This is a genomic window from Paenibacillus sp. GYB004 (assembly GCF_036577605.1).
Lineage (GTDB): Bacteria > Bacillota > Bacilli > Paenibacillales > NBRC-103111 > Paenibacillus_AB > Paenibacillus_AB oceani.
On sequence record NZ_JARBDB010000065.1, the window covers coordinates 57,672 to 115,342 of the forward strand.

Annotated in this window: 52 protein-coding genes (2 of these 52 cut by a window edge); 28 read left to right on the top strand and 24 right to left on the bottom strand. The window is 56.3% G+C overall.

Annotated elements, in window-relative coordinates; genetic code table 11:
* Positions 1-947, bottom strand: the 5' portion of a protein-coding gene (locus PV433_RS29240; protein ID WP_332075527.1) for an NAD(P)/FAD-dependent oxidoreductase. Its footprint begins 298 nt before the window's first position; only the first 947 of its 1,245 coding nucleotides appear in the window; the start codon lies at positions 945-947; its stop codon lies off the left edge, out of view.
* A gap of 172 nt (positions 948-1,119) precedes the next feature.
* On the opposite strand from PV433_RS29240, the gene PV433_RS29245 reads away from it, so the two are divergent.
* Positions 1,120-1,707 (top strand): histidine phosphatase family protein, encoded by a 588-nt coding sequence (locus PV433_RS29245; RefSeq protein ID WP_332075528.1) that lies wholly within the window; start codon positions 1,120-1,122, stop codon positions 1,705-1,707.
* A 79-nt stretch (positions 1,708-1,786) separates the two neighbouring features.
* On the opposite strand, the gene PV433_RS29250 is transcribed toward PV433_RS29245, so the two are convergent.
* Positions 1,787-2,296, bottom strand: coding sequence for a peptidase inhibitor family I36 protein (locus PV433_RS29250; protein ID WP_332075529.1), 510 nt, complete (start codon positions 2,294-2,296; stop codon positions 1,787-1,789).
* A 150-nt stretch (positions 2,297-2,446) separates the two neighbouring features.
* On the opposite strand from PV433_RS29250, the gene PV433_RS29255 reads away from it, so the two are divergent.
* Positions 2,447-3,922 carry a PstS family phosphate ABC transporter substrate-binding protein gene (locus PV433_RS29255; protein ID WP_332075530.1) on the top strand — a complete coding sequence of 492 codons (1,476 nt, stop codon included), beginning with the start codon at positions 2,447-2,449 and terminating at the stop codon, positions 3,920-3,922.
* Positions 3,923-4,297: 375 nt separating this feature from the next.
* Here PV433_RS29255 and PV433_RS29260 read toward each other — a convergent pair whose 3' ends face one another.
* Complete coding sequence (locus tag PV433_RS29260; RefSeq protein WP_332075531.1) at positions 4,298-5,308, bottom strand: LacI family DNA-binding transcriptional regulator; 1,011 nt, start codon at positions 5,306-5,308, stop codon at positions 4,298-4,300.
* 153 nt (positions 5,309-5,461) lie between these two features.
* On the opposite strand from PV433_RS29260, the gene PV433_RS29265 reads away from it, so the two are divergent.
* The 10 genes from PV433_RS29265 (at position 5,462) to PV433_RS29310 (ending at position 12,511) form a co-directional block, all read left to right on the top strand.
* Positions 5,462-5,788: a UxaA family hydrolase gene (locus PV433_RS29265; protein WP_332075532.1), complete on the top strand. Its 327-nt coding sequence runs from the start codon at positions 5,462-5,464 to the stop codon at positions 5,786-5,788.
* Positions 5,785-6,951, top strand: coding sequence for a UxaA family hydrolase (locus tag PV433_RS29270; protein WP_332075533.1), 1,167 nt, complete (start codon positions 5,785-5,787; stop codon positions 6,949-6,951). The genes PV433_RS29265 and PV433_RS29270 overlap by 4 nt, the downstream gene beginning before the upstream one ends.
* Positions 6,952-7,010: 59 nt before the next feature.
* The gene (locus PV433_RS29275; RefSeq protein ID WP_332075534.1) at positions 7,011-7,805 is read left to right on the top strand and encodes an SDR family NAD(P)-dependent oxidoreductase; all 795 of its coding nucleotides are present in this window, start codon (positions 7,011-7,013) and stop codon (positions 7,803-7,805) included.
* Positions 7,806-7,820: 15 nt separating this feature from the next.
* A complete protein-coding gene (locus tag PV433_RS29280) occupies positions 7,821-8,483 on the top strand; it encodes a cyclase family protein (RefSeq protein WP_332075535.1) in 663 nt (220 codons plus the stop codon).
* Between the two features lie 2 nt (positions 8,484-8,485).
* Positions 8,486-8,701, top strand: coding sequence for a hypothetical protein (locus PV433_RS29285; protein ID WP_332075536.1), 216 nt, complete (start codon positions 8,486-8,488; stop codon positions 8,699-8,701).
* Positions 8,698-9,084 (top strand): D-ribose pyranase, encoded by a 387-nt coding sequence (rbsD, locus tag PV433_RS29290; protein WP_332075537.1) that lies wholly within the window; start codon positions 8,698-8,700, stop codon positions 9,082-9,084. Before PV433_RS29285 ends, rbsD begins: the two co-directional genes overlap by 4 nt.
* Positions 9,085-9,117: 33 nt before the next feature.
* Positions 9,118-9,891, top strand: a complete 774-nt coding sequence (locus PV433_RS29295; protein WP_332075538.1) for an SDR family NAD(P)-dependent oxidoreductase — start codon at positions 9,118-9,120, stop codon at positions 9,889-9,891.
* Positions 9,892-10,005: 114 nt separating this feature from the next.
* Positions 10,006-10,476, top strand: a complete 471-nt coding sequence (locus PV433_RS29300) for a hypothetical protein (RefSeq protein ID WP_332075539.1) — start codon at positions 10,006-10,008, stop codon at positions 10,474-10,476.
* A gap of 200 nt (positions 10,477-10,676) precedes the next feature.
* Positions 10,677-11,318: an SGNH/GDSL hydrolase family protein gene (locus PV433_RS29305; RefSeq protein WP_332075540.1), complete on the top strand. Its 642-nt coding sequence runs from the start codon at positions 10,677-10,679 to the stop codon at positions 11,316-11,318.
* A 677-nt stretch (positions 11,319-11,995) separates the two neighbouring features.
* Positions 11,996-12,511 (top strand): hypothetical protein, encoded by a 516-nt coding sequence (locus PV433_RS29310; protein ID WP_332075541.1) that lies wholly within the window; start codon positions 11,996-11,998, stop codon positions 12,509-12,511.
* Positions 12,512-12,585: 74 nt separating this feature from the next.
* Here the strand turns inward: PV433_RS29310 and PV433_RS29315 are convergent, their stop codons facing one another.
* The 10 genes from PV433_RS29315 to PV433_RS29360 all read right to left on the bottom strand — a co-directional run bounded on the left by PV433_RS29315 (position 12,586) and on the right by PV433_RS29360 (position 23,511).
* Positions 12,586-13,491, bottom strand: coding sequence for a fumarylacetoacetate hydrolase family protein (locus PV433_RS29315; RefSeq protein ID WP_332075542.1), 906 nt, complete (start codon positions 13,489-13,491; stop codon positions 12,586-12,588).
* 23 nt (positions 13,492-13,514) lie between these two features.
* Positions 13,515-14,339 (bottom strand): LutC/YkgG family protein, encoded by an 825-nt coding sequence (locus PV433_RS29320; RefSeq protein ID WP_332075543.1) that lies wholly within the window; start codon positions 14,337-14,339, stop codon positions 13,515-13,517.
* On the bottom strand, positions 14,336-15,850 hold the full coding sequence (locus PV433_RS29325; RefSeq protein ID WP_332075544.1) for a LutB/LldF family L-lactate oxidation iron-sulfur protein: 1,515 nt from the start codon (positions 15,848-15,850) through the stop codon (positions 14,336-14,338). The genes PV433_RS29320 and PV433_RS29325 overlap by 4 nt, the downstream gene beginning before the upstream one ends.
* Positions 15,847-16,578, bottom strand: a complete 732-nt coding sequence (locus PV433_RS29330; protein WP_190930587.1) for a (Fe-S)-binding protein — start codon at positions 16,576-16,578, stop codon at positions 15,847-15,849. Before PV433_RS29330 ends, PV433_RS29325 begins: the two co-directional genes overlap by 4 nt.
* 379 nt (positions 16,579-16,957) lie before the next feature.
* On the bottom strand, positions 16,958-17,677 hold the full coding sequence (locus tag PV433_RS29335; protein ID WP_332075545.1) for a FadR/GntR family transcriptional regulator: 720 nt from the start codon (positions 17,675-17,677) through the stop codon (positions 16,958-16,960).
* A 198-nt stretch (positions 17,678-17,875) separates the two neighbouring features.
* Positions 17,876-19,150: a lactate racemase domain-containing protein gene (locus PV433_RS29340; RefSeq protein ID WP_332075546.1), complete on the bottom strand. Its 1,275-nt coding sequence runs from the start codon at positions 19,148-19,150 to the stop codon at positions 17,876-17,878.
* A 32-nt stretch (positions 19,151-19,182) separates the two neighbouring features.
* Positions 19,183-20,253 (bottom strand): Gfo/Idh/MocA family protein, encoded by a 1,071-nt coding sequence (locus PV433_RS29345; protein ID WP_332075547.1) that lies wholly within the window; start codon positions 20,251-20,253, stop codon positions 19,183-19,185.
* Positions 20,254-20,300: 47 nt separating this feature from the next.
* Complete coding sequence (locus tag PV433_RS29350) at positions 20,301-21,119, bottom strand: carbohydrate ABC transporter permease (RefSeq protein ID WP_332075548.1); 819 nt, start codon at positions 21,117-21,119, stop codon at positions 20,301-20,303.
* A 23-nt stretch (positions 21,120-21,142) separates the two neighbouring features.
* Positions 21,143-22,039, bottom strand: coding sequence for a carbohydrate ABC transporter permease (locus PV433_RS29355; RefSeq protein WP_332075549.1), 897 nt, complete (start codon positions 22,037-22,039; stop codon positions 21,143-21,145).
* A gap of 143 nt (positions 22,040-22,182) precedes the next feature.
* Positions 22,183-23,511 carry an ABC transporter substrate-binding protein gene (locus tag PV433_RS29360; RefSeq protein ID WP_332075550.1) on the bottom strand — a complete coding sequence of 443 codons (1,329 nt, stop codon included), beginning with the start codon at positions 23,509-23,511 and terminating at the stop codon, positions 22,183-22,185.
* Between the two features lie 341 nt (positions 23,512-23,852).
* On the opposite strand from PV433_RS29360, the gene PV433_RS29365 reads away from it, so the two are divergent.
* Positions 23,853-24,629 carry a response regulator transcription factor gene (locus PV433_RS29365; RefSeq protein WP_332075551.1) on the top strand — a complete coding sequence of 259 codons (777 nt, stop codon included), beginning with the start codon at positions 23,853-23,855 and terminating at the stop codon, positions 24,627-24,629.
* A 5-nt stretch (positions 24,630-24,634) separates the two neighbouring features.
* A complete protein-coding gene (locus PV433_RS29370) occupies positions 24,635-26,419 on the top strand; it encodes a sensor histidine kinase (protein ID WP_332075552.1) in 1,785 nt (594 codons plus the stop codon).
* A gap of 211 nt (positions 26,420-26,630) precedes the next feature.
* Here PV433_RS29370 and PV433_RS29375 read toward each other — a convergent pair whose 3' ends face one another.
* From PV433_RS29375 to PV433_RS29385, 3 genes are all read right to left on the bottom strand, one after another.
* The gene (locus PV433_RS29375; RefSeq protein ID WP_332075553.1) at positions 26,631-27,512 is read right to left on the bottom strand and encodes a C40 family peptidase; all 882 of its coding nucleotides are present in this window, start codon (positions 27,510-27,512) and stop codon (positions 26,631-26,633) included.
* A 103-nt stretch (positions 27,513-27,615) separates the two neighbouring features.
* Complete coding sequence (locus tag PV433_RS29380; RefSeq protein ID WP_332075554.1) at positions 27,616-29,346, bottom strand: ABC transporter ATP-binding protein; 1,731 nt, start codon at positions 29,344-29,346, stop codon at positions 27,616-27,618.
* A complete protein-coding gene (locus PV433_RS29385; RefSeq protein ID WP_332075555.1) occupies positions 29,339-31,099 on the bottom strand; it encodes an ABC transporter ATP-binding protein in 1,761 nt (586 codons plus the stop codon). The genes PV433_RS29380 and PV433_RS29385 overlap by 8 nt, the downstream gene beginning before the upstream one ends.
* A 452-nt stretch (positions 31,100-31,551) precedes the next feature.
* On the opposite strand from PV433_RS29385, the gene PV433_RS29390 reads away from it, so the two are divergent.
* A complete protein-coding gene (locus PV433_RS29390; protein WP_332075556.1) occupies positions 31,552-31,941 on the top strand; it encodes a potassium channel family protein in 390 nt (129 codons plus the stop codon).
* 289 nt (positions 31,942-32,230) lie between these two features.
* Here the strand turns inward: PV433_RS29390 and PV433_RS29395 are convergent, their stop codons facing one another.
* The 5 genes from PV433_RS29395 to PV433_RS29415 form a co-directional block, all read right to left on the bottom strand.
* Positions 32,231-32,692 (bottom strand): hypothetical protein, encoded by a 462-nt coding sequence (locus PV433_RS29395; RefSeq protein ID WP_332075557.1) that lies wholly within the window; start codon positions 32,690-32,692, stop codon positions 32,231-32,233.
* A 187-nt stretch (positions 32,693-32,879) separates the two neighbouring features.
* On the bottom strand, positions 32,880-35,123 hold the full coding sequence (locus tag PV433_RS29400) for an MMPL family transporter (protein ID WP_332075558.1): 2,244 nt from the start codon (positions 35,121-35,123) through the stop codon (positions 32,880-32,882).
* 107 nt (positions 35,124-35,230) lie between these two features.
* Entirely contained in the window at positions 35,231-35,539 is a 309-nt protein-coding gene (locus PV433_RS29405) for a sensor histidine kinase (RefSeq protein WP_332075559.1), read from the bottom strand.
* Positions 35,473-36,591, bottom strand: coding sequence for a sensor histidine kinase (locus tag PV433_RS29410; RefSeq protein WP_332075560.1), 1,119 nt, complete (start codon positions 36,589-36,591; stop codon positions 35,473-35,475). The genes PV433_RS29405 and PV433_RS29410 overlap by 67 nt, the downstream gene beginning before the upstream one ends.
* Positions 36,588-37,268 (bottom strand): response regulator transcription factor, encoded by a 681-nt coding sequence (locus PV433_RS29415; RefSeq protein WP_332075561.1) that lies wholly within the window; start codon positions 37,266-37,268, stop codon positions 36,588-36,590. Before PV433_RS29415 ends, PV433_RS29410 begins: the two co-directional genes overlap by 4 nt.
* 156 nt (positions 37,269-37,424) lie before the next feature.
* On the opposite strand from PV433_RS29415, the gene PV433_RS29420 reads away from it, so the two are divergent.
* The 8 genes from PV433_RS29420 to PV433_RS29455 all read left to right on the top strand — a co-directional run bounded on the left by PV433_RS29420 (position 37,425) and on the right by PV433_RS29455 (position 47,595).
* Positions 37,425-39,749: a helix-turn-helix domain-containing protein gene (locus tag PV433_RS29420; protein WP_332075562.1), complete on the top strand. Its 2,325-nt coding sequence runs from the start codon at positions 37,425-37,427 to the stop codon at positions 39,747-39,749.
* Positions 39,750-39,911: 162 nt separating this feature from the next.
* Entirely contained in the window at positions 39,912-40,865 is a 954-nt protein-coding gene (locus PV433_RS29425) for an ABC transporter permease (protein WP_332075563.1), read from the top strand.
* A 21-nt stretch (positions 40,866-40,886) separates the two neighbouring features.
* Complete coding sequence (locus PV433_RS29430; RefSeq protein ID WP_190930005.1) at positions 40,887-41,753, top strand: carbohydrate ABC transporter permease; 867 nt, start codon at positions 40,887-40,889, stop codon at positions 41,751-41,753.
* Between the two features lie 30 nt (positions 41,754-41,783).
* Entirely contained in the window at positions 41,784-43,307 is a 1,524-nt protein-coding gene (locus PV433_RS29435) for an extracellular solute-binding protein (RefSeq protein ID WP_332075564.1), read from the top strand.
* Between the two features lie 27 nt (positions 43,308-43,334).
* Positions 43,335-44,741, top strand: coding sequence for a sulfatase-like hydrolase/transferase (locus tag PV433_RS29440; RefSeq protein ID WP_332075565.1), 1,407 nt, complete (start codon positions 43,335-43,337; stop codon positions 44,739-44,741).
* A 201-nt stretch (positions 44,742-44,942) separates the two neighbouring features.
* Positions 44,943-45,821 (top strand): aldo/keto reductase, encoded by an 879-nt coding sequence (locus tag PV433_RS29445; protein WP_332075566.1) that lies wholly within the window; start codon positions 44,943-44,945, stop codon positions 45,819-45,821.
* A gap of 119 nt (positions 45,822-45,940) precedes the next feature.
* Positions 45,941-46,501 (top strand): hypothetical protein, encoded by a 561-nt coding sequence (locus PV433_RS29450; RefSeq protein ID WP_190930009.1) that lies wholly within the window; start codon positions 45,941-45,943, stop codon positions 46,499-46,501.
* 257 nt (positions 46,502-46,758) lie between these two features.
* Complete coding sequence (locus PV433_RS29455; RefSeq protein ID WP_332075567.1) at positions 46,759-47,595, top strand: nucleotidyltransferase domain-containing protein; 837 nt, start codon at positions 46,759-46,761, stop codon at positions 47,593-47,595.
* A gap of 8 nt (positions 47,596-47,603) precedes the next feature.
* On the opposite strand, the gene PV433_RS29460 is transcribed toward PV433_RS29455, so the two are convergent.
* The gene (locus tag PV433_RS29460; RefSeq protein WP_332075568.1) at positions 47,604-48,665 is read right to left on the bottom strand and encodes a hypothetical protein; all 1,062 of its coding nucleotides are present in this window, start codon (positions 48,663-48,665) and stop codon (positions 47,604-47,606) included.
* 188 nt (positions 48,666-48,853) lie between these two features.
* Here PV433_RS29460 and PV433_RS29465 point away from each other — a divergent pair, with 188 nt between their 5' ends.
* On the top strand, positions 48,854-53,242 hold the full coding sequence (locus PV433_RS29465; protein ID WP_332075569.1) for a DEAD/DEAH box helicase: 4,389 nt from the start codon (positions 48,854-48,856) through the stop codon (positions 53,240-53,242).
* Between the two features lie 25 nt (positions 53,243-53,267).
* Here the strand turns inward: PV433_RS29465 and PV433_RS29470 are convergent, their stop codons facing one another.
* On the bottom strand, positions 53,268-53,480 hold the full coding sequence (locus PV433_RS29470) for a hypothetical protein (RefSeq protein WP_332075570.1): 213 nt from the start codon (positions 53,478-53,480) through the stop codon (positions 53,268-53,270).
* A 38-nt stretch (positions 53,481-53,518) separates the two neighbouring features.
* Positions 53,519-54,538 (bottom strand): LacI family DNA-binding transcriptional regulator, encoded by a 1,020-nt coding sequence (locus PV433_RS29475; RefSeq protein WP_332075571.1) that lies wholly within the window; start codon positions 54,536-54,538, stop codon positions 53,519-53,521.
* Between the two features lie 92 nt (positions 54,539-54,630).
* Here PV433_RS29475 and PV433_RS29480 point away from each other — a divergent pair, with 92 nt between their 5' ends.
* The 4 genes from PV433_RS29480 to PV433_RS29495 form a co-directional block, all read left to right on the top strand.
* Complete coding sequence (locus PV433_RS29480; RefSeq protein ID WP_332075572.1) at positions 54,631-56,004, top strand: aldehyde dehydrogenase; 1,374 nt, start codon at positions 54,631-54,633, stop codon at positions 56,002-56,004.
* 84 nt (positions 56,005-56,088) lie between these two features.
* Positions 56,089-56,829, top strand: a complete 741-nt coding sequence (locus PV433_RS29485) for an RNA polymerase sigma factor (RefSeq protein ID WP_332075573.1) — start codon at positions 56,089-56,091, stop codon at positions 56,827-56,829.
* Between the two features lie 28 nt (positions 56,830-56,857).
* On the top strand, positions 56,858-57,319 hold the full coding sequence (locus tag PV433_RS29490) for an NUDIX hydrolase (RefSeq protein WP_332075574.1): 462 nt from the start codon (positions 56,858-56,860) through the stop codon (positions 57,317-57,319).
* A gap of 85 nt (positions 57,320-57,404) precedes the next feature.
* Positions 57,405-57,671: the beginning of an AraC family transcriptional regulator gene (locus PV433_RS29495; protein ID WP_332075575.1), read on the top strand. The gene runs 663 nt beyond the window's last position; only the first 267 of its 930 coding nucleotides appear in the window; its start codon is at positions 57,405-57,407; its stop codon lies off the right edge, out of view.

Here is a 57,671-nt window from a genome sequence, read left to right on the forward strand (position 1 = left end):
CTTCTGCCTGGCGCGGGGCAGTCCGTGTCCATGCCGCCTGCGATAATCCGGCCGTCCGGCGTCGTCCGGAAATAAAAGTAAGGTCTTGCCGTCTCCCACATCATATAGCTGTCCGGCCAACTCGAAGGCAGGCTGCCCGGTGAGGTCGCCAGCGCATAAGTTTGCTTCAGGACCGGCTTCACGTCGGGCGAGCCGGAGCTGGAGACGGAGCCGATTCCGGGTATGTAGCCGGTAGCGCGAACGAGATGGTTGGCGACAATTTCTCCATGTTCGCCATGCAGGACGAACGTTCCGCTCCGGCGCCTCACGTCCAGCACCTTCGTATTCTCGAACAGCAGGGCGCCGCAACGCGAAGCTGCCGCCAGCATGCCGTGCGTGAACCGCACCGGGTTCAGCTCGGCGTCGCCGTATGTAATGAGCGCGGTCGGATATAACTCCGGAAAAGCTCCTCCCACCCGGCAAGGAAGTCCCCAGTCGACCGGAAATCCGTGCTTGCTCAGCAGATCGTACTCCCGCTTCAGCCGGCTTGCGTCCTCGTCCGATGAAGCGCAGTAGACGCTGCTGCGCAACTGGAAGCCGGTATCAAGCTCCGACTCCGAGGCCAGCTCATGCAAAGCACGGACGGCAAGCCGGCATTCGTGATAAAAAGCGGCGGCGTCCACCACTCCGATTCGCTCCGCAAGTTTGCTCAGCATGATGTCGTTCGAATATTGGATCAGACCGGTGCTGGCCGCCGTGCTGGACGAGGCGGCCTTGCCGCCTTCAAGAAGTACGGCCGGGATGCCGGCCCGGGCCAGTACGGCGGCGCAGATCGCGCCGGTCAACCCACCGCCGACAATCGCCACGCGGGTAAATATTCGCTGCCGGAGAGCGGGGTATTCCGGAGCATGATTTAAAGTTGCAGGCCAGTATACGGAACCGTTGTTTAAGGGTCTGGAGTCATTCATGGATCTGTCTCCTCTCTGCACGTCAGTCTCAACAGTTAAGGCTTACCCCGTATCAGGCATTTTTGAAACGTCAACGAACAAAGGATATACAGGAATGAACGATTTTTGTTAAAATAATACTTTACAACCCAAAGCAGGCGTAAACGAAACCAGAGGAGGCGAAGGGCTGACGATGACTGTAATCGGATTGGTTAGGCACGGGATTACCGACTGGAATTTGCAGTGGAGGGCGCAAGGGCATACGGATATTCCTCTGAACGAAGAGGGAAGAAGGCAGGCGGAGCGGCTGGCTCGCCGTTTGCTCGACGAATCCTGGGACGCCGTGTACAGCAGCGATCTGATCCGCGCCCTGGAGACGGCTCGTAAAGCGATTGAGGGCAGAGGCATCGAGGTTCGGACCGATATCAGGCTGCGCGAAGTGAATTTGGGGCAGATCGAAGGGACGACCGAAGAGGATCGGGTAAGCAAGTGGGGAGCGGACTGGAAAAAGCTTGATCTCGGCGCGGAACCGCGGGAATCGGTTGCGGACCGCGGCGTGCAGGCGTTGGAGGAAATAGCCGCGCTTCATCCGGGCAAGCGGATACTGGTCGTCAGTCACGGCGGCTTGATCGGCCAGACGATACGGAGGCTGGTCCCGCTCGGCGAAACGTTTTCTTTTATCGGAAACACGTCGGTAACGCTGGTGCGTAAAGCCGGCGACGGCACGTGGGCGTGCGAGCTATTCAACTGCACGAAGCATTTGGAGCAGGCGGACGGCTAGACCGAAACCCGCCAAGCCGGACACCGCGCATAGGGCGGGCCGGCTCGGGGCGGGATGGCAACAGGCCGCGAAGCATAGGTTACTTCACGGATTTGGAACGCCGCAGCACTCCGTTGGAGAATACTTCAGCAAAGTTCGCGGGCGCCGTGCCGCGATTTTGAATCCGGTTGATCTGCGCATCGCTTAACCGGCCGCGGGACAAGACGAAGGAAGACGCCAGATCGTTGAAGTCGCCGAGATTGGCGATCGCGGTCGAGCCGCGGAACACACGGCGGGCACCCTGATAGTTGGCGTCCTGGAACAGGACGAGCGTGCTCTGATTCGTGCCGTCCACTTCAAAGCTGGACAAAACGTCATTATAGTTGAAAACGACCAGACTGCGCACTCCGATATTGCCGCGGAACCGGAGGCGTCTCCCCGAAAAGTTGATGTCGCTCCATAACGAAAGCGAAGGCAGCCGTTGGGCGATGACCGCTTTTTTCGCCGTTGCTTTTTTAGCCGCCGTTTTCTTGGCTGCTATTTTTTTGACTGCTGCTTTTTGGATTGCTGCTTTTTTGATTGCCGTTTTTGATGGAATGGTTCGCTTCATGTAATCTCCTCCTTTTGCGTACAGTGTATGTCTTCGAACGGATGTAGCTTGTATGGATGACCTGAACGGCAAGAAAGAGGCTAATATAAGAGAGTTTAGTTTCATAGAGAAGAGCCTGAGCGCTTAAGGCTGAGAAATGGGGCGATGTCCATGACAACAGCGGAGGAGAAAGGTTCCGCAGCGCCGCTGCCGCCGGCTCCCCGGAAGCGGGAAGGTTTTGCGGGCAAGCTGGCGGATGCGGCGGGAATGAGTATCTTATACGGCATCTTTTACTTCGTGCTGACTGTACTTCTGGCCGCCGTCATCGAAAACGGCGCCTTTTCGCGGATCGAAACGGAACGATTAAACGACATGGGCTTATGGTCGCTCAAGCTGATATACGGATTTGCGGCAGCGCTTTTATTCGGTACGGCCGGTATGATGCTGGCAGCCTTTAGCCGAAGAAGACCGCTGTTTGTTTATGTCTGCACGATACCGATGACTCTGCTGGGCCCGGTCATCTGGTACGCGGCTTATCGCATCAGCGAAGGGCCGATGGACGGCATGGAGGGCTCCGAATGGTTTCTCTATTGGGTGTACGCTTATTGGGCGTCGCCTCTGATCGAACATATCCGTCATTATGTTCCTGCCTTCTCCGTCAAATATATCGGACTTGCTGCGGCAGCGGCACCGGGCCTATTCGCCGCGTGCGGCGCCTTCCTGCTCGTTTATTTGCGGCGAAACCGGGCGGACTTATGGAAGGTGATCCTAGGGCTGCTCTCCTTCCCGGCCGCGCTTGCGGCCGTGCTGGCGGTTGGTTTGCTGCTGCCGCGGACGTATCCCTTATCCGTTCAGACCTACCCGAAGGTGGACGGCGCGACTGCCGCCATTCCGCTGGGAAGGGAGCTGGCGCACCGGCTGACCGGCATGAACCGGCCGCAGACCGAGCTGTTCGTTCATTTTCATACGACGCATAACGCCTATCTGAATCTGATTGACCACAAAGCGGACCTGATCCTCGCGGCCGGTCCTTCGGAGGAGGAGCGCCGTTTGGCCGAATCCAGAGGTGTTCGAATGAAGCTAACCCCGATCGGCAAGGATGCATTTATTTTCCTCGTCCACCGGGATAATCCGGTCGGCAGCCTAACCGTGCAGCAAATCCGCGACATCTATGCCGGCCAAGTTGCAAATTGGAGCGAGGTTGGGGGAGCGGACGAGGCGATCGTTGCTTTTCAGCGGGAGCCGAACTCCGGCAGCCAGACGTATATGGAGTCGAAGGTGATGCAAGGAGGCCATTTGGCGGAAGCGCCGAAGGAACGCAAAATAACCGGCATGGGAGGACTGATCGATACAGTGGCGGCCTACTCCAACGCGAGAAATGCGCTCGGCTATTCGTTTTATTATTTTGCCAGCGAGATGCACAGGAGGGAGAGCGTCAAGTTTGTCGCGGTGAACGGCGTTGCGGCCAGCAAGGAGACGATCCGCGCGGGGACGTACCCGTATACGGCCGTCCTGTATGCGGTCACGCGCGAAGATGAGCCGCCGGACAGCCCGGCGTCCCGGATGCTGGATTGGCTCCAAAGCGAAGCGGGCAGCCAAGCGATCGAGAGAGGCGGTTTTATCCCGATTCGGGAAGGAACCGGATAAAAGTGGATAAGAGCGGTTTGAGGCTCTAAAAATCGGTGAAGAGGGCGCAACCCCACCCGATGGGTTGAAATAAGGGGTACAAACCGCCTTTATTTGCATGAATTTCTCGAAAAGGCCGAAAATAGAGGATGCCAGAGACTCTTAATTGTGAAAGAGCCCGTACTTACGTTTTTACGTATTCGGCGCATCTGAACAGGTCAGCTCGAAGAAAGCTAATTACGGGTCTCATTTGTAGCCGGAGTGTACCCAACAAAACCTCATCAACGGGCGGCTGGAGCGTAGGGACCCATCCCTTCCTTCCACGCATCAACGGATAGGTTTGCGCGCAAAAGAACCGCCCTGGTATCATCAATACCGGACGGCTTTCTTGCTTGCTTATCCGGCAGGCGGCGGGGCGGATGAGCCTCTGACGACGAGCTCGGAAGGCAGCACGATTTTTTTCCACTCCGGCGTAGTCGCGCCCTTGATCCGGTCGACCAGAAGTTGGATGCCCATCGCGCCGAACTGGTAAGCGGGCTGCGAGGCGACCGTAAAAAACGGATCGATGACCGATGCTCCCAGGTCGTCGAAGCAGACGACGGACATTTGCTCCGGTACCCGGACGCCCAGCTCGAGCAGCTTGCGGATGAGGCCGACGGCGAGGAAGTTGTTGCCCGCGAACACGGCGGTCGGGGGATCGGGCAGCTCCAGCATCGAGCGCAGCAGCGGTCCGTCCTCGAAATGTTTGTAGTTCGACTCCAGCAGCAGTGTGTCGTCGACGGCAATATCGTTAAGTTTCAAAGCGTCCTTGTACCCGGCCAGCCGGTCTCTGGCGGTCGATACGGCCAGCGAGCCGTTCACGAGCGCGATGCGGCGGTGGCCGAGCGAGATCAGATGCTCGACGAGCTTGCGCGCGCCTTCCCGGCTGTCGCCCGTGACGGTGTCGCATTCGTGGCCGGGAACGGCCCGGTCGAGCAGGACGAACGGGATCCGGTGCAGGCGGAGCGTCTGCAGATGCGGACCGGACAGATCGGAAGCGGCGGAGAACAGCACGCCGTCCACCCGCGTCGACAAAATCATGTCGACGTATTCTTTTTCCTTTGCGAGACTTTCGTCGCTGTTGCCGAACAGCAGCTTGTAGCCGAGCCGCATGGCGGCATCCTCTGCGCCGCGGGCCAGTGTCGTAAAAAATGGATTCGTGATGTCCGGGATGAGCAGCGACAGCATCTTCGTTTCCTGCAGCACGAGACTGCGCGCCATCGAGTTGGGCACGTAGTTCATTTCTTCCATAATCTTTTTGATGCGGCTCCGGGTTTTCTCGCTGATCTTACCGGTATTGTTAATGACTTTGGACACGGTCATGGCGGACACATTCGCTTGCTTGGCAATATCATATATGGTGACCAACAGTTCTCTTCCTTCGCAGCATGAAGTTACCGATAAATCGGTGTGATTGGATTATTCACATTGTACAGGAACAAAACGATTGACAGCAAGTGAAAACCTTGTTAGATTGGGGTTATCGATAAACTTATTCGAATACGAAAGGATGTCGGGACGATGGCAGGACACATTCAGGCTGGAGCCGATGCGCTCGTCATGGACGCCGCGGATCATGTGGCGACCGCTATAAGGGACATAACAGCTGGAGAGACGCTTCATTATATGGTGCCGGGCGGAAAGGAAGCGCTTACCGCTTCGGAGCCGATTCCGTTTGGTCATAAGATCGCGATTACGGATATCGAAGCAGGCGCGAAAGTACGCAAATACGGCGAAGTCATCGGACAGGCGACGACAGCGATTCCGAAGGGTGCCCATGTGCATGTGCACAATATCGAAGGCATCCGCGGACGCGGGGACAAGGCGAAGGGAGCGGAATCGATATGAGCGGAAACACATTTCTCGGATATCGCAGGCCGAACGGAGAGGCCGGCATTCGTAATCATTTGTTGATCATCCCGACCGTAATATGCGCCAACCAAGTGTGCAGCCGCATTACCCAGCTCGTACCGGAGACGGTGGCGATTCCGCATCAGCACGGCTGCAGCCAGATCGGGGCGGATAAGCAGCGGACGTTCGACGTGCTGGCGGGCACAGGCAAAAATCCGAATGTCGGGGGCGTCATCATTATCAGCCTCGGCTGTGAAGTGATCGATCCGGCGGAGTTGGCCGAAGCAATTAAGGTTACCGGTAAACCTGTCGAAGTGTTCGACATCCAATCTGTAGGGGGCTCCGTCAAGGCGATCCAGCACGGCACCGAGCTGGCGCGGCGTATGCGGGGGCAGCTGGATGAGATGGAGAAGACGGCGATTCCGCTAAGCGAGCTGAAACTCGGCGTCAAGTGCGGCGGCTCCGACGCGACGTCGGGGCTGGCTTCCAATCCGGCGCTCGGTGCGGCTGCTGACAGCCTGATCCAGGAGGGCGGAACAGTCGTCATCGGCGAAACGACGGAGATTATCGGCGCCGAGCATGTACTCGCCGGGCGCTGCCGGACATCGGACGTGTCGGAGAAGCTGTATCATATCGTCGACCGGTTCGAGAAGGAAGTGGAACGGATGGGCGCGGATATGCGCGGCGGCAACCCGAGTCCGGGCAATATTGCCGGAGGGCTGTCGACGATCGAGGAGAAGTCGCTTGGCTGCATATCCAAATGCGGCACCGCGCCGATCGAAGGCGTCATCGAGTATGCCGAGACGATTCCACAGAGAGGCCTGTACTTTATGGATTCCCCCGGCAACGATATTGAATGCGTATCCGGCATGGCGGCGGGCGGCGCGCACATCGTCTGTTTTACGACCGGACGCGGTACGCCGACCGGATCTGCTGTAATTCCGGTCATTAAAATTACCGGCAACAAAAAAATGTACGAGCGGATGACCGACAATATGGACGTCGATGTGAGCGATATGTTAAGCGGCACACTTGCGCTCGAAGAGGCGGGAGAACGGATCTGGCAGGAAATCCGCGAGATTAGCGACGGGAAATTGACAAAGGCGGAAATTCTCGGACATACCGAGTTCAGCATTAACCGGATCGGTCCTAGCTTGTAGGCTGACGGCGGCACTGGGCAGCGGTAGCGGTATCCAGACAACGGAGAGGATGCGTTCAAATGAAACGATTGAGTAACAAAGTCGCGCTGGTAACGGGAGGAAGCCGCGGCATCGGCGAGGCGGTCGTCATCCGGCTGGCGGAGGAAGGCGCGAATGTCGCTGTGAATTATACATCGGAGCGGTCGCGTGAACTGGCCGAGAAGGTAAAGGAGCAGGCCGAGACGCTCGGCGTCAAAGCGATGGTCGTCCGGGCGGACGTAGGTGTGAAGGAGCAGGTGGAAGCAATGTTCGAGCAGATCGAGAGCGAGCTGGGGCCGGTCGATATTTTGGTCAACAACGCCGGGATCGCTCCGTTCGAGCCGTTTTTGAAAATCAAGGAAGAAACGTGGGACCGGACGTACAATACGAACGTCAAATCGATCTTTTTGTGCTCCCAGCGGGCCGCGGCCGGTATGACCGAGAGACGTTACGGCAAAATCGTCAACGTGCTGTCGACCGCCAGCCTGATGGTGACCAGTCCGGTCATTCCGCATTACCAGTCGTCCAAAGCGGCGGCGCACATGTTGACGAAAGGCATGGCAATCGAGCTTGGCCGGTATAACATCAACGTTAATGCGGTCGGGCCGAGCACGGTCGACACGGATATGTGCACCGACTTTTTGGCCGATCCGGAGATCCGGCGCAAAGAGGTAGAGGCGAATCCGATGAAACGGCTCGGGACGGCCAGGCAGATCGGCGATGCGGTCGTGTTCCTCGCCTCGGACGAAGCGATGCAGGTGAACGGGCATTTGCTGATGGTGGACGGAGGACTGACCGTAAAGGCTGCGCAGCCGGACGACCACATGGACCGTTAAAAAGGAGGCAGCGCTATGCGGATCGGTAAAATGGTGGATTTGTCGCAGGAGCTGTACCATAACAGTCCGGTTCTCCCCGAGTTCGAGCCGCCGAAGCTGGAGTACTTGCTGATCGGCGCGCGGGACGGCTGGACGCTGGAAAAACTTACGATGAACCTGCATTCGGGTACGCATATGGACGCGCCGGCGCATCTGGGCGATTTCTCCAAGACGCTGGACCGGTATCCGGTCGACCGGTTTCAAGGTCCGGCGCTGTTCATTCCGCTGAACGGAAAGCAGGCCGGGGAGCCAATTACGGCGGCGGATCTGGAGCCGTATGCGGAGCGGATGAACGAGGAGACGATCGTGCTGCTGTATACCGGCTGGGGAGAAAAGCGGAGCTGGTCGAAGGAATGGGTATTCGGCTCTCCTTACGTTTCGAATGAAGCGGCCCGTCTGCTGGTCCGGCATCAAGTCCGCGGGGTCGGCATCGATCATTTCAGCATCGGCGGCACGGGGGACGAGAACCGGGAGACGCATCGGCTGCTGCTCGGTGCGGACATTTGGGTTGCGGAAGGGCTGCAACTGGACGAACCCGAGCTCGCGGCAGGCAACTGGCACGTGTTCGCGATGCCGGTCAAAATCAGGGACAGCAGCGGCGCGCCCGCCCGGGTCGTCGCGTTCCGAATGGAGGAATAAAGATGGCGGGATGGCTCCGCTGGGAATATTGCGATACCGATACAAGCGCCAAGCTGAACGAGCTGGGCTTGGACGGCTGGGAGCTTGTAGGGGTGACGGCCGTGGACGGCAAGGAGCGGTTTTATTTGAAGCGGCCGCTCCCTTCGTTGCGTGAACAAATTACGCTGGATCAGCGGAACCAGGTTTTGGAAGGATCGGAAGGGGAGATGAAGCGATGAAACGAGGCGGCATCTTAAATCCCACGCTTAGCCGCATATTGGCGGAAACCGGTCATACCGACATGCTTACGGTATGCGATCGCGGCTTTCCTGTTCCTCCGGGGCCGGAGCGCCTCGACCTGGCGCTGGTCGACGATATCCCGACGGTTGTGGATGTATTGACGGCCGTCGACAAGGAGTTCGTGATCGATCGGATCATCGTCACGGAAGAGATGATCGAGGCGAGTCCGGAACGTTACGAGCTGCTGAAGCGGCAATTTCCGCATATTGCGATTATGGCCGTACCCCATGTTACATTTAAACGGCTGTGTCCCGAATCCCGTGCGGTGATCCGGACAGGAGATTGCACGCCATACGCGAATATTATCCTTGTATCGGGATAACGCATTTTTATGGGAACGGAAGGAGAACTTACGATGAGACTGCATCAGAAAGTATGTGTAATTACCGGAGCGGGCTCCGGCATCGGTCAGGAGACGGCGCTGCTGTTCGGCCGCGAGCAGGCGATCGTCGTCGTCGCGGATATTGATCTCGAGAAAGCCAAGGAGACGACCGGACTTATCGAAGCGGCGGGCGGACAGGCTGTAGCGCTGCATGCGGACGTCACCGACCCTGCCTCCGCGAAGGCGATGATTGACGAGACGATTCGGCTGTACGGGCGGATCGACGTGTTGTTCAACAACGCCGGCATAAGCGGCGTCGGCATGCTGCACGAAATCGAACCGGAAGCCTGGGACCGGGTCATGAGCGTCAATATCAAGGGCGTCTACCTGGCTTCAAAGTATGCGCTTCCTCCTATGATGGAGCAGAAGTCCGGCTCAATCATCAACATGTCGTCTTGCATCGCCGAGATCGGCCTGGCGCGCAGAGCTTCGTACGCTGCTACCAAGGGAGCGGTGCTGTCGCTGACGAAGTCGATGCAGGTCGACTATGCGCCGTACGGCATCCGGATCAACGCGCTGCTGCCCGGCACGATTATGACGCCGTTCGTCGAGAACTATTTGAAGACGTCCTACGACGATCCGGAAGCGGCGATCGAATCGCTGAAGAAGCGGCAGTTGAGCGGCGATCTCGGCAAGCCTGCCGATGTGGCAAACGCCGCGTTGTTCCTTGCCTCCGACGAATCGAAATTTATGATGGGCTCCCCGCTTTATATCGACGGTGGGGTCGTTTTTGGCAAAAACGCGTAGTTGGATGCCAGGCCGGTTTCGGGCATAATCGTTATTTACAAAGCGTCTGCCGTGGAATAAAATGGATGGGGATGTAAGGCGGAATCATCCATTACGATAGCCGGGGGACACCGCGTGAAAAGATGGACTTTCGTTATCTTGGCGGTTTCGTTCGTACTCGTAGCATGGTGGATCGTTATGGAGAATGTCGGGAGCTCGTCCAAGGACAAGATCCGGTTCGCTTTGTATCAAGCCGAACGAACGACGGAAGCGGGAGGCAGACGAACGCTTGTTCAGGGCGAACGGCTGCTTCATGAAACAGACACCGCTTCGTATCAGTGGAACGGGTCCGAGCTGAAAGTCTCGGAGAAAACGTTGTTTGCCAAACTGGACGGCCATAAGATGAGGCAAGGTTTCGTGCTCGAGCTGGACGGTAAGCAGACGTATTATTTCGAGCTGTGGAGCTTGCTCTCCTCGGCGACCCCCGATCCGGAGACGATCACGGTGTATTCGGTCCTTCATGCGGAATCTGCAGGGGAAGTTACGGTATACAGCAAGGACATGCTGGCCCGGGCCAACAAGGAACGGAAGAGGCTGCTGGAATAATCAGGGGCGGCTGAACGTTTCAATGCCCGGATGGTGTGTCCTGCTTCTGCTCGCGCACGGGTTCCGGTCGGGATAATCTCATCGGTCTGAATCCGGATCGCAAGTTTGTACAGCAGCTTAGACAAGACATCGAGCTCGTATTTCGCGGATTTATCGGGTATGCATACCGGAAAAAATGAGAAGGCGGAGGGGCAATCGAGATGGAGCTGCAGATCAAGCAAGGAGACACTGTCCTTTTTCAGGGTGACAGCATTACCGACGCGGGGCGCAATAAAGAGGCGTCCGCCGATCTGGGGAGAGGTTATGCGCTGATGACGGCTGCGTTGTTCGCGGCCGCTTATCCGGAGCTGCAGGTCCGATTTATGAACCGGGGAATTAGCGGCAACCGCGCGAAAGATCTGGTCGGCCGCTGGGACGCCGACTGCATCGAACTGCGTCCGGACTGGGTGTCGATCTACATCGGCATCAACGATACATGGAGACGTTACGACCGGGGCGACGAAACGTCAGCGGAGCAATTCGAGAAGGAGTACCGCCAACTGCTCACCCGTACCAAGGAAGAGCTGGGAGCCGGCATCATCATGGTCGAGCCGTTCGTGCTGCCCGTACCGGAGGACCGGAAAAAGTGGCGCGAAGATTTGGACCCGAAAATCGACGTCGTCCGCCATCTGGCCCGCGAATTCGGCGCGAAGCTCGTTCCGCTGGACGGGTTGTTCGCTCAGGCGTCCACATCGGCTACACCTTCGTATTGGGCGCCGGACGGCGTTCACCCGTCGCCCGCCGGCCACGCTCTGATCGCCAAAGCTTGGCTGAAGGCGGTCGGCGCTGCGGCTGCGCTGTAAGAACGGTAGTTGGCTGCTGGTTGCCGGTTGCTATTGCTAGTTAGTGGTTGCTAGTTGCTGGTTGCTAGTTGCTGGTTGCTTGGTGCTGATTGCTTGGTGCTGATTGCTGGGTACTAGTTGCTGGTTACTGATTGCTGGTTACTGGTTACTGGTTACTGCCGCTTCTGGGCTTCACATTTAGACGGCTGACGTGTGACACGGCACTGCGGGCCGGGGTAACGAGGCGGAGTGGAGGAGGACGAAGGAGGAGCGGCCGAATAAGAGCGGTTTGTACCTTCTATTTTGTCTGCAATTAGCGTGAGCGAGGAGATAAGAGCGGTTTATAGCTTCTATTTTCGCTAAATGGTGTTGACTTAACCATTCGATTGGAAATAAGAGGTACAAACCGCCTTTATTCACCTCCGCCTTCCCAATTTGCCGAAAATAGAAGGCTGCAAAAGAGGCTGTCGATTCATTGTGTAGAAGTGTTAGCAGGCCGTTCCAAGTGAAAAATTACCTTCTTCTGCTCAAACAGGTTGTCCGGAATCCCTTGATTGAATAAGGATTGTAAGGTAGGGGATTCCAGACAAAACTCGCCAGAAGGTAATCTTTTCCCTTTCCACTTGGTTGTCCACAATGAATCGACAGCCTTGCAAAAGACTGTTATTTGTTTGTTGAGCCGAAGCGGGTGCCTTAGATTGGCAGTATTTAGCTCGACGTTTATCTGCAGCAGAGCGGAAGTGTGGTTTCCGCTATTGCCGCAAAAGTTGCGAATATCACAGGATAGCGGAACTACGGTTTCCGCTATTTTTGCTTTTTTGGGGGATATGCGCGATGTGAGTGAAATAGAGGAATTAAATGTTCCGCTAAACGCTGATTTCCGGCTCTACACAACAGATAACGGAAGTAAAACTTCCGCTAGACCGCAACCCGCAACTGCAACCGCAACCCGCAACTGCAACCGCAACTGCAACCGCAACTGCAACCGCAACTGCAACCGCAACTGCAACCGCAACTGCAACCGCAACCGCAACCGCAACCGCAACCCGCACCCGCAACCCGCAACCCGCAACCCGCAACCGCAACCCGCAAAACCGCAAAACCGCAAAACCGCAAAACCGCAAAACCGCAAAACCGCAAAACTACTAACCACTAGCCCGCTAGAAACTTTATTGACAGCGTTGGAGGCCGAGTTATTCCCATATCGCCCCTAATTTCTTACATTGCTCGGCCGATTTAAAAAAAAGAACAAGCCCGCCCTTTATTCCAGGGGCGGGCTTCTTCTGCATCAAGCTTCGTTGACGAACCGGTTCGTCAGCGTTCCGAGCTTCTCGATCTCGACGGTTACGACGTCTCCGTCCTTGAGCCATACTTGCTGGTCTTCGGGCAGTCCGAGCACGACGCCTTCCGGCGTTCCGGTCAGGATGATGTCGCCGGGGTGCAGCGTCATATGCTGCGAGATGTAGCTGACGATTTCGTCGACGTAGAAGATCATATCCGACGTATTGGAATGCTGGCGCACCTCACCGTTAAGCGTCAGCTTGATCTCCAATTGATTCGGGTCGCCGACCTCGTCGGCCGTCACCAAATAAGGGCCGAGCGGGCTGAAGCCGTCGCAGCTTTTGCCAAGCAGCCATTGTTGGGTCCGCAGCTGCAAATCGCGGGCGGATACGTCGTTGACCGCGCAGTAGCCGAATACATGGTTCAGTGCCGCTTCTTTGGATACGTATTTGGCAGGTGAGCCGATGACGATGACCAGTTCCGCCTCGTAATCGACTTTGGACGACACTTTCGGCAATGGAACGTCGCCCAGGTGTCCGTTCAGCGTATTGTTGAACTTGTTGAACAAGATCGGGTATTGCGGGATCGGGGCGTTCGTCTCTTCCGCATGCTTGCGGTAGTTCAGGCCGACGCATATGATTTTGCCCGGATTCGGTACGCAGGGACCGAAGACGAGATCGGAAGGCGAGGCCCATACGGCCGCTTTCGTTTCGGAGGGCTGTTCGGACAACCGGGCAGCATAGGCGGACAGCTTCCCGATCGCAGCTGTACCGCCTGCGATCGCCTCCTCCGTCGTACGAGGCACTTCCGAGTCCGGCAGCAAGCTGAGTGCTTTATCAAGCTGAAGAATGCCTTCGTTTGTCGCTATTCCGAGCTGCGGGCCCGTTTCCATTTGAATCGTTACCAATTTCATAGGTTCGTCCAGTTCCTTTCCGGTTAGGTTTCGAGAATGACGGCGTACACACTGCCCGGGCCGTGGATGCCGATCGTCAGATCGTTCTCGATGTCGGCGCTGCGGCTCGGACCGGTAATCAGGTTGATCGACGACGGCATGGCGGCCGCTTCCGGATAATCGCGGCGGATCGCCTCAAGTGCTTCGCCCATCCGCGTGACGATCCGATCGGCAGGGACGACGGCGAGCAGCGTGTCCGTCAGCAGACTGACGGAACGGCCGCGTCCGCCGTGCGCCAGCAGCACGAGCGTGCCGGTGTTCGCGATCGCGTAATCGGCCCACACGATGCCGAGCCGGCACTGCTCGGTCGCGCGCAGCAGCGGGCTGCGCGCAATCCATGCGCTGCCGGGAGCCGCGCCTGTTTCGGCGTCGGCGTCAGCTGCGCCATCGGCGCGCCACGGCACGACGGCGATGCCATCCGCGGCCAGCGCGTCGTCCAGCGGCAGCGCGGCAAGATCGGGGTGATCCCAGCGGGACACCCGATCGATGCCTCGCTCCGCGCAGACGCGCCGCGCGCATGCGGGCACGGCATCGGCCGCATCCGCCGCGCGAGCGGTCCAGACGGTGCCGGTGAGCGCCGACCAGTTCGCCGAGAACTGGTCGATCCGCTCCTGCACCGTAGTGCGCCGCGCCGCGTACGGCTCCGGCACGCCCGTGACGAGCAGCTCGGGTGGCGCTGTCATCGGCTCGGAGCGCCCCAGCTTGCGGGCGATATGGCGCATGAAATCTTCGCGGCCGGAGATCGTTCCGGCTGCTCCGGTTCGGGCTGCACCCGGGCTCGTATGCGAATGGTTATCGGCTTGGCTCATGGTCGTCCCTCCTCTTTGCTAGTGCCGCCCGATGTTTCCGGCCGGTTTGGCGTACGGCTCATCTCCTGCTGCAGCTGCGCCCATCGGTCGCGGAACGACTGCTTCGACTTCATGCGCAGGAAACGGGACTGCGTCCAGCCCGCCAACGGACCGGGCGCCCGGCGGATCGACCCTTCGCGAAGGAGCGGCTGCTGCATCCAATAGGCGGCTTTGCCGGCCATTTTGTATAACGTGATGTTGCCGAAAGTCGTGGCGTACGTTTTAAAGGCGATTCGCTCTACGACCGGAGTCATTTTCAGCTTCACTTTGCGGTGCCTCAGCTGGACCAGCATATCGTGGAGCGGAATTTTGACCGGGCACGCTTCGTAGCACGCTCCGCACAAGCTGGACGCGTACGACAACTCGCCGGCTTCCTTGTAATCCTGTTGCAGCAGCGGAGTCAGTACCGCCCCGATCGGTCCGCTGTATACGGAGCCGTACGTATGACCGCCGACGTGTTTGTAGACGGGACATACGTTCAGGCAGGCCGCGCAGCGGATGCAGTGCAGCACTTCCTGAAACTGCGGGTCGCCCAGCTGGGACGACCGCCCGTTGTCCAGCACGATAATGTGCAGTTCCTCCGGTCCGTCCAGATCGCCTTCTCTCCTCGGGCCGGTGACGAACGAGGTGTAAGTGGTGAGCTTTTGCCCTGTGGCACTCCGGGCCAGCAGATTCAGCATCACTTCAACGTCGGCGAACGTTGGAACGAGCCGTTCCATCCCCATGACGACGACGTGGATTTTCGGGATCGTCGAAACCATCCGCGCGTTGCCCTCGTTGGATACCAGCGTAACGGTACCGCTCTCGGCTATGCCGAAGTTGCAGCCGGTCAGTCCGATGTCGGCCTCCAGAAAAATATTCCGCAGCTTGCGGCGGGCATAATCGGCGAGTGGCCTCGTCTCTGCCGGGAACTTCTCCCCGGAATGATCGGAGAACAGGTCGGCGATTTGCTGCTTGTTTTTATGAATAGCAGGGATGATCAAGTGGGACGGCGTTTCTTTCGCGAGCTGCAGGATATATTCCCCAAGATCGGTTTCGACCGCTTCGACGCCGATCTCCTCGAGCCGGTGGTTCAGATGAATTTCTTCGGACACCATCGACTTGCCTTTGGCGACCAGCTTCGCTTCCGCTTTCCGGGCGATATCGAGAAAGGTCCGCACCGCATCCTCGCCGCTCCGGCAAAAATGGACGTGGCCGCCGGTTTTGGCGACATTGTCCGAGAATTGGGTCAAATAGTAATCCAGGTGCGAGACGACATGCTCGCGGATCGCCCGGCCGCGTTCGCGCCACATCTCCCAGTCCCCGAAATCGTCCATCGCTTTCAGACGTCCCGTCTTCAGCTTATCTGTCGTAAAGGCGACCGCCTTGCGCAGAAACTCGTCGCCCAGTGCGATTTCGGTCCGCTTTTTTAAACCGCTGCCGATTTTGGCCAATTCGTCCGCTTGTTCGTTGTGCTGTGCCGTTCCACTCATCGGGCCGTTCCTCCTTGCTCCAGCAGTTGAGCCAGATGCATTACGCGTACCGGCTTGCCTTCCTTATTCAGCCGCCCGTCGATATTCATCAGACAGCCCATATCCGTGCCGACGAGTACTTCGGCGCCGGTCGCCAGGACGTTTTTCGCTTTCTCGCATACCATGGCTTCGGACATGTCCGCCATCTTGACTGCGAACGTACCGCCGAATCCGCAGCAGTCTTCGCAGTGGGGCAGATCGACAAGCTCCATCCCGCGCACGTGCTCCATTAGTTGTCCCGGTTCGGAACGGATGCCAAGCAGTCTCATCGCATGACAAGAAGGGTGATACGTCACTTTACCGGCAAAGGACGCCCCCACATCGGTAACCCCGAGCACCTTTACGAGAAATTGCGAAAACTCGTACGTTTTGGCGATAATCGCCTCGGCCTTCGCTTTCCATTCCGGCTCGTCACGGAACAAGTCCGGGTAATAATGATGAATCATCCCGGTGCAGGAGCCGGATGGGGAGACGACGTAATCGCTATGCTCGAAGGCGCTGATCCATTGCCGGGCGACGACGCGCGCTTCGTCTTGATAGCCGCTGTTGAACGCCGGCTGCCCGCAGCAAGTCTGAAGCTCGGGGAAATCCACCTCGCACCCGTATTTGTGGAGCAGTCTGACAACGCTTTCGCCAACTTCGGGGTACATCATGTCGGCCAGACATGTAATAAAGAGCGACACTTTCATAAGGCTGGTTGCCTCGCTTTCGGAATAGTCTCGTAACTGATACCGTTCTGAAACGTTATGAATTTGCTGAAGCAGACGAGCGGACGAGCTCCGATGTTTTTACTGTTCTTATTATCAGGTTATCAGACAAGTGAAGGCTTGAAAAGGGGGATTAAGAAAATTCCCCAAAATTGTTATTCCCGCATGACCTTTAGATCGACAGTCATCCCTAGCGATTTTTTCGGATCTATATGCGGATTGCGAGTTTCATTCTTGTCCGCAGGAGCCGCCAGGGACCTCAACTTCCACAGTAAATTGGAGGCTGAGGTTTTTTCTCGAGGAAAATCGGTTCTAGGTGCCCCGACCCGCCCGTGGACTAGGCAATTGCCTACCCGCCCGCTCAGCTCTTGCGCCGCATCGATTTCATCAGCTCGTCTTCGACGTGGTTCAGATGGCGGCGCATTTCGGCCTGGGCCTGCTCCACATCGCGGGCGGCTACGGCATCGAATATCGCCTTATGCTCGTGCCACAGCTGGCTTGCAATGGCTTTGTTCGCGTACAGCCTCACCCGGCGCGTCTCCCGGATCGTCAGCTCCACCTGCGCTGAGATCGTCTCCAGCAGCTTGACCATGATGGAGTTGTGCGTCGCCTTCGCCAGCGTCAGGTGAAACCGCATGTCCTGCTTTTCCCCGACCGCTTCCGTCCCGAGCTCGCTGTCCATGTCGGACAGGACGTTTTGCAGGGCGGCCAGATCCTCGTCCGTCCGCTTCGCCGCCGCCAGCCCCGCATTGGCGACCTCCAGCGAGATCCGCGCTTCGAGCAGCTCGGCGACCGCTTCCAGGCTCGTGAACAAAAACTCGAACCGGGGAGCCTCCATCTCGATGTCCTCGATGCTGCGAACGTAGCAGCCTTCGCCTTGGCGAATTTCGATCAGCCCCATCGCCTTCAGCATGCTCAGCGCCTCGCGCATCGTCGAACGGCCGACCTGATAACGTTCCGTCAGCTCCCGGGTGGAAGGCAGCTTATGGCCGGGCGGCAGTTTCCCGCCGACGATCTGCTGCTTAATTTGCTCGGCGATTTGTTCGTATATTTTATTTGCGGCGATACGCGTCACTTCCATCCCTAAGCCTCCATCAGAAAATATTATTCTATTGTAGCACAGGAGCGGATGGTATGGGAAAAGGGCGCATGATGTTCTCAAAACGGGATGTGGCGGGGGAATCGGCAATAAGAAAATTCGTTGATACGGGACAGATGCATGGCCACATTTGTCTCGTTTTCCATTCCGGCATCCGCTGCAGCATCGGTTCAATCGTTGTCACCACAAATTCCCTTGCTCGTCGAACGGCAGCTCTTGCAGCTCACCGACGATTTCCAGATTCGGGTGGCTGGCCGCCTCGTCCATCAGCGCTTCGGATACCTCGATATATTCCATATGAAGAGAATCCGCGATACGAATTACTCGCGGTCGGCGAATGTCGATTTCATTGCTGGCCCGGATGCAGGCGGCGATGGCGGCACGGTCGCTGTTTAAAATCATCGGAATGCGTACTACGTCAAAAACGGTGGAAGTCAGCGCATTGATATAGGAGGCTTCCAAATCCGCCTTGTCGAACAATCTTCGGGTCGTGGCATGAGCCATGCCGGCGCCGATGATGACGCCATGGCTTTCGTCCGTCACGTCGAGCACGGCCACCTTCTGCGACTTCAGTCCGCCGCTCGCATAAGGCGTGGCGAACGTGCCGGTAATATTCGGGTCCATGCCGTCGCCGCTAATGTTTTTGCCGATTTTATCGACAATGAGCACATCCGTCTCCTCGATCCAGATGCGCGGCATCATCGCTTTCGCTTGCATCAGCAGTTCGGGTTCCCGCTCGGCAATTCGTTCCTTGCGAACCGCCTCCAGCATACAAGTTTCATCGAATGCATTTTCGATGATGGCCACGGCGAACAAAATGTTGGCGTTCTTTAAAATCGTATTGCCGAACAGCGGAATCAGACGGCGCATATGCTTCCAGCCTGCCGCGTGGCAGGCGTTGGCGCCTTCGCGCTTGCCCAAGCCGATGGCCATCATCTTCATGAGGCCGCTCTCGTATTCTCCCCGGAAAGCGGTATGGGGCTTCACGCGCCCGACCACGACGATGCCGTCCGATTCCGCGGCGTAGCTGTCAATGACAACAGCATGGCCTTCGGACGTCGTGCCGACCTGCACCGTGTCCATTGTCGCCCGGATCGGGCAGCCACAGTAGGCTTCCGTCACTCCGAAGTCCTCGATGATCTTTTGCTGGTTTTCCGCGATTCCGCCGCCGTGGCTGCCCATAGCCGGAATGATGAAGGGGAGGGCGCCCTTGTCTTGGAGCGCCCTGACCAGTTCCTTTATAATGCGCGCAATATTGCGAATGCCCCTGCTGCCGACCGTGATGGCGATTCTCATGCCGGGAACGACGAGATCCGAGATGCCGACATGCGCCAGTGTGTCGTTCATCTTGTGCGGAATATCGTCCGGCGCAATCGAGGGACGCGGGAATTTCTGTCTAACCTTGACCATCTTGGGCATGGGCACCTCTTGCAGCAAATCGTAAAATACGCTCACGGTCCGTCACTCTCCTTCGTCCATCGCTGCCGTTACATAGTGATAATTTGCCCTGACTCTACGCTCTGATGCACCGCTTCGCACATGCGGGTGGAGACTAGCGCTTCTTCACCGTTCGGATATGCGCCTTCCAACTGCTCCAGCTTCATGCCGTTCTTCAGCAGACCGACTAACTTCGTAAAGTACAACATCGATTCAAAGGTGTACCCTTGCGGAGCGAGGCCATAGAACGGACGTTCCACTTCAAGCGCGGCAAACGGATTCAATACGATCGCGGTCGGCTCGCTCTCGAAAGCGCTCGATATGCCGCGATCCTGGCTGTCGACCTCCGATATGCCGTCCGAGCCAACGAGGCGAATGCCTTGGTTGACGATGGAAGGGAAGCCGACCGGTAAAATCCAGGAGGAATCCATCGAAAATTGCGTGCCGTTCTCGAACTCGAACTTGGCTTGTATCGAGTCGTACGTATCGATGCCCATGCCGATCAGCTTATCCTTCGTCGCGGTGGCATATACGCGCGTCGGTTTGGATTCCAGCAGCCAATAGATCAGATCATAGAAATGAATGCCCAGGAACCAGGCGGGCGAGCTGTGCTGCGCCCAGTTTTTGAACCAGACGGAGGGCACGACGATTTGATCTTCCATAAACGCGTAGCCGTATTGAATATGTCCCAGCTTGCCCTGCTTGATATCGTTCTTGAGCTGCATATGTCCAGGATCGAATCGTTTGTGGAAATCGACGTACAACATAATGTTGTTTTGCCGCGCCGCTTGGATCATATCCAAACCGCCCTCGGTGCTTGTATCCAGCGGCTTCTGAACCAGCACGTGGACGCCGTACTTGGCTGCTTCCAGCGTAATCTCCCGATGGAGGAAGTCGGGCGTCACGATCGCGACCGCATCGAGCTGCTCCTGCTGAAGCATCTCTTTGTAGTCCAAGTATCCTTTGATGCCGAACGCCTTTGCTTGCTGCTGCACAACTTCTTCTTTCAGATCCGCCAAAGCAACCAATTCGATGTCGCCCATTTTCGCCGCAAACGAGAAAGCCTTCAAAATTTTCGTCCCGTAAATTCCTGCTCCAATGACACCAATACGTGCTTTCATGCCAAAATGCCTCCCTTAGTTGTCCGCTTCGGACTATCATCAGATCGTTATCCTTTCAAACCGGTCGTCGCAATGCCTTCCACAAAGTACTTCTGCGAAAAGAAAAACAGGACGATACTGGGTACAATCGTGACGATCGCCATAGCCATCACCTGATCCCAGTTCACAGCCGCTTGCGCGTCCAGCGACATGCGAAGGCCAAGCATGAGCGTATACTTCTTGATGCTGTTAATAAAAATCAAGGAGTTGAAGAAGTCGTTCCACGTCCATATAAACTGGAACAGTGCGACCGAGAATACGGCGGGCTTGCACAGCGGCAGTAAAATTTTCGTCAAGATGGAGAACGAATTGCAGCCGTCCAGACGGGCGGACTCGTCCAGTTCCTTAGGCAGTCCGCGGAAAAACTGCACCATTAAAAAGACGAAGAACGGGTAGCAGGCGAAGATCGCCGGGACAATAAACGGGTAGTAGCTGTCCAGCCAGCCCAGGTGCTTGAACAGAATGTATCTCGGGATAATAATGACCGCATTCGGCAGCATAAGCGTCGAGATCATGATTGAGAACAAAAGGTTTTGCATAGGGAACTTGAATCGGGCGAAGCCGTAGCCGACGAGAATGCTGGAGGCAACGGTAAAGATTACAGTGGGAATGACCAGTTTGAACGTATTGATAAAAAAGTCGCCGTACGTAAACTGGCCGCTTCCCTTCCACCCGGCCGCATAGGCTTTCCAGGAAAAATTCGCCGGCAGGAAATGGTTCGCCACGCCAAAAATTTCATCGTTCGTTTTAAACGAGGCCAGAAACAGCCAAATGAGCGGATATACGATAATGATGCCAAATACAACCAGCAGAGCATATTGAATCAAGCGATTTCTTCCTGCTTTCACTGTCAACGACCTCCATCCTCGTAGTGCACCCAATGTTTTGATGATCGGAACAGCAGGAACGTCACCACCAAAATCAAAACAAACAGGACCCACGAAAGGGCGGAGGCGTAGCCCATTTTAAAATTGGAGAAAGCCTCCTCGTACAGCTTCATGCCGTACAAATAAGTGCCTTTCATCGGAGCACCGTTCGTGACGACGAAAGCGGAAGTGAACTCCTGCAAAGCACCGATCAACTGCATGACCAGGTTGAAGAAAAGAATCGGTGTCAGCATCGGCAACGTGATCGTAAAAAACGTTCTCAGCCTGGATGCGCCGTCCATACCGGCGGCTTCGTACAGTTCTTGCGGAATTTGCTTCAAGCCCGCCAGGAAGAGCACCATGGAGGACCCGAATTGCCAGACGGTCAACAAGCTCAATGTGAACAGCGCCATATACGTAGTTCCGAACCAATCCACTGCAGGGATGTGAAAGAAGGCGAGTATATGGTTGACCAAGCCGTCCTTGAGAAACATCGCTCTCCATAAAATCGCAATGGCAACGCTTCCGCCCAGGATGGAAGGAATGTAGTAGACGGTTCGGAAGAAGTTGACGAATTTCAGCTTCAGGTTCAAGATGACCGCTACGAGGAGGGCAAACATCAGTTTTAACGGTACGGCCATCAGGACGTAGACGATCGTTACTTTTAAAGAAAGCAGAAAGTTGGGATCGATCGTAAACATATCGACGTAGTTTTTCAGGCCGATCCATCTCGGGTCCCGAGCCATAGAGTAATCCGTGAACGAGTAGTAAAAGGAGGAGAGGATCGGGTAAAACTGAAACACCAGAAAACCGATGATCCATGGCGATATATACAGCAAACCCGTGAAATCTTTTAATTTGATTCGATCGGTTACTTTCATCCTATCAGCCAGCTTTCGCGTAAAGTAAGAAGGGGATACAAGGAAAGGTCGAGGTTGGGAGCAAAAGCCGGGGAACCAGGTCGATTCGTTTCCGCCGGCATTTTGCCTCTTTCATTCCTTTCCCGCTATTAGTGGATCCGTTCTTATTTGGCTGCCGCTTTCAATTCGGTCAGCTTGGACTGGAACTGCTTGATCATCTCGTCTGCCGCCGCTTCCGGGGTCGATCTGCCGAAACCGACTTTCTCTACAGTGTCGATCATGATGTTCTGGAGCTGGATATTGAGCGAGATCACATTGTCGGCCATGCCTTGCTTCTTGGAAGCTTGCTCGATGGCTTTGAGAATGAGCGGGTCGATCAGATTTTTCTCCGCGCTGACTTGTCTGCCGATTTCGGTCGGAGGGACCGACCGGGTATCCTTAAGGATAGCAAGCGCTTCCTTATCGTTGAAGAAGAAGTTCAAGAACTTCGCAGCCTCTTCTTTGTCAGGCGACTTGCTGTTGATGCTGAGCATGTTGGCCGGTCTGACAATTACGCCGGTATCCTTCGCATCCTTGGCGATCGGAAGGAGGGAGACGTCTGCCGAGCTTCTGAACGGCTCCATACGGGGACCGATAGCCGCAATCCATTCGATCGTCGATCCGGCTTGCTTGTTCGCCCAGACCGGATTCTCGAAATATTTGGCCTTGAACAAATATTGCTGGGCGGCAGGCTCCACTACCTTGTTGTCGAACAGCTTCTTCAAGTAGGTAAAGGCATCCACAAGATCGGCTCTTGTAAACCCGAGCGTATAGTCGTCCTTGACGATCTGGTTGCCTGTTTTTTGCTTCAAGTAAGGAGGCAAAATCTGGATGACAGTGGCGAATTGATCGGTCGCCAGGAAATACGATTTGGGATCGGCCTTGTTCACTTTGGCTCCTTCGGTCAGAAGGGTATCCCAATCCCAAACGGTATTCGGATCGATACCGGCCTTCGTCAGCACGTCCTTGTTTAGGACCATCGTAATGCCGCTGATCCCGGTCGGAAGACCGACCAGCTTGCCGTCGACGACGCCGTAATTTTTGACGAACTCTTGGTCGAAGCCGGACGTGTTTATGTCAGGCATCTGACTTAAATCGGCAAAGGAATTGAATTGCTTGGTAAAGTCCGCAAGCCATGGCGGGTCGATCTGCATAATATCCGGAGCGGAGCCTCCGGCCAGCTGAGTCATCAGCTTCTCTTTGTACCCGTCCGACCCCATATATTCGCCTTCAATTTTCACATTCGGATTTTTCGATTCGTACAGGGCAATAACATCCAGCGTAGCTTTATGGCGCGGGTCCGAGCCCCACCAGGAAAATCGCATCGTAACGGGTTTGCCGCCGGATGCCTTGGTGCTGTCCTTGGACGGCTCGCTGCTCCCGCAGCCTGCAACCGCCAAAGCCAGTAAGGGGATGGCGCATGCCGCACGAACTGTTTTCGAAAGCCCTTTCATATTTTGACCTCCTCGTGTGCTCTATGTCGGTGATCGATCGACCTTGAGTCTTAGTATAGCAGGTGATGTCGGTTTCAATAACGCACCTCCGTTCACTTTTGGGTATCGTTTATTAGTCAGTTCAAGAAGCTTCCAGGGGATAAAGGAATCATAAAACGATATTATAGCCTCATGAATGAATATTATCCGGCTCAAAAGAGAAATTTCTACATCATAAAGCGCTTTCACGAAACGCTTGCAGCTTCGGCGGCAATCGATTCAGTCCTAAAAATGAACTTGACGACCGGCATCGGGACGGATACGATGAAAAGCACAAACTGATACCGCCAGGAGGAGTGAGCATGTACAAGCTTCTTTTTGTGGACGACGAATATGAGATCAGATCGGGTTTATGCCGGTTTTTCCCTTGGGATGAGATCGGTTTTGAGATTGCAGGGCAAGCGGAAAACGGCAAGCAGGCGTTGGAATTTCTCCAAAAGCATACCGTGGACGTAGTTCTTTGCGACATAAAAATGCCTGTGATGAACGGAATCGAGTTGGCCGAGGAACTGTATAAGCAAAAATCGAAGATCAAAATTATTTTTTTCAGCGGTCACCGGGAGTTTGAATACGCACAAAAAGCGTTGTCGTTCGGAGTAAAGAGCTATGTTGTCAAATCCACCAAATTCAGCGAGCTGGTTCACGTATTTGAAAAGGTGAAAGACGAGCTGGATCAAGAAACGTATACGATGGAAGTGCCCGACAAGGAGCCGACCGCGGAGGATTCGGAAGAAGTCCAAAATTATTATGATCGGGTTATTCTCGCCATCAAAAGCCATATCAGAGAGCATTATCGTGATGTTGAGCTGGACGACGTGGCCAGACTTGTGCATATGCATCCGAATTATGTGAGCAAGCTGTTCAAGAAACAGACCGGACAAAATTTTTCCGACTATTTGCTGGACGTGCGTATGGAAAAAGCGGTTGAACTGTTAAAGGACGTGCGACACAGGGCCTCGGATGTAAGCGCTCTACTCGGGTATACTAACGTGAAGAACTTCACCAGAAGATTTAAAAGCTATTACGGCAAAAGTCCGCGTGCTTTCCGAACGAACGAAAGCGTCAAGCGGGGAGAGTAGGAGGAATGATGGGGCAGTCCTTGAAAAAACGCTTCTTTTTGAAAAACCTGGCTCTGTTCCTGATCCTCTTGTTGATTCCGTTAATTGTCTATGGCGCGTCGTCGATCATGCTGACGCAAAACGAGCTAAAAAACAATATCGATACAAACAGCGCCAGCATCTTGAAACAAACGAAGGAAACCATCGAGCTTGTCTTAAACGAAATCGATCAGTTGAGCTTGGTATACGATGCAAACGCCGATATCGGCTTTGAAATGGATGCCATCCTGCAAAGCAATTCGGCCACCTACGAAAGAAACGCCGTTACCAAAGTCATAAAAGGGTTTATGAACGCCGACCCGAGCGCAAGGCCGTATATTTATTCCATCTACGTCTATTATGACAGCGCGGGCAGCCGGTTTTTCTCCTCCAGCGAAGGAATTGCCAACCTGAATCAGGTATCGGACAACGCCTGGTATGCCAGCTACCGGAAACAAGAGCGGAATAAGACGTTCTGGACGGAAGCCAGGGAGATCAAGCGTGCTTCCTTCGACGAGAAGCCTTTTCAGATTATGACGATCTACCATCGCATGTCTTCGCGCAACGGAGTCATTGTCCTGAATATATTGCCGAACTATATTGAAAATATTTTGACGAGTACTACGCCTCTGGCCGATCAGAGCTTGCTCATTATGAATGCGGACGATCAAGTCATCTTTCAAAACTCGAACACCGCTTTATTGCAGGATATCGATTTGAATCGGATCAGTCAATCGCCGCTGGACTTTTTTACGATGACTTTTGCAAGCGGTTCTTACATCATTTCCAAACACGAGTCCGATCGATACGGCTGGAAATATTTCTCCATCGTTCCGCATCATACGCTTTACGAGTTTCCGTCCAAGCTCGGCAAGCTCATGCTGATGCTGCTGGCGGCGGCCTATGTGATTGGCCTTGGGCTGGCGTATTTCATTACGCGACGCAACTACAGACAAATCTCCAGAATCGTGCGCATCCTGGATTTAGCCGAAAACGGGGGACCGTTTCCGCAGATGACGACCCGCGTTAAGGACGAGTACGGCTATATCATCAACAATATATTGAAAACGTTCATCGAGCACAGCTTCCTGAAGATCGCTTTGTCCGAAAAGAAGTTCAGAATGAAGGCGATGGAGCTTACAGCCTTGCAGGCGCAAATCAACCCTCATTTTCTGTTCAATACGCTCAGGACCATTTATTGGAAGTCATACGCGCTCTCGGGAAAACGGAACGAGGTCAGTGATATGATTGAGAATTTGTCCGATCTGCTGGACTATTCGCTGAGCAAGCCCGAAGAACGGGTCACCTTGGAGGAGGAGATCCGACGAACGATCAGTTATACAGATATTCAGCAAATCCGCTACAAGGACCAATTCGATCTCGTCTGGGACATCGATGACGACGTGAATCGGTATACAGTCATTAAGCTGATCTTGCAGCCTATTATCGAGAACAGCATTTACCACGGCATTCGCGAAAAAGAAGGGAAAAGTTTGATCAAGGTGAAGGCCTTTGCGGTGAATGAACGGCTCCACATCTCCATTATCGACAATGGCGCGGGCATCGCGCCCCAAAACATGAAAATCATCAGGGAAAAGCTGAAAGACTCGGAAGAGGATTCCGAACATATCGGGCTATTCAACACCGATAAACGCTTGAAGCTGAACTATGGCGAGGAGTACGGACTGCAGATCAGAAGCAAGCCCGGCTGGGGGACGGCAGTTTCTATGGTCATCCCCTCGACGGCAGGACTCGTACCGTTGGACAAGTAAACTTTGACTTGGATTATGATGACAAATGATAATGATGCGGCGGGACATCCGAAAGCGGTGTTCGAGCTGAGGCCGGATGAGCTGGCCGCCATGACCGGCGGTCAAATGACCCGGATCTGTTGACATCGGTTAAGAAAACGCCCGGTCGTGGCCGTGAAGCCAAACCGGGCGTTCGTCCTGTCTGCTAGTATTAAGATCTTATGTAGTCCGATTACAATACACGGCGTGCGCTAATGTAATGCTTCTCCCAATACCCCGACTCCAGCGAAGAAATTCCTACGCCGTTAAACGAAGGGCTGTTGTGGATGAACTGTCCGTTGCCCATATAGATGCCGACGTGGTTGATCGTTCCGGCCTTGCTTGTCCAGAAAAAGACCAGATCGCCCTTCTGCAGATTGCTCTTGGATACGGCGGCACCGTCATCTTTCTGGAATCGCGTTCCCCATTTCATCGATACGCCTTCCAGACCGAACACGTATTTTGTGAATGACGAGCAGTCCAGCACCGAAGGAGCCCGGTTAGCTCCGAACTCATACCGCACTTTGCCGATCAGCGATTTGGCATGGGCGATAATCCGGTCGGCTTTGGCCGATGAAGGTACGGTAGGCGGCTGGGTGGTCGGCGGCTTTGTCGATCCGCCATTGTATGAAACGTAGTCTGTCGATATGTATCCTTGTTGTCCGCCTACGGAAATATGTAACCAGTAATTATTGACTTTGCTTAGCACCTGAAAGGTCGTTCCGGTTTTCAGCAGCCTGTATACGGAGCTGTCTGTGGACGGCGCCGACCGGAAATTGGCCGATTTGGTAACAGTGCCGTTGCCGGTTGATGGTGTTGCAGAACCGCTTATGTAATCGGTCGATACGTATCCGACTTTTCCGTTATAGGAAACTTTCAGCCAATACGAGTTTACCTTTTCCAAAATATCGACGGTAGAGCCTTTGCTAATCAATTGATAGACACTGCTGCCGGTGGATGGTGCCGATCGGAAGTTTACCGAACGTTCTACCGTGGCGGGTGAGGCGAAGGCGCTTGTGGAAATCGTAAGGGACAGTGCTGCGATAGAAACCATACTGATAATCTTCTTTTTCATGTCATCTCCTCCTGAAGCAATTGTAGCCTTGATAGGAATACTTTTCATTGTTGAAAATATAGCATGTAAGTAAATCTGTCCCATTCTTTCATCTGATCGGCCGTTAAGCGTCTCCCAGGAACCGGGATAATGCCGGGTCAATCCGGCCTTCGTTTAAAGCGATGATTTGATCGGCATACCTCAGCGCATACGGCTTCGCGCTAACCACGAGGCAGGTGATCCCGCGCGCTTGCCGGATCGCGTCGATCCGCGCCCACAGCAAGTTCTCCGTCTCCGCATCCAGCGCGCTGGAACTATCGTCGAGCACCCACAGCTCCGCTTGGCGGTAAGCCATCCGGGCGATCGCGACACGCTGCCGCTGGCCTCCCGACAACGTCAAGCCGGACGAGCCGAGCAGCGTGTCCACCCTGTGCGGACAACGAGCCAAATCGTTCTCCAGTACCGCCGTTCTTATCGCGTCGTCCAACCGCATATCCGAATCGGGATAGCCGAGCCGGATATTGTCCCTCACTGAACCGCTGAACAGCATGGGCATCTGGGGCACGTAAGCGGCTGCCGGCGGAACCATAAAGCTTGCCGGATCATCGATCCGTTCCCCGTTCCAGCTCAGCTCTCCCGCCGTTTTCGGCAGAAGTCCGAGCATCGTCCGCAGCAGCGTCGTCTTGCCCGAACCCACCGGTCCCGTCACGACCGTAAACGATCCGCGGAGCAGACGGAACGTTACATCCCGGATTCCTCGATCCGTACCGGGATAGCTGTAGCCGAGCCGGCGCACTTCAACCTGCTCAAGCCGACGGATCGGAAGCGTCTGAGGCTGGAAAACCGGAGGCTCCCGGTCCAAATAAAGCGAGTCGTTCCGCGTTAACGTCTGCAAGCTGCCGTCTCCGAGCAGGCGGCCGATCCGTCCGAGCGATACTTCCGTTGTCCGCAGTCCGGACGTAACCGTCCCGTACAGCCGGATCATCTGGGCGACATAACCCAGAAAGTAAACATACAGCGTAAATCCGCCGACCGTGAAGCCCGCTTGCTCCATCGTATATCCGATCAGCAGAAGGAATATGGCCATGCCTACGTTCACAATGTTATCCAGCACCGATTCCATCAAGACCGTAAATACCGCGTTCCGCTTGCCTGCCGCCGCGCGCTCCTCTCCCAGCTTGCCGAGTCTGTCGATTAAAGCTCCGTCGGCGTTGTTGATGCGGATCGCCTGATGGTGGCGGAAAATGTCTGTCAACTGTCCGAGATACAGGTCCGTAGCGCTCTGCTGCCGTTCGAAATAAACAGCAATGCGCGGCTTCAGCAGCCGGACCGCAAGCAGGGCGAGCAGAAGGGGAGCGAACAAGGCAAGCGTCGCCGTCCAGTCGATCAGGCTCAAGGTGACGAAACCGATCAGAGCGAAGAGCGAATAACCGAGCAGATACGGAAATTGCCACATCAGCGATTCGGGCATCGCCACGTCGGTCCGCAGCATATTCATCAAGGTTCCGTGGCTAACGGGCAACGCCGCCGCGCCCGGCTGCTCCAGCACGTGCCGGTACATGTTTCGCCGGAAGACGGCGCGTATAATTTCCGTCCAGCCGTAGCTCAGCGCCAGATCGACCGAATAGGCGAATGCCTGAACGAGCGGGACGACAATCAGCAGCGCCACGATTCCGTACAATTGCGCCTCCGTTAGACCCGAAGCGCTTGCCGCCTGATCGAAAAAACGTTTGATCAACATCCCGGACAGCACCCCCAGTCCGGCGAAGCCGACTATGCGGAGAACGGTAACTGCGGAATAATGAAACGGATAGTACCAAAAAATGTTTTTCAAAACCGTCCATGCGTTACGCATCGCCGTCACCTGCTTCCCTTCGCCATTTGGCATACTCCGAAGACGGATAACGTGCGAGCAACGCGGTTTCCCCGAATTCGACCGCTTGGCCGTCCCGCAGCAGCAGCACATAGTCCGTGTTCTCGACGGCTTGCACCCGGTGGGCGATAATAATGGATGTGCGTGACCGGGTCAGCGCGTTAATCGCGTTCCCGATTGTCCGCTCTGTGGCGGAATCTAGGAGGGACGTCGCTTCGTCGAGAATAACGAGCCCCGGGCTTCTCAGAAACGCTCTGGCCATAGCAAGGAGCTGCGCTTCACCTGCGGAAAGATTGCTTCCGTCCCGTTCGATCCGCCGATCGAGACCGCCGGGAACCGCCTTCAGCCAATCGTCCAGCCGCAGCAGCGCGATCGCCTCCATAACCCGCTGATCGGATACGCCGGAATCAAACAGGGTGATATTGTCACGCAGCGTTCCTTCGAACAGCTCGACGTGTTGGGGAACGTAGGCGATCGCCGCTCGCAAGCTGTCCTTGTCCAGCGTCCGTACATCCGTCCCGCCGAGCGCGACCGATCCGTGCTGCGCATCACACATCCGGAACAAAAGTCTCGCGACCGTCGTTTTGCCGCTTCCGCTTTTCCCGACGACCCCGAGCGACCGCCCTGCGGGAATATGGAAGCTGACTCCCCGCAAAACCGGATCGGTCCCGTCGTATCCGAACGAGACGTTATCGAAGCTCACCGGGATGCCGTCATCGCCGTTCCAACGGAAAGAACGGCCGCTCTGCTTCGAATCAGCGTTGTCCGCATCAGCCAAAAGCTCCCTGACGCGATCTGCCGAAGCGCCGGCCTGCTGCAAGTCCGACATTTCCCCGACGATATTGCGCAGAGGGACGAGCAGCAGCGTCATGTAGTAATACACTTGAAACATCGTACCCAGACTCAGTCCGCTGCCGTGAACCGAGAGCAGCCCCATCGCCAGGAGCATGGCGGACATGACGGAAGCCAGCGTAATGTCGCCGGTATTAAGAACGACGGCCAACGTTTTTCCCGTTTGTTTGCGTACCGGATACAGCCGTCTTAAGCCCCGGTAGTAGACGGAGAAGGCGTAGGAGGAGCCGTTCAGCGCGCGGATGTCTTCCCGCCCCGAGAGAGTTTCGTCCAGGAGCCCGAGCAGGCTGGCGGATTGGGCCATATAGCTTTTTACAGTGGCGGTTCCGTAACTTCCCATCCGGTGCAAGATGAGCAGCGCTGCCGTAGAGCAGAGTAAACCAACCCAGCCGAGAAGCGGATGGAGGAAAAAAATCGCGGCGACAATGCCGGCGATCAGGAGATGATTGCCGATCACCTTCAAGAGAAAGGCGGACAAAAAGTTGCCGAGTCTGCCGACATCGCCATCGATCCGTTCGACCAGCTCGCCCGGTGTGTGTGCATGGTAAAAGGCCAGCTCGCGTCTCAAGCATGCCCGGGTCAGATCAAGCCGCAGCCTGTTCGTCACTTTCCAGTGGAGATCGGAGGTAAGCGACTGAACGACAATTACAAGCAGCTGCCGACTTATCGTCAGCGTCAGGAACAGCAAGGCGGTGACGAATAGCAAGGACGAATCGGCACCGGCGGCTGCCCGGTCGATAAAAAGTCCGATGTACCGGGGGCTGTACATGTGGATCACGATGCCTGTGCAGATTAAGGCGAAGAGTAGAAGAATACGCGTTCGGTAAGGGGACAACCGTTCCAGCAAAAACCGGACACGGCTTCGGTATGGCGGTGCCGTCATGGGGACCTCCTTGGGTGAATAAACTGTCACACCCAAAAAGTAAAGGAAAAATAGGGAAAAGTATAGACTTATAAATCCCTTTTCGTTATACTAATATTATGGATGTCGAGGACACCCTGCTTGTGTTAAGATATGTCTAAAATGCGACAACCCACAATGAATGTGGGTTTTTTCTATGTTTGCGAGCGGATTGGGTCCCGCCGGGTTGTTAGCCGGTTTGGCCTATCTATGAGATCTATGTTAACTCGACACGGTACAATACAACTCGATCCCGTTCTGTGCTAACTCGACACAGATCTACACAACTCGATACAGTTAGATGAAACTTAATTCAGCCCTATAAATCGCTACAGTTCTACATAGATCGCTACTGCTCCAACAGCACGAATCAGCCGGTCTTGACGGCTTCATAGATTCAGTCTCATACCGATCACGGAAAGAGGACCGCCGCCATGCTTTCGTTTCTGCTTACCGTCAAAAGACTTCTGGGCGGAGTGATCCGCGCATTTAAACAGGACAATTTCCGAGTTATTTTTGTACTGATTCTGCTCATGCTGCTGTCCGGGACGATCTTTTATACCGCCGAAGAAAACCTATCCGTTTTGGATGCTTTATATTTTTGTGTAGCTACGCTCAGTACAGTAGGCCATCCAACTTTCGTACCCCAGACGGAGTTAGGTAAAATCTTTACGATGGTATATATCGTCGTAGGGACCGGCCTGTTTCTGGCGCTCATCGCCCATCTCGCTTACGCGATCATGTTCCAGAATGAAGAGAAGCGGGACGCAACCAAAGTGTTCCTCCATAAAGCCAGACGAAAACGGTCCGATTCGGACGGTTAAGTGTGGCCAACCTCCGCTGGAAACCTGAATGGAGAGGTGCACGTGGCAGCGAACCGAACAGTATCGACGTGTATACAAAACGAAAGAACCGCCCGGTATCGTGCATATCGTCCGGGCGGTTTTTCTTAAAGAGGTCGAGCCGCAGCAATAGGTTCCGCTTCCCGAAAATAGGTGCCAAAGACTTTTATATTACCTCGCCTTCAACTGCACCTTACACTACAAATTACACTGCAAATTACACTGCAAATTACACTGCAAATTACTACAAACTACACTCCACCCTGCAACATTATAGCCGCAGACTGACCACGAGAACCACGGACAAGATCGCCAGCATCAATACGGTAAATACCGTTACCGCCGGCAAAGCTGCGCCTGCACGCGGTGCGGCTGCCGCACCGTTCTCCGGCACGGTCAGCCGTTTGACCGCCTTACGGCCGAACAGGGCGGTCAGCACGATCGCCGCCAGAATGATCGTTCCTCCCCCGCGTTCCATATAGGTGAGCCACAAAGGTTTTGCCGTATCGCCAAAGTCCATCTCGATAATCATCAAAATGCCGCTGACCAGCACCACGATGGAGCTTGGGTGGGCCAGCCAGCCGAACAGCCGCACCGCTTTGCCAACAAGCGCTCTGGCTTCCTGGGCTACGTCGCGCCTCCGCGCCATGCCGAGCAGGACGACGATGGCGAATAACGCGCCGAACCAGAGGATCAAACTGGTCAAATGTAAAAACAACATTGTTCCGAACATACGGATCATTCCTCTCCTTCATTTTTTATAATTACAGATTGATTGCTAACGCGATTAAACTTCAAAACGTTGCTTCGACAAAGCTTCGATAAGCAAACGGAGAGGCTCTGCTCGCAAGAAAAGATACGCTTATGCAGAGCCGTTCATCATAGGAAATGCATCGTTTAGTCGTTTAGAAGCTTTTCTTTTAACCGGCAGGCGTTCTGGGACCGCCGACCGCGGACGACGGTCCGGCCTTCCGGCTGTCGCTCTTGCCTCCGACCAGCGTCAGGATGGAAGGCAGCAAGACGCCGCGCACGAGAAACGTATCGAGCAATATCCCGATCGCCATCGTGAATCCGAACAAAAACAGTTCCTGCATCGGCTGCGTCGTCAGTACGGCGAACGTAGCGGCCAGGATGATACCGGCCGACGAGATGACGCTTCCCGTAAGCGATACGCCTCTTTGTACCGCAACGTTCCACGGATGTTTAGTCGCTTCTTCGCGAATCCGGGAGACGAGCATAATGTTGTAATCGACGCCCAAAGCGACCAGGAAGACGAACGTATATACCGGAATCCGGTAACTGATCGCTTCGTAGCCGAGCAGCGTATGGAATACGAACCAGCCGAGACCCAGCGTCGCGAGATACGAGATCAGAATCGTCGCCATCATGATGACCGGGGCTAGCAGCGAACGGGTCTGGAACATCAGCATCATCGTGATCAGAACGGCGATCAGCGCAAACGTAACGACAGTGTCCCGCCGGTTCATGATGCTCACATCCAATTGCTCTGCGGTCTGGCCGGCAAAGTGCAGCTCGTGGCTGGAAGCATCCAACCCGCTGCTGCGTAGCAGGTCGGCCGACGATTGCCGCAAAGCCGATACCGTGTCCAATGCAGCAGGGTCGTACGGATTATCCGCAAGTGTCAGTTGAAGCTTGATCGCGTGCCGATCATCAGCAACAAAGTTTCGCGGCAGCGGGGCATCCCGTGTTCCCATTCCGGGAACAATAGCCGGAGTAACCGAGTCGATGTGCCCGACGTTTTGAATCGCGGCTCCGAGCTTTTGGATATGTTGAAGGAACGGTTCATCAACCGCCATCTCCTTCTCCGATGTGAGCAGTACAGTTACGGGAGCGAGCTTGCCTTTCGGGAAGTTTTGCTCCAGCAGTTCGAAGCCTTGGCGGGAAGACAGCTCCTCCGGGAACGACTTCAATAAATTAAACGAATACTTTACGGTCGTGACATTGAAGGATAACGCCGTAAGCACGATCAGCAGCGCCGAAGCGATGACCGCCGGACGTTTGACGACCAGCGAACCGGTTTTGGACCACAATCCGTCTTTGCGCTTAACGGGCCGCTCCGGCTCGAGCACCGGCACGAACGGCCAAAACGCTTTGCGGCCGACCAAGGCGAACACGGCCGGAATCAGCGTCAAGCCTGCCAACAGGATAACGACCATGGCGATCGAGAACACCGGGGCGAAGTTGTGATACGGCTTAAAGACTGCGGCAAACAACGTTAACATCGCGATCAATACGGTGCCGCCGCTGAACAAGATCGGTTCGCCCACCTGCGACATCGTCACCCTCATCGCGTCGTACTGGCTGCCGAGCTTACGCAGTTCTTCGCGATACCGCGAGAAGACGAACAGGCAGTAGTCGGTCAAGACGGCGAACAGCAGAATCAGCATGATCGAGAGCGCCTGGCTATCGATGACGAACCAGTCCATCTTGCCGGCGAAACCGATCGTCCGGTCTACGACCTGATAGACTAGGCCTGCAATGACGAGCGGAATTAGAGCGAGCAGCGGCGAACGGTAAATGACGACCAGCAGAACGAGAATCAGCCCGATCGTCGCGAACAGCAGCACGAGATCCGCGTTTTTGAACAGGGCCAGCGTATCGGAAGCGATGCCGGCAGGCCCGGTAATTTCCACTTGCAGCCCGGTGGAGCCGTTCGCGTCCAGCCAGTCCCGGATTTGCAGAATCGTCTCGTACGTCCCGGCGGAATCGGTTCCTTTCTTCATACTGAGATGATACAGCAGAGTCGTCTGATTGTCGGACATCAGACTGTCCTGCACCGGCCGGGGCAGCTCGTGGAACGGCAGGGCGCCTCCCGCATGCTCCGGCTTCTGCGGCGAGGAGAGCCATCGGCTCATCTCCGAGATGACCGCCCGTTCCGCTTCGCCGATACCTGCCTCGCGATGGAACACGATAAGCGCGGGCAAGCCGTCGTCGGACGGGAAATGCTTGTCCAGCAATTGCGAGGCGATTGCCGACGGCGTATCGCCGCGTATGCTTCCTTCACCTGCGCTGACGGCTTCTTTTTTGGCAGCGGGCGCGATTCCGCTTAACAGCACGATGACGATCAGCCAGACGGCCAGGACGATTTTGGCGCCTTTGCGGCTGCCGGCCCAGCCAGTTAGGGATTGGAGTGCATGCAGCATCGTGAAAAATCCACCTCCTGGTCTTATTTGTTCTCACAACCGAAATTGTAGAGACCGAATATGAACAGGAGATGAATGGAGCATTACAGATGGGGAATGGTAGAGGATTATAGATGAGGCAGCCGGACGACGAAGGTGGTGCCTTCGCCCGGCCGGCTATGCGCTTCGATCGCGCCGCCGTGAAGCTGCACGATTTTCAAGGCGATGGACAACCCGAGCCCGCTGCCGGAGCGGGTCCGGTTCCGCGCTTTGTCGGCTTTGTAGAACCGTTCGAAAATGTGACCCAGCTCCGCTTCCGGGATGCCGATGCCCTGGTCGCTGACCGTAACGGCAATCTCCGTGCCCACGGTTACCTTGATGCGGATCGTCTGGCCGGGATCGGAAAATTTGATGCCGTTCGTAAGCAGATAAGACAAACCTGATTGAGCAGTTGCCGGTCAGCCGTAATCATCATTTCGGGAGCGTCCAGCTCGACGAGCACTTCTTTCTCGTGACGCTGCCATTCCGTCTGCAGGACGACTTGCCGGAGCTGCTCGTCGAGCCGGTAGGCCGATTTTTTTATGATATCCGCTTCCTTGTCGAGCGAAGCGAGCGTGAGCAGCTGTTTGCCGAGCGATGACAGCCGCCTGCTTTCCTCCTCGATAATTTCCAGATAACGGTCACGCTCCTCGGAGGTGAGAGGTTCGTTGCGCACCGCTTGGGCGAATCCTTGTATCGAGGTGAGCGGCGACTGGATCTCGTGCGAGACGCTGGATACGAACTCCTGCCGCATATCGTCCAGCTTTTGCAGCGTCTTGGCCATACTGGAAAAGTGGCGGGCCAGATTGCCGATCTCGTCCCGTCTCAACACGTCGAGCTCCATATCGTACTGGCCTTGCACAATAGCGGTCGTAGCTTCGGTCAGTTTCTCGACCGGTTTGACGATATATCGGGAAAAGACGAAGATGAACAGCAGGCTGAGCAGAAAAGTACCGGCCAGCAGCAGTCCGGCGAGCGTCCGGACCTCTCCGAATTGCAGCTCCATATTGGGACGCACGAATAAAGCATACGTTTGACCATACGTCTGAAACGGGATTCCTACGCTGTGCCGGATTGTATTCTCGAACAAACCTGTCACGAACTTGCTCGTGGGGATATACGTTTCCCCGGACTGAACGCGGCGGACGACGGAAGGATCGATATCGCTGCGCTTGAAGGGAGCGCCGTAAAACGTCCCTTTCATCCCCTCGTCTACGGCGTACAGCTGGAACCCCATGCTGGCGATCCCGGAAAAATAGGCGTGCAGGTCGATCGGGCCCGATTGGCCGTACAGCGAACGGATCTCTTTGGCGATGTTGGCGATTTTTTGCTCGTTATAGGACTTCAGGCTTTGCTGATAATACAGATTGACGCCGAACAACGCTACGACACCGCTAAACAGAGCAATTAGGACAAAGGTGACTACGATTCGCGAGTATAACGATTTCATTCGTCCTGTACCTCGAGTTTATAACCGAGCCCGCGCACTGTCGTAATCGTAAAATCGTCCGTCCGGCCGTGAAACCGCTCCCTCAGCCGTTTGATATGAACGTCGATCGTCCGGCTGTCCCCGTCGAAATCCGCCCCCCAGATCGCATCCAGCAGCTGCTCGCGGGTGAAGGTCATATTCGGAAAGGCGGCGAGCTGGGCGAGCAGTTCGAACTCCTTGAGAGGCAAAGCGACGGCTTCCCCTCCGACACGCACCTCGTAGCTGGTCCGGTCGATCACGGTATCGCGCATGCGAATCCGCTTCGAAGATACGGTCTGGTAACGCCTCAGCAGCGCTTTTATGCGAAACAACAGCTCTTTGGGCTCGAAAGGTTTGACGAGATAATCGTCGGTTCCGGCCCGAAAGGCAACTTCCTTGTCGTTAATTTCCCCTTTGGCCGTCAGCATGATGATCGGAATGTTGGCGTATTCGCGGATATGGCGGCACAGCTCCCAGCCGTCCATCACCGGCATCATCACGTCGACGACAGCCAGCTGAACGTGCTCGAACTCCAGAATGCGAAGCGCTTCGGCGCCGTCCGCCGCCTCCAATACCGTATAAAGCTCCTTGCGCAAATAAAAACGCAGCAGCTCGCGAATGTGCGGATCGTCGTCCGCGATCAAGATCGTCGTCTTCACTAGAAGTCCATTCCTTCCGGTTATTTTACGCTACTCCCATTATAACCCCAACCCGGAAGCTGCCGCAAAAATCGCGGGCTCCCAAGTCCTTACATTCAGTAGTAGGGACATGCTGTGTTATAATGTAACCGCAATCATTCACAAGGGGGGCTTCCGGTGAAACGGTCCGTCTACATTCGTTTACTGCTGCACTTAACGGTTGCGGTCGTTCTGATCACCTGTCTGATTGGGGCGCTCGTCTACCGGTATACGACGGCCATGCTGAAGGAGGAAATTATCGGAGCCAACGGCGAGCTGCTGCTGCAAACGAGTAAAATCGTCGACCAGTCGCTTAGCGAGGTACAGCAGATCGCCACATCGCTGGCGCTTAATCCGGACGTCGTGAAATCGGTCTGGCTGCCGTGGAACCTGGAGGAAGAGTACCGGTTTCTGAAAAGCGCCAGCGACTTGTTTGCAACCCGGATCAATTCATCCAACTATATGCATTCGATTTATTTATACAGCTCGGTTAACGGGAAGCTGATCTCCAGCTCGGGGATTACCGACAGGGTCGATTTCTCCTACCGACCGGTTCTGGAAAGGTTTATCGACCGGCCGGGCACTTGGGCGTGGGAAGCGGCCAGCGTAACCGGAGCTTCGGGAGAGCACGAGAACGTGATCAGCTTCCTGCTCAGCGTGCCGCTGAATCAATCGGAGAAAAAAGGTGTGCTGCTCATCAACCTGAAGGAGGATGTGCTGTACAACGCGGTCGTGAATACGAATAACCGCAAGCTCGGCAACGTGGCGATTCTGAACGAGGAAGGAAAGGTGCTGTCGTACAAAGACAAAAGCATGATTCTCGAGCCGTTCGGCCAGGCGGACCTCGATCAGATCCGTGATGCGAAAGAAGGATATTTCATCGAACAGATCGGCGGGGAGAAGATGTTCGTCTCGTTTATGCGAAATCCTTCGAACGGCTGGATCTATATCACGCTTAACCCGTACGGCGAGTTGTTCAAGCGCTCCCACGAAGTCATTCGCATCGCGCTGCTGATCAGTCTGATCGGACTGGCCGCCGGCGTTTTGCTGATGGTATACGTGTCGAGACGCCATTACAAACCGGTGCGCAACATGGTGCAGTCGCTGCTTGCTTATATGGAGAAGCCGCTTCCGAAAGCGAAATACGGCGACGAATTCGGATTTATCCGCGACTCGATCGACCGGCTGCAGCACGAGAACGATGAATTCAAGACGAAATTTCGCGGACAGGAGCTTGTGGTGCGCGATCATCTGCTGCTTAATCTGCTGTCGGGCAACGTAACGGACAGCGACGGGATGAACGGGCAGATGGATTATTACCGTCTCGATCTGGAGCCTAACGGATTTATTGTGATGGTAATGCGGGTTCATATGCCCGATCCGATATTGACCGCTTCCGACGAGCAGGTGCGCAACATGATCCATTTCCATATCCGCGCCGTATGCGAGGAAGCGCTCGGCCATTACGGCAAAGGCGCTTATGTCAGCCGGTTTCATAAACACGACGTGCTGATCCTGAACACGTCCGGCACGGATTCGCAGGAGACGGCGATCGAGAACGTGAAAGAGCTCGCGCTCCGGATCAAAAACGAAGTCGCGGAACAGCTCGAAGGCATATCCGTTACGTTCGGGATCGGAGGCCGGTACGAGCAACTCTCGGAAATCGCGCTCTCTTATAACGAGGCGAACGAAGCGCTGCTGCAGGAGAGAATCGCGGGGATCGGGAGCATCTTGTCGATTCACGATATGCAGGTGAACCGGGCGAGCCGGAACCGGTTTATCGCTTACCGGCAGACGGTGGACAAGCTGATCGGCGATCTCAAGTCGGGCCGGACCGATCAGGCGGCCGAAGCGAAGGACGAGATGATCCGCCAGTTGGAGCAGGACGGCCAGTCCGGCTTCTCCTCCAAAAGCATGATCCTGTCCTATCTCGTCAACGCTCTGGTCGCCGTCCGCATAGAGCTGGCGGGAAGTGAGGAGCCGTTCGAGCAGGAGGACCGGTGGCACCGGGAATTCGCCAAGCTGCAGACGCTGGAGCAGATCCGGCTCTGGCTCGACGGCGTCCTGGATGCGATCGACGGCGAGCTTGAGCATAAGCGCGGCAACAAAAACGCGGAAGTGATCAACAAGCTGGCCGCTTATATCCAGGAGCATTACCGGGAGCCGCTGGGACTGCAGATGCTGGCCGATATGGTGTATATGAACAGCCAATATTTATCGAAGCTGTTCAAGGAAGTGACCGGCTCGACGTTTATCGATTATTTGGCGGAGATCCGCTACCGCGAAGCTTGCCGCATGCTCAAGGAATCGAACCGGAACATTATCGAGATCGCCGAAGCGACCGGTTTCGGGCAAAAGCAAAATCTCATCCGCGCGTTTAAGAAATGGAGCGGCTTAACCCCTACGGAATACCGGAATCGCGAGGTTTTAGGCCGTTTGAACAGCCCCGGACACACCGATTGATACCAATCCGAAAAAAAGATACCTGCCCCAAAAAGCCGGATTCCGACCGGATGTAACCGTTCACAACAATTGAATCTTGAGCGCGTTTCCCCCGCTCCCTTATGCTGAAAGTGCTTACACGAGCCACACCAACCAAGCAAAAGGAAAGGGGGATTTTTGTTTATGGCGTATGTTCCGGCAACTACAAACGGGACGAAGCGACAGGTCGGAAGCCGGGCGCTGTGGAAGCGAATCGTATCCAACCGTTATATGTACCTGATGCTTTTGCCCGCGGTTGTGTATTACGGAATCTTTCATTATTACCCGATGTATGGAGCGCTAATAGCATTTAAGCAATTCAGCATTACGAAAGGAATACTCGGAAGCCCTTGGGTAGGCTTTCAGCATTTCGAGGCGTTGTTCGCGCTGGACAAGTTTTGGCAGGTGTTCTGGAATACGATCGTCATCAGCTTGTACCGGCTTACGTTCGGATTCCCGCTGCCGCTGTTCGTTGCCGTCTTGATGAATGAAGTGAGAAAAATAGCGTTCAAGCGGACGGTACAGACGGTTATTTATTTGCCTCATTTTATTTCATGGGTCATTCTCGGCGGATTGATGATCAATCTGCTGTCCGTTGACTCGGGTGTCGTCAACAATGCGATCCGCTCGTTCGGGGGAGAGCCTGTCGGATTTCTGACCGACGATACCTACTTCCGGAGCACGCTCGTCTGGTCGATGATCTGGAAAGAATTCGGATGGAACACGATCATTTATATGGCAGCGCTTGCAGGAGTCAATCCGCAGCTGTACGAAGCCGCTCTGATGGACGGAGCGAACCGGTGGCAGCGCATCTGGCACATTACCTTGCCTTGCATCCGCAGCACGATCGTCATCCTGCTCATTTTGCGGATCGGACATTTGATGGAAGCCGGCTTCGAGCAGATTTTCGTCCTGTATCACCCCGGGGTATATCAATCTTCGGATATTATCGACACGTACGTATACCGGATCGGCTTAACGGAAGGACGATTCAGTCTGGCGGCCGCAGTCGGCCTGTTCAAGTCGGCGATCAACTTTGTATTGCTCGTGGTAGCGAACCGGCTGGCCCGGATGATGGGCGAACAGGGGATATACTAACGGAGGGAGGAGGAATGGAACATGGTTCGCGGCAACTTGGGCAGCAAACTATTCGATGCGGCCAACACGATCTTTTTGACTCTGTTAGCGCTGATCACGTTATACCCGTTCTGGGATTCGCTGATCGTCTCGATTACGCCGATTCAGGAGAGCTTGTCATCCAGCCTGCATTTGTACCCGAAATCCGTTACGTTCGAGTCGTATACGTATTTGCTCGGGCTGAAGCAGCTGTGGCTGTCTTATCGGGTAAGCATCATCATCACGGTAGCCGGAACGGCGATCAGCATGGCGGCTACCACGCTCGCGGCTTATGCGCTTTCGAAGAAGTCGCTGCCGGGCGGCAGGTACATTATGTTCGCCATCGTTTTTACGATGATGTTCAGCGGCGGAATTATTCCGACCTATCTGGCGGTGAAGCAGGTAGGAATGCTGAATTCGATGTGGGCGATGATGATTCCGGTCGCCATCCAGACTTATAATCTCATTATTATGCGCAGCTTCTTCGCATCCGTTCCGGAAAGCCTGGAGGAGTCCGCGAGAATCGACGGCTGCAGCGACTTCGGGATTTTGCTGCGAATCGTTATCCCGCTGTCGATGCCGGCCATCGCCACGGTGTCGCTATTTTACGCCGTATCGAAATGGAACGAGTTTTTTACGGCGATTATGTACGTAACAGACAAAGATATTTGGCCTTTGCAGCTGTTTCTGCGGTCGATGCTGATCGACAACGAAGCGTCCTTCCAGTCCGGAGGGGACAGCCCGTTTCTGCTCGGCCCGTCGATCAAGATGGCGACTATCATGATCTCGGCCATTCCGGTCATGCTGATTTATCCGTTTTTCCAGCGTTATTTCGTGCAGGGCGTTACGTTAGGTGCAGTCAAGGAATAATTGGACAATTCAAACAAGGGGGATTATTCTATGGGTAACAAGAAAAAATGGCTTGCTTTGCCGCTTAGCGCGGCGCTGGCGGTTACGGCTGCCGGCTGCGGCGCTGACAAAGAATCGGCGTCCGGGACGGACAACGGGTCGGCACCGGTCAAGATCGTATTCCTGACGCCCGGCGATACGGCCGCCAAAGCGATTCAACCGGGAGACCGGATTATCGCGGAGATCAACAAGCGGCTCGGCATCGATCTTGAAGTGAAGGTCGTTCCGGAAAGCGGCTTCGAGAAAATTAATGTCGCGATGGCTACGGGAGACTTGCCCGATATCGTCACGATCAATTACCCGTCGGCGTCGCTGAGCCAGTGGATTGCCGAAGGGATGCTCGTTCCCCTGAACCAATACTTGCCGCAGCTGCCGACCATCAAGGCCAAGCTGGAGAAAGATTTGGCCTGGACGGCAGTGAACGGTAACTACTACGGCTATCCGTTTATCGAGACCGAGCGGACGAATACGACACTGACGTACCGGGCCGACTGGCTGGAGACGCTCGGGCTGAAGCCGCCGCAGACGCTCGATGAGCTGTATCAGGCGATGAAAGCGATCACACAAAACGATCCGGACAAAAACGGCAAAGCCGACACGTACGGGCTTACGGCCAACAAAAGCACCGGGTTTAACACCTCGTTTAATTTCATCCTGTATGCGTACGGGCTTCCGCACGGCGACTGGGTGACGGACAGCTCGGGCAAGGTCGTTCCGATCTTCGAGCATCCGGCGTTTAAGCAAGGTGTGGAGTATATCCGGAAATTGTGGAATGAAAAGCTGATTGATCCCGAGTTTTTGCTGAACGATACCCAGCAGCGGGAACAGAAGTTTTACCAGGGCAAGGTCGGATTTATGCCGGCGCCGCTGTTCCGGCACGTGAACCGGCTGGAGTCGAGCCTGCAAAAGGTCAATCCGCAGGGCAAGCTGGGCTACATGCAATCGCCGGCCGGTCCGGACGGCAAGCGGGGCATGATCAGCACTCCGAAAAACGGATTGTTCACGGCCGTTACGAAGCAGGCGAAAAATCCGGAAAAAGCGGCGAAGTTTATCGAGTTTATGCTGTCCAAGGAAGGGCGCGACCTGCTGCAGCTCGGCCTCGAGGGCGTGCATTATACGAAGCAGGGAGACACGATTACCTACAACGAGGAAGAACGGACGAAGGACGGATTTTCTCCGAGCGGCTGGTCGCATCCGCTGGCATGGGGCAGCGTCGTATGGCCGCTGACGGTCAACTATTTGCCGCAGACCGAGCCGCAGGCCGATCGCGCGAAGCAGTCGGTGGAAGTTGCCTCCAAAGGAATCGTTCCGAACCTCGTCAACGTTACGACGCCGGAGGAAGTGGAGATGGGCGGCGTGCTGGGCGAGCTGTTCAACCAGTATTATCTGGAGATGATTACCGGCAAACGGGAAGTCGACGCCGGGATCGCCGAGTTGTCCAAAAAGTGGCGCGACCAAGGCGGAGCCAAGGTGCTTGACGCGGTCAATAAAGCGTATCAGGCGCAAAAAAAATGATTGCAGTTCGAGAGGAGCGTCGGCACGATGGGTTCCAACCCGCGACAACGACCCAACATCGTATTTATTTTGAGCGACGATCAGGGCCCCTGGGCTCTCGGATGCGCGGGTAACGGCGAGATCCGCACGCCCCATCTGGATCGTCTGGCTGCAGAAGGAACCCGGTTCTCGAGTTTCTTCTGCACCTCGCCGGTCTGTTCCCCGGCCCGGGCCTCCCTGCTGACAGGGCGCATCCCTTCGCAGCATGGCGTGCACGACTGGATACGCGGCGGCAATGTAGGGGAGCGGCCGATCGAATATTTGGCAGGGCAAACGGCCTATACGGAATTGCTGGCGGCGGATGGATATACTTGCGGATTAAGCGGAAAGTGGCATCTCGGCGACAGCCGCACGCCGCAAAAAGGGTTTACACACTGGTACGTGCATCAGACCGGAGGCAGCGCTTATTACAACGCGCCGATGATCCGCGACGGCGAGCTGATCCGGGAGCCGGGCTATTTAACCGATGTCATTACCGACGACGCGCTGACCTTTTTGGACGCGCAGCGGGACGGCGGACCGTTTTACTTAAGCGTGCATTATACGGCCCCGCACAGCCCGTGGATCGACAATCATCCCCGGGAATATGTGGAGATGTACGACGATTGCGCGTTCGACAGCTGCCCGCAGGAGCCCAAGCATCCGTGGTCGATCCGGACGGCTCCGTGGTCGGACAACCAGCAGGAAAATCTGAAAGGGTATTTCGCCGCCGTGACGGCCATGGACGCGAATATCGGCCGGATTCTCGACAAGCTGGAGGAGATGGGCGTTCGCGGCGATACGCTCGTCTGCTTTATGAGCGACAACGGCTTTAATTGCGGGCATCATGGCATATGGGGCAAAGGAAACGGCACGTTCCCGTTTAACATGTTCGACAATTCGGTCAAGGTACCCGCCATCTTCAGCCAGCCGGGACGCATCCCGCAAGGCCGCGTCTGCGACGAGCTGGTCAGCGGCTACGACTTCATGCCGACGCTGCTCGAATATGTAGGCGGGTTCACGCATCCGGAAGCGGAGAAGCTGCCGGGCCGCAGCTTCTTGCCGGAGCTGCTGGGCGAGGAGAGCGGCGGCGGCCGGGACGATATCGTCATCTACGACGAGTACGGTCCGGTCCGGATGGTGCGCACGCGCGAATGGAAGTACGTTCACCGTTATCCGTACGGTCCGCATGAGCTGTATCATATTGCGGCCGACCCGGAGGAGCGTACCAATTTGATTGACGTGCCGGAAGCAGAGGAACATCGCAGGGCGATGCTGGATCGTCTCAACCGCTGGTTCGTCACCTATGCGGACCCGCGCCGCGACGGCTCGCGCGAGGCGGTTACCGGCTTCGGGCAGCTGGAACTGGCCGGACCGGACGGACAAGGCAGGAAGACTTATCAGGAGGAAGGCTGAGCGGTTCGCTTACCGGAATCGGAATCATTCATCCAGAGCTGTTCCGGCAGATCGTATGGATCTGCGGACAGCTCTTTTTGCGTTTGCAGGATAATTCTTTTTCGACATTTTCTGCGGTTGCTTTAGTCCGAATAGAAGGAAGGCAGGCTCTTCCCAAGTAGGCGGACAGGGAGTATAGTGGGGGCAGAGGAGGCGTTGTTGATGATCAAACGAAAAATGGGCCGGATCGGCTTCGACAGCTCCGTGCTGCTGTTCGGCGGCGCGAAGCTGGGTCAGGTTACACAGCTGGAGGCGGACCGCTCTATCGCTTATGCGCTCGAACACGGCGTCAATCATATCGATACGGCGGCAAGCTACGGCGATTCCGAGCTTCGGCTCGGACCTTGGATGGCGCAAATCCGCGACCGCATCTTTCTGGCAACAAAAACGACGCAGCGCGGTAAAAAGGAAGCTGGAGAAGAGATCCGTCGATCACTGGAACGTCTGCAGACGGATCGGCTCGACCTGCTGCAGTTGCATGCGGTAGGCACGCCGGACGAGCTGGAGCTGTGCCTGCGCGAGGGCGGTGCGCTGGAAGCCGCACTGGAGGCCAAAGCGGACGGGCTGGTGCGCCATATCGGGATTACGGGCCACGGGCACCAGGCGCCGGCCGTCCATCTTGAGGCGCTGCGCCGGTTTCCGTTTGAAACCGTGCTTACTCCGTTTAATTATTATTTGTACTCGCTGCCGAAGTACCGGGAGTCGTTCGACGCTCTGGCCGCTGAAGCGGCAAAGCAGGACGTCTCGCTGCGCGTCATCAAGGCGGTCGCCAAAGGGCCTTGGGCACACGGGCAGGAGCGCAGCTTCGCAACGTGGTACGAGCCGTTCGCGAGCCGGGATACGATCGATGCTTGCGTTCATTACGTGCTGGCGCAGCCTGGAATCGGCGGTTTTGCCAGCGCGGGCGATATCGAGCTGTTTCCTCTAATCGTAGACGCGGTCGAAAGGTACGGAACGCTCAGCGCTGCGGAAGTCATGGAAAGGCTGGCGGCCGTTGCCGGCTACAGCAGCCCGTTTGGAGACGCAGACTCCGGAGTATAGAGGAAAATTGGCTGTTGAACACGGGATTGTTCACAGGATCATGTAACGGAACGCCAGTTTATTACGTCAATGATACGATAGACGACGACAACAACGATGCGACAAAGGAGAGAAGCGGATTGAAAAAAACGAAACTGTTTGTGCTCGCTGTTTGTACGATGATCGTACTGGGCGGCTGCGGAAGCAAGCCCCAGGAGACCTCGGGTAATGCGGCGGTGCAGGAGCAGAAGCCGAATACGAATACGAACCAAACGCCGGAGCCGCCGAAGCCGGACGCGTCGAAGCCTGATGCCGCCAAGCCGGAAACGTCCGAGCCCAAGACCCCGGCTGTCGACCTGGAGCTTGTGAAGACGAAGCTGAAAGATCCGATGACTAAGGAGCAGGTGACGAAGCTGCTAGGCGATCGATACACGAAAGTTACGAGCGCCTTGGACGATGCCGAGGTATGGAGATACGATATCGAGCCGAAGACGGGATACAAGTTCGATGCCAAGGAAGATATGCCGGATCTCGCCGGGATCAAAAACAAAAACGTAAAGGCCCAGCTGTTCGTGTCCTGGGACCCGGGGACGAAAAAGACGGCGTATTCCGCCTATGTCTACTACGACGAGCAAAAGAAAAAGATTTTAAGCTACTACGCCGGCGGCGAGCTGAACGGCAAAGTGGATGAAATCCAGTAACTGCGACTGGTGGAGGCTCCGCCTTCATTCCTGCAGGCGAGCTGAATCTATAGGACAGGCACATGTACCCGCAGCCGTTTGGCTGCGGGTTTTCGCATGCCTGCAGCTTCGCTGCGCTTCTCCGGTCGACAACGATCCTGCCTCCGCTTCATGACGCGATCCTGTTATCATTCATCTATCAGTAGGTGAATTGCCGGGAGGGTTGCTACAATGGGGAGGAAACGGGGATCTTTCGAACTTGGGAGGAGAGTATAACCATGCTGCCATCAACTGTCGAACTTACGATAAACAAACTAACCCGCGCGCTTCAGCTCCGCGTGCCGGGATTGGTTCAATCGGTTTACTTATACGGCTCTGTCGCGCTGGACGCTTATGTGGAGGGAACGAGCGACATCGATTTCGTCGCCATCGTCACGAAGCCGCTGACGGCCGAATTGCAGCAGGGCATCGCGGAAGCCCACCGGGACGTGGAATTCGAGCTTCCGAAAACCGATCTCATGGGGGCGTACCTGCAGCAGGAACAGCTGGGGCTTCCGGCACCGGCCATCCGTCCGCTTACCGTGTATTACGAGAAGGCGCTGCATACGGACGGACACGGGGCCGATCTGAATCCGGTCACCTGGTACACGCTGAAGCATTACGGTCTCTGCGTATACGGTCCTGCCGTCGCCTTGGAATACGACGCTTCGATCGGGCCGTTACTCCGCTATGTCTTCCGGAATATGAACGGTTACTGGCTGGGGTGGATGCGCCGGCTGGAGGAGCGCCTCGGCGACCCGAACTTGTCGTGCTGCGACAGTCTCGTCCAGGACATGATGGACGAGGCGGTCGAGTGGTGCGTGCTCGGCATGCTGCGCCAGTTGTACACGATCCGGGAGCATGGCATTACGAGCAAGCTGGGGGCGGGCGAATACGGGCTGCGAATCGTTCCGGCTCAGTGGCGGGGGCTGATCGTCGAGGCTGTGGCGATCAAGCGCCGCGAGCCTCTGCGCTTGTATGAATCTCAGCAGCAAAGGCTTCGCGAGCTGGTAGAGCTGCTCCGGTACGTGCATGCCGAGAGCAACCGCCTGTACGAGGAGCTCCCTGCGGAATAGGCCGGAAGCTAATCTCTCTTTATCAGAAGAGGGTGTGATTCCGGCAATTCGCCGACAAAATAAACGCCTGCCGCTTCATAAAAGTCTCCGGCTTGTGCCGTATATTGATCGAACACTTGCGGATACAGCTTCTGGATCTGCTCGTTCCGGTGCTCCAGCCAGACAACCGGATTGTTTCTCCGGCGTCCTTCCTGGCCGTAACGCAGCGTGGAGCCGATATCGTGAATCGTCATCGCCGCGACCGTATTCGATCTTCCGTCTTCGGCGTCCGGCCGGTGGAGGAACGCGTAGCTGACCGCCTGGTCGTCGTCCAGCAGATTCGTGCGGCTGCGGTCCGTCGCGGTGGCGTCATAGACGCGGCCGAGGCTGGTCACGAGCTTATAAGCAAACGAGCCTTCGATCGGAACCATCATGCCGTACCCGGAGCCGATCGATACCGGATACAGCCAGATGATCTTCGAACGCACGGTCACACCGCGGCGGTCGACCGTATGTGAACAGTCGATCTCCGCAATCGGGCGGGAACGGTCGTCCGGGTGAATGCCGATCATGCGCTGGACGAGACGTACCGATTGTACGGGGCGAAAGCCGGTCTGCCCGCTCCAATCCGTCACTTCCTTGTCGTCGATAAACAATTGCTGCGATACGGCGAATACGGTTCCCGTCCGGTTATGCTCGGGCAGCCATTGGTGCGGATGTCCGGAGCCGGCCGGCGAGACGCAGAGGGCATACTCCTTGTTGCTCCACGGCTTCAGCACGTCATAACGTTTGGCAGCGTCGATATGCGGCGCTCCGTCAGGCTGGCCGGAAGGCTTGACTACGAGCTCGGAGACGGCTCCGCCGCGAAACAGCATAAAGTCGTCGTGAAGATTTTTGCCGAAGTCGTAATGGGCGCATCTCGTTCCCTTGTACGGAACAAGCACCTCCAGCCGGCGGTCTCCGGTTATTTTGGCGTACAACGTTTCAGGGCAGTCGCTGTTGTCCCGGAGCAGCTGGACGAAATCCGTCTGCCGGCCGGATTCCGGCGATGCCTCGCTCGGCCCGTTCAAGGGCCCGCTCGATTCGTTCACGATATCGATCCATCCTTTCTGCAAGCGCACCTTTAACTATTCATCAAGTCCATCATATATGCGTCCGCCCGTTATTTCTACTAAAAATTAGGCGACAGCCGGAAAATACGTTCTTTTTCAATTTTCAGTTTTTTCATGGTATACTCGGAACATATATTCGACCTATTCGACGAAAGGCGAGTGCCGGTATGGGAGACAAGCAAGAGCACGATTGGGACGGTACGCCCGGGCGGGATTGTCATCCCGTGCTTGCGGAATGGTTCCGGGATAAGTTCGGTCAGGCCACCGATATTCAGCGAAGCGTATGGGACCCGATCACGTCGGGCCGGCACGTTCTGCTGGCCGCGCCAACCGGCTCGGGCAAAACGCTGGCAGGTCTGCTTCCATGCCTGAACCGGATCGTCCGAAGGCGGAATGAACCGGAACAACGGGAAGCCGGCGTCCGGCTGCTGTATGTAACCCCGCTGAAGGCGCTGAATAACGATATCCACGATCATCTGCTCGGCTTTATCCGCGAGTTGGAGTTGTACGGCAGACGGCACGAAGAGAAGACGGGAGAGCTCTGGACCCCGATCCGGACCGGTGTCCGGACCGGTGATACGACCCAGAGCACAAGGGCGTCGATGCTCCGCAATCCGCCCGATGTACTGGTCACAACGCCGGAGTCGCTGTATATTCTGCTTGCCTCGGAACGGGCCAGACAAACGCTGAGAACGGTCGAGCAGATCATTGTCGACGAAATTCACGATCTGGCCGAAGACAAGCGCGGGATGCATCTGTCCGTTACGCTGGAGAGGCTGGAGCATTTGTGCGGCCGGCCGGTTCAGCGGATCGGGGTATCGGCAACACTTAATCCGATGGAGCGGGTAGCTCAGTATTTGGGCGGATGGAGCGGGAACGGTCCGGACCTTCCCCCGGACGGAGCTTTACCCGGGAATCGCCCGGTGACGATCGTCCAGAGCACAATGGCCAAGACGTTCGACGTTCAGGTGACGATGACTGAAGTCCAGTCGATGCCGGGCCGCCGGTCGGACATTTGGACCGTGATCGCCGGCCGGCTGATGGAGCTGATGGAAGACAGCCGGTCTGTGCTGATTTTCGTGAACAACCGCAGGCTGTGCGAAAGGGTGACGCTTCATCTGAACGATATGGCGGGCCTGGAGATGGCCAGATCCCATCACGGCAGCGTATCGCGGGAGAAGCGGCTGGAGACGGAGCGGGCGCTGAAGTCGGGCGAGCTGCGCTGCCTGGTCGCAACATCCTCGCTGGAGCTGGGCATCGATGTCGGGCATGTCGATCTGGTCATTCAGATCGACTCGCCGCTGTCGGCCGCTTCCGGCATTCAGCGGATCGGCCGCGCGGGCCATTCCGTAGGCGACGTCAGCCGGGGCGTTATCCTCGCCCGCCATCGCGGCCAGCTTGCGGAATGCGCCGTGCTGGCGAGAGAAATCACGGCCAGGCGAATCGAGGCGATCCGTATCCCCGAAGGGACGATCGACGTGTTCTGCCAGCAGGCAGCGGCGATGGTCGCCGCTCAGGAGTGGCGGCTCGATGAGCTGCTGGCCGTCGTGGCCCGAAGCGACAGCTTCCGGAACGTCTCCCGCGAGCGGATGACGGAGGCGCTGCGGATGCTGGCCGGCTATTATCCGCACTGCCGGCCGTTAATCGAATGGGACCGGGAGAGCGGAACGCTTCGTCCGCTGCGGCAGACGAGCTCGGCGGTGCTGACCGGTGCGGGGACGATCCCGCAAAGCTCGGCTTATCCGGTGTATCATGCCGATTCGCGCGTCCATATCGGCGAGCTGGACGAGGAATACATACACGAGAGCCGGGTCGGGGACGTGTTTCAGCTCGGGACGGCTTCGTACCGGATCGCATCGATCAAGGGAGACCGGATTTATGCGTCGGAAGTGACGGGCAATGCGTTCAGCGAGATACCGTTTTGGCGGGGAGACGGGCTGGGCCGCTCCTTCGAGCTGTCCCGCAAGGTCGGCGCGCTGCTCGGCGAGCTGGACGAGCGGGTGGGCAGGGAAGCGGGCTCCGCGACGGCTTCATGGCTGACGGCGGAATACCGGCTGGACCGGCATGCCGCGGAAGCGCTTGTCCACTTTGTGGACGCACAGCGGTCGGCCTGCGCGTTGCCGAGCGACCGGAAGATCGTCGTGGAGCATTACGAGGATGAACTGAAGCGGCATCATCTGGTCATCCATACCGTATTCGGCCGTCAGACGAACCGCACCTGGATGCTGGCGCTCCAAAGATGGATGGAAACCCGTGTTACGACGAAAATCAGCTCGACCGTGCGGGATAACGGGATCGAGTTTATGTTCCAGGATTGGGACCCCGCCTTTGAGAGAGTATGGATGAGCGTAGGCGAGGATAATCTGGAGGAACTGCTCGGCGAATCGATTCCCTCTTCGCCGCTATTCGGCGTCACGTTCCGGCATATGGCGCAGACGTCGCTGTTGCTCGCCCGCGGCTTCAGCCGGATTCCGCTCTGGCAGCAGCGGCTGCGCAGCGAGCGGCTGCTGGAGGAGTCGCTGCCGTATGCGGCGCGGTTTCCGCTCGTACAGGAGACGATGCGCGTCTGCCTGCAGGAATTGCTGGAGCCGGAAAGAGTGAGGGAACTGTTCCGCGGCATCCGCGACGGCGCGCTGGAGGTGGAAGTGAAGCGGTCCGGCTACCCGTCGCCGTTTGCGGCCCAGTTTATGTGGGATTTCGTGAATGTGCTGATGTACGAATCCGATGCGGTCTCCAAAGATATTCAATACCGGCTGCTGTCAGTGAGCAAGGAGCTGGCCGGTCAATTTTTCGAGCCGTCCGCGTTTCAGTCGCTGATGGATGCGGAAGAGGCCCAGGCGTGGATCGACGACGGGGGTTACGGAAATATCCCTTCGGCAGACCGGCTGCAGCGTCTGCTGAAACGGCAGGGGGATTTGTCGCAAAGCGAGATTCGCAGCAGACTGGGCGACGACAATCCCGCCGAGGAAGCGCTGGCCGAGCTGAAGCGCCGGGGAGCGATCCGCGATGTGAAGATCGGCGGAGAGCAGAGGTGGATCAGCTCGGACGAAGCGGATACGTACCGGTCGTTTACGGAAGATCCCGAGTCGGCTTCCTTCGTGCTCCGCCGTTATGCGGAGCGGCAGATCGCCTTTACGGCGGAGCAGCTTCGGGACCGGTACGCGATCGGGCTCGCGGAAGCCGCAAGCTGGATCGGCCGCTGGGAAGAGGACGGCACGATCGAACGGTCGCCCTTTGCCGGCTCCGAGGACGAGAAGCTGTATACGAGCCGCAGCGCCGCGTCCCGGCTGCTGCGGTTTACGATCGGGCAGATGCGGCAAAGGACCGAGCCGGTCGGGCAGGATCGCTATTGCCGGCTGCTGCTCGACTTGCAGTTCGTCACGCCGGGCAGCCGGCAATCCGGAGGCGCGGGACTTCGCGAAGTGATCGGCAAGCTGCAGGGGGTGTTTTTGCCGGTGTCCCACTGGGAGTCATTTGTCTTCCCTTCGCGCGTGCCCGACTACAAAAAAGAGATGCTTGATTTGTTGTGCGCTTCCGGAGAAACCGTCTGGTTCGGCCGGAAAGAGGAAGGGGACAAGGAAGGGAAGGTGGCTTTTTTCCTGACCGAGTCCAAGGAGCTGTATGCGGCTCTGGCCAGCCGCCCGGGACCGTCCGCCGAGCCGGAGCTGCTGGAGCTGCTCCGCGGCAAGGGGGCGAGCTTCCTCACCGCACTGAGCCGGGATACGGGCCTTGCCCCTTCCCAGCTTATGGAGAAGCTGCTGGGCCTCGTCTGGGAAGGCCGCATCTCGAATGACCAGTTCGCTCCGATCCGGATGCACGGAACAAGCTCGGGCTCGCGCGCTTCGGCCCGCAAAGGGTTCCAGTCCGGACTGGGGCGCTGGTATGCGATCGCGGAGGAGGAGCGGGTCCCTGAGGCGGGGGAGGCGGAGAAAACGGTCGTCGCCTGGATTCATCATCTGCTGCAAAGCTACGGAGTGATTACGCGCGACATCCTGGCCCGGCATCTGCCGGGAGAGACCGACCGTTTGCAGGATACGATCCGCAAGCTGGAAGACTGGGGGATGCTGGCCAAAGGGTTTTGGATCGAAGGGATTCCGTATATGCAAGTGTCGACCACGGATACGATCGACCGGTTAAGGCAAGCCTCCGGCAGCCGTACCGGGGAGACGCTCGTCCTGTCGTCTGTCGATCCGGCGAACCCGTACGGGGCGCTGCTCAAATGGCCGGAGGAACCGGCCGCCGGCTATGCGCGCAAACCCGGCAATTATTTGGTGTTTCAGGGCGGCAGATGGGTGCTGTGGATCGAGAATAACGGGAAACGGTTCGTGACTATGGTTCGGGGAGAAACGGGCGAAGCGGGCGGAGTCGACAGCGGACTTCTGCTGGAGACGGTGCGGGTGATGCTGAAACAATCCGGTCTGCGGAAAATCGTCGTGGACAGCTGGGACGGAACGGCCGCCCCCCAAGCGGAGGCGGCCGAAACGTTCAGGAAGATCGGGGCGGAGACGGACCGGAGCGCCTTCGTCCTCTGGCCGAGCAGCCTTAGAAACGGTTAGGCGCTTCCGCGGAACAGGAGCGGGCTCAATTCGTGGCCGGTATCATGCCGGAAGCCAATATGTAGCTGAATGCGGCGATCCCGATGACTCCCAGTACGAAAAATACGATTCCCGAACGTTTCCTAAGTTGAAACATGCGGAGTATGCCTAGCGAGAGCATGGATAGGATAAACATCAGAAAGACGGCAACTGTGATAAAAAAGGCCGGCGACAAGCCGGAAATGTTGACAACGCTCATGAAGAAACATCCTTTCAAGGTTAAGTGCAAAAATGGGGTCAAGACGACGGCGGACGCGGCTTGCCGGTCGACTTGCGGACGATCATCTCCGAAGGGAACCGGACGACCTGCCGTTCTTCGCCGTCTTTCCGGTTAATCCGGTCCACAAGCAGTTGAATGCCGCGGTAACCGAACTCGTAGGCAGGCTGAACCGCAACGGTAAGAAACGGGTCGAGTCTGGAGGCGAGGCCGACGTCTTCGAAGCAGGCGACGGACATCTGTTCCGGAACGCCGATTCCCTTGTCCCGCAGACAGGCGATGACGCTGACCGCCAGCACGTTGTTGGCGGCGAATATGGCGGTTGGCGGCTCGGACAGCGCCAGGATACGGTCCAGCAGGTCGGAATCGTCAAAATGGTTGAAGCTGCATTCCATCACCAGTTCCGGATCGTAGCGGATGCCATGCTTCAGCAGCGCTTCCCGGTAGCCGGAGCTGCGTTCCCGGGCCGTAGACACCGTGGAGCTGCCGTTGACGAATGCGATGCGCTCGTGGCCGAGCGAGATCAAGTGCTCGGTCAGCCGGAGCGCTCCGTCGCGGTTGTCGCCCAGCACCATATCGGCTTCCACGCCGGGCACTTCGCGGTCGATCAGCACGAAAGGGATCTGGTGCAGCCTCAGCATCGCTAGATGTTCCGCCGACGCATCCGACGAAGGAGCGAACAGCAGACCGTCCACCCGCGTTGAGAGCACCATGTCCACATACTCTCTTTCCTTGGACAAGTTTTCGTCACTGTTGCCGAACAAGAGCTTGTACCCGAGCTTAAGAGCGGCGTCCTCCGCGCCTCGCGCAAGCGTCGTGAAAAACGGGTTCGTGATATCGGTAATCAGGAGCGACAGCATCTTCGTCTCCTGCTTCACCAGACTGCGCGCCGTCGAATTCGGGACGTAGTTCATCTCCTGCATGATTCGTTTGACCTTTTCCCGCGTCTTGGCGCTGATTCTTCCGGAGTTGTTGATGACCCGGGACACCGTCATCGCGGAAACGTTCGCTTGCTTGGCGATATCGTAAATCGTTACCATACGACCGTCCTTCGATTTATAGTCTCTATTATTGTAGTGAATTATAGAAGCTGCGGCAAGGCTTCAATCATCTCTTGAAAGGAAGAAGCGCGATGGAAATCACCATAGAGGAGCTTGTCAGCCGCCAGAAGTCGTATTTTGACAGCGGTATTACGAAGGATATCCGTTTCCGTCTCGATATGCTGCAGAAGCTGAGAGAGGCGATTCGGGGGGCCGAAGACCGCATATTCGAAGCGCTCAAACACGATTTGAACAAACCGAAGGCGGAGGCGTACGGTTCGGAAATCGGCTTCCTGCTTGCGGAGATCACGTTCGTAATGAAGCGCGCGGCGGCCTGGGCCAAGCCGAAAAAAGCCAAGACGCCCTGGCTGCTGCTCGGCAGCAAAAGCAGCATTGTCCCGGAGCCTTACGGAACGGCGCTTATCATATCGCCGTGGAACTACCCGGTTCAACTGACGTTCGCCCCGCTGATCGCGGCGATAGCCGCAGGCAATACGGCGGTGCTGAAGCCGTCGGAGCTTACGCCTGCGGTATCGTCGCTGATCGCCGATATCGTGCGGAATACGTTCGATCCGAGGTATGTCGCGGTCGTTGAAGGGGACGCCGAGGTTACCGGCCGGCTGCTCCGGCAGCCGTTCGACTGTATATTTTTTACCGGCAGCACGCGCGTCGGGTCGATCGTCGCCCAGGAGGCGGCCAAAAGGCTGATCCCCGTAACGCTGGAGCTTGGCGGCAAAAGCCCCTGTATCGTGCATCGCGATGCCGATCTGTTGCTGGCTGCCCGCCGGATCGCTTTCGGCAAATTTACGAACGCCGGCCAGACATGCGTCGCCCCCGATTATGTATGGGTCCACCGGGAGGTGAAGGCGGAGCTGATTGACCGGCTGCACCAGACGGTCGAGCAGTTTTACGGGAAAGATCCGGTCCGTAACGTCAACTATCCGAAAATTGTAAACGAGCGGCATTTCCAGCGCTTAAGCCGTTATTTGCAGCAAGGAACCGTCGCCTTCGGCGGGGAAACCGATACGCTGCTGTATAAGATTGCGCCAACCGTGATGGAAGATGTTCCTCTGGATGCGGAGTCGATGCAGGATGAAATATTCGGCCCGATTCTTCCGGTCTTCGAATACGGGGAGCTGGATGAAGCGATCCGTTTCGTGCTCGGCAAGCCGAAGCCGCTTGCGCTTTATTTGTTTACCGGAGAGGAAGCGGTCCAGAACAACGTGCTCTCGCGAATCTCGTTCGGCGGCGGCTGCATCAACGATACGCTGATGCATTTGTCCAGCCCGTATTTGCCGTTCGGCGGCGTCGGGGAGAGCGGGACGGGGAGCTACCACGGGGAATACGGCTTCCGCGCCTTCTCGCATTATAAGAGCGTGCTGAAGCAGACGACCGCGTTCGATCTGCCGTTCCGTTATCCGTCATCGAAGACCGGCTACCGGATGATGCGCAAATGGATGAAATAATTAAAAATCAGTCTGGAAATGAGAACGTATGTACGCTATAATGGGAGATATTGGTTGCCGGCCCGTTATGGAGGCGGATACATATTGGATACGAAACGACTTGAGCGTTCCGGCTTCGGACCGTCTGCTTCGATGGATCGGTTCGATCAGCTTAGACCGGAACTGATGAGGTATTGTTTGAAAATAACGCGCTGCCGCTGGGACGCCGAAGATTTGCTGCAGGAAGCGACGATCCGGGTGATCCGTTCGCTTGAGGCGAATCCGGGCCGTGCGCTGTCCAAATCGTTTCTGTACCGGATCGCCGCGAATTTGTGGATCGATCAGCTGCGGAAAAAGCGGCTTGTTTCCGAGCCGCTGGACGAGGAGCACGACCGTCTCGCCGTCCCGGAGACCGAGTTCGATACCCGGGAGCTGCTGGAGGTGCTGGCCGATCGGCTGTCGCCCAAATATTTGGTCATTTTGCTGCTGATGGACGTATTTGATTTTACCGCCAAAGAGACGGCATACCTCCTGACCGCAACGGAAGGCTCGGTCCAGATTACGATCAGCCGCGCCCGCGCCAAGCTGAAATCGCTTTCTTGCGACCGCTGCGGGGAGCGGGGACCCGTCGCGAAGAGACGCTGCGGAGAAGTTCCGATTGCGGGAGGGCGCGGCTTCGAATCGCTTGTCGAGGCGTTCCGCAACCGGGACCCGCTGGCGATTTATTCGGCATACGTCGAGCTGTCGGGCAAGGACAGCCGCGTACCCCACGTCAAGACGACGGCAGGGAAGCTGTTTTTGACGTTCGGCCCCTCTGACGGCAGCATGCGGATTGTAAGTTCCTGACGGAGGCGCGGGGGAGAGGAGGAGTCATATGGCGGAAGTGAGGCTGTACAATGCGGATTCGCCGGTTATCGGGACAAAGTGCGACTATGTCGTCGTAATCCCCAGGCACAACGGCAAGTGGCTGTTGTCGCGCCACGCCCGGCGGGATACGTGGGAGTTCGCCGGAGGCCGGATCGAACCGGGAGAGACGCCGGAACAAGCGGCCCGCAGGGAATTGTACGAAGAGACGGGCGTTGTGAGCTGCCGGCTGTTTACGGTAGCCGCGTATTCCGTTACGTTCGCGGGCAAGCCGGAGAGCTTTGGGATGCTCTACTACGCGGAAGCTTCGGCGCCGGGACCGCTGCCGCCCTACGAGATGGCGGAAGTTGCGCTGCTGGAGCGAATTCCGGAGCGGCTCACGTATCCGGCCATCTATCCGCACCTTCTTCGCAAAGTGCGGGATATGCTGGAAGGCGACGGAAGCCCACAGCTTGGCGGCACCGTCTATTAGAGACTATTTATGGACTTGTCCCTTGTTCCCGTTTGGTTGTTAGAATGTCCGTTTTGTAATAGACTAAGAAGTAGGAGCTGCGGGATTGCAGCGATTATGGCCGTTTTACGGGAGGATCGTCATGAACGCCCATCTGTTGCATTTTAAAGATCAATTGACGGACGATTTCCAATTCAAGTTTATCAGACACAAAGGACTCAAATTCCAGCAGTCGCTTCATATGCACGATTACATTCAGATTGCGTATGTCGTCAGAGGCGTAGGCAACCATCACTTTCTCGATAAAACGCTTACCGTCGGAAAAGGCGATCTGTTTATTATTCCGCCTTTGAAAGCGCATAGCATTAATACG

Bases quoted from the DNA above. Each gene is read 5' to 3' on its own strand.
- PV433_RS29490 (WP_332075574.1), top strand. From the start codon at position 56,858: ATGGCGGAAGTGAGGCTGTACAATGCGGATTCGCCGGTTATCGGGACA.
- PV433_RS29320 (WP_332075543.1), bottom strand. From the start codon at position 14,339: ATGAGCCAAGCCGATAACCATTCGCATACGAGCCCGGGTGCAGCCCGA.
- PV433_RS29245 (WP_332075528.1), top strand. From the start codon at position 1,120: ATGACTGTAATCGGATTGGTTAGGCACGGGATTACCGACTGGAATTTG.
- PV433_RS29265 (WP_332075532.1), top strand. From the start codon at position 5,462: ATGGCAGGACACATTCAGGCTGGAGCCGATGCGCTCGTCATGGACGCC.
- PV433_RS29395 (WP_332075557.1), bottom strand. From the start codon at position 32,692: ATGTTCGGAACAATGTTGTTTTTACATTTGACCAGTTTGATCCTCTGG.
- PV433_RS29325 (WP_332075544.1), bottom strand. From the start codon at position 15,850: ATGAGTGGAACGGCACAGCACAACGAACAAGCGGACGAATTGGCCAAA.
- PV433_RS29480 (WP_332075572.1), top strand. From the start codon at position 54,631: ATGGAAATCACCATAGAGGAGCTTGTCAGCCGCCAGAAGTCGTATTTT.
- PV433_RS29445 (WP_332075566.1), top strand. From the start codon at position 44,943: ATGATCAAACGAAAAATGGGCCGGATCGGCTTCGACAGCTCCGTGCTG.
- PV433_RS29365 (WP_332075551.1), top strand. From the start codon at position 23,853: ATGTACAAGCTTCTTTTTGTGGACGACGAATATGAGATCAGATCGGGT.
- PV433_RS29385 (WP_332075555.1), bottom strand. From the start codon at position 31,099: ATGACGGCACCGCCATACCGAAGCCGTGTCCGGTTTTTGCTGGAACGG.
- PV433_RS29270 (WP_332075533.1), top strand. From the start codon at position 5,785: ATGAGCGGAAACACATTTCTCGGATATCGCAGGCCGAACGGAGAGGCC.
- PV433_RS29425 (WP_332075563.1), top strand. From the start codon at position 39,912: ATGGCGTATGTTCCGGCAACTACAAACGGGACGAAGCGACAGGTCGGA.
- PV433_RS29275 (WP_332075534.1), top strand. From the start codon at position 7,011: ATGAAACGATTGAGTAACAAAGTCGCGCTGGTAACGGGAGGAAGCCGC.
- PV433_RS29455 (WP_332075567.1), top strand. From the start codon at position 46,759: ATGCTGCCATCAACTGTCGAACTTACGATAAACAAACTAACCCGCGCG.
- PV433_RS29330 (WP_190930587.1), bottom strand. From the start codon at position 16,578: ATGAAAGTGTCGCTCTTTATTACATGTCTGGCCGACATGATGTACCCC.
- rbsD (WP_332075537.1), top strand. From the start codon at position 8,698: ATGAAACGAGGCGGCATCTTAAATCCCACGCTTAGCCGCATATTGGCG.
- PV433_RS29355 (WP_332075549.1), bottom strand. From the start codon at position 22,039: ATGAAAGTAACCGATCGAATCAAATTAAAAGATTTCACGGGTTTGCTG.
- PV433_RS29360 (WP_332075550.1), bottom strand. From the start codon at position 23,511: ATGAAAGGGCTTTCGAAAACAGTTCGTGCGGCATGCGCCATCCCCTTA.
- PV433_RS29315 (WP_332075542.1), bottom strand. From the start codon at position 13,491: ATGAAATTGGTAACGATTCAAATGGAAACGGGCCCGCAGCTCGGAATA.
- PV433_RS29410 (WP_332075560.1), bottom strand. From the start codon at position 36,591: ATGAAATCGTTATACTCGCGAATCGTAGTCACCTTTGTCCTAATTGCT.
- PV433_RS29295 (WP_332075538.1), top strand. From the start codon at position 9,118: ATGAGACTGCATCAGAAAGTATGTGTAATTACCGGAGCGGGCTCCGGC.
- PV433_RS29475 (WP_332075571.1), bottom strand. From the start codon at position 54,538: ATGGTAACGATTTACGATATCGCCAAGCAAGCGAACGTTTCCGCGATG.
- PV433_RS29435 (WP_332075564.1), top strand. From the start codon at position 41,784: ATGGGTAACAAGAAAAAATGGCTTGCTTTGCCGCTTAGCGCGGCGCTG.
- PV433_RS29430 (WP_190930005.1), top strand. From the start codon at position 40,887: ATGGTTCGCGGCAACTTGGGCAGCAAACTATTCGATGCGGCCAACACG.
- PV433_RS29380 (WP_332075554.1), bottom strand. From the start codon at position 29,346: ATGCGTAACGCATGGACGGTTTTGAAAAACATTTTTTGGTACTATCCG.
- PV433_RS29375 (WP_332075553.1), bottom strand. From the start codon at position 27,512: ATGAAAAAGAAGATTATCAGTATGGTTTCTATCGCAGCACTGTCCCTT.
- PV433_RS29285 (WP_332075536.1), top strand. From the start codon at position 8,486: ATGGCGGGATGGCTCCGCTGGGAATATTGCGATACCGATACAAGCGCC.
- PV433_RS29345 (WP_332075547.1), bottom strand. From the start codon at position 20,253: ATGAAAGCACGTATTGGTGTCATTGGAGCAGGAATTTACGGGACGAAA.
- PV433_RS29465 (WP_332075569.1), top strand. From the start codon at position 48,854: ATGGGAGACAAGCAAGAGCACGATTGGGACGGTACGCCCGGGCGGGAT.
- PV433_RS29440 (WP_332075565.1), top strand. From the start codon at position 43,335: ATGGGTTCCAACCCGCGACAACGACCCAACATCGTATTTATTTTGAGC.
- PV433_RS29390 (WP_332075556.1), top strand. From the start codon at position 31,552: ATGCTTTCGTTTCTGCTTACCGTCAAAAGACTTCTGGGCGGAGTGATC.
- PV433_RS29400 (WP_332075558.1), bottom strand. From the start codon at position 35,123: ATGCTGCATGCACTCCAATCCCTAACTGGCTGGGCCGGCAGCCGCAAA.
- PV433_RS29250 (WP_332075529.1), bottom strand. From the start codon at position 2,296: ATGAAGCGAACCATTCCATCAAAAACGGCAATCAAAAAAGCAGCAATC.
- PV433_RS29305 (WP_332075540.1), top strand. From the start codon at position 10,677: ATGGAGCTGCAGATCAAGCAAGGAGACACTGTCCTTTTTCAGGGTGAC.
- PV433_RS29335 (WP_332075545.1), bottom strand. From the start codon at position 17,677: ATGGAAGTGACGCGTATCGCCGCAAATAAAATATACGAACAAATCGCC.
- PV433_RS29280 (WP_332075535.1), top strand. From the start codon at position 7,821: ATGCGGATCGGTAAAATGGTGGATTTGTCGCAGGAGCTGTACCATAAC.
- PV433_RS29370 (WP_332075552.1), top strand. From the start codon at position 24,635: ATGATGGGGCAGTCCTTGAAAAAACGCTTCTTTTTGAAAAACCTGGCT.
- PV433_RS29255 (WP_332075530.1), top strand. From the start codon at position 2,447: ATGACAACAGCGGAGGAGAAAGGTTCCGCAGCGCCGCTGCCGCCGGCT.
- PV433_RS29470 (WP_332075570.1), bottom strand. From the start codon at position 53,480: ATGAGCGTTGTCAACATTTCCGGCTTGTCGCCGGCCTTTTTTATCACA.